Source organism: Tsukamurella sp. NPDC003166 (genome assembly GCF_040611135.1).
Taxonomy (GTDB): domain Bacteria; phylum Actinomycetota; class Actinomycetes; order Mycobacteriales; family Mycobacteriaceae; genus Tsukamurella.
In genome coordinates this window covers 114,211-155,549 of record NZ_JBEXNL010000012.1, presented here as the reverse complement: position 1 = coordinate 155,549, position 41,339 = coordinate 114,211, and the positions used below count along the sequence as shown (strand labels likewise).

39 protein-coding genes (1 of these 39 running past the window's edge) are annotated in these 41,339 nt (G+C 69.9%); 9 read left to right on the top strand and 30 right to left on the bottom strand.

Annotation, left to right across the window (positions count from 1 at the left end):
- The 3 genes from ABZX10_RS15080 to ABZX10_RS15070 form a co-directional block, all read right to left on the bottom strand.
- On the bottom strand, positions 1-267 hold a 267-nt coding region (locus ABZX10_RS15080; protein ID WP_355541113.1), incomplete at its 3' end, for a hypothetical protein.
- A 48-nt stretch (positions 268-315) separates the two neighbouring features.
- Positions 316-705 carry an inorganic pyrophosphatase gene (locus ABZX10_RS15075; RefSeq protein ID WP_355541110.1) on the bottom strand — a complete coding sequence of 130 codons (390 nt, stop codon included), beginning with the start codon at positions 703-705 and terminating at the stop codon, positions 316-318.
- Entirely contained in the window at positions 702-2,735 is a 2,034-nt protein-coding gene (locus tag ABZX10_RS15070; protein ID WP_355541107.1) for a M3 family metallopeptidase, read from the bottom strand. The genes ABZX10_RS15075 and ABZX10_RS15070 overlap by 4 nt, the downstream gene beginning before the upstream one ends.
- Positions 2,736-2,820: 85 nt before the next feature.
- On the opposite strand from ABZX10_RS15070, the gene ABZX10_RS15065 reads away from it, so the two are divergent.
- Positions 2,821-3,195, top strand: coding sequence for a hypothetical protein (locus ABZX10_RS15065; protein ID WP_355541104.1), 375 nt, complete (start codon positions 2,821-2,823; stop codon positions 3,193-3,195).
- 130 nt (positions 3,196-3,325) lie between these two features.
- Here ABZX10_RS15065 and ABZX10_RS15060 read toward each other — a convergent pair whose 3' ends face one another.
- Positions 3,326-3,979 carry a pentapeptide repeat-containing protein gene (locus ABZX10_RS15060; RefSeq protein ID WP_355541101.1) on the bottom strand — a complete coding sequence of 218 codons (654 nt, stop codon included), beginning with the start codon at positions 3,977-3,979 and terminating at the stop codon, positions 3,326-3,328.
- Positions 3,979-4,950 (bottom strand): nitronate monooxygenase, encoded by a 972-nt coding sequence (locus ABZX10_RS15055; protein WP_355541098.1) that lies wholly within the window; start codon positions 4,948-4,950, stop codon positions 3,979-3,981. The genes ABZX10_RS15060 and ABZX10_RS15055 overlap by 1 nt, the downstream gene beginning before the upstream one ends.
- Before the next feature lie 36 nt (positions 4,951-4,986).
- On the opposite strand from ABZX10_RS15055, the gene ABZX10_RS15050 reads away from it, so the two are divergent.
- Positions 4,987-6,099 (top strand): winged helix DNA-binding domain-containing protein, encoded by a 1,113-nt coding sequence (locus ABZX10_RS15050; RefSeq protein WP_355541095.1) that lies wholly within the window; start codon positions 4,987-4,989, stop codon positions 6,097-6,099.
- A 20-nt stretch (positions 6,100-6,119) separates the two neighbouring features.
- On the opposite strand, the gene ABZX10_RS15045 is transcribed toward ABZX10_RS15050, so the two are convergent.
- From ABZX10_RS15045 to ABZX10_RS15025, 5 genes are all read right to left on the bottom strand, one after another.
- Entirely contained in the window at positions 6,120-7,616 is a 1,497-nt protein-coding gene (locus tag ABZX10_RS15045) for an aldehyde dehydrogenase family protein (protein WP_355541092.1), read from the bottom strand.
- A 102-nt stretch (positions 7,617-7,718) separates the two neighbouring features.
- On the bottom strand, positions 7,719-8,522 hold the full coding sequence (locus ABZX10_RS15040) for an SDR family NAD(P)-dependent oxidoreductase (RefSeq protein WP_355541089.1): 804 nt from the start codon (positions 8,520-8,522) through the stop codon (positions 7,719-7,721).
- 9 nt (positions 8,523-8,531) lie between these two features.
- A complete protein-coding gene (locus ABZX10_RS15035; RefSeq protein WP_355541086.1) occupies positions 8,532-9,281 on the bottom strand; it encodes an SDR family NAD(P)-dependent oxidoreductase in 750 nt (249 codons plus the stop codon).
- Positions 9,282-11,228: an FAD-dependent oxidoreductase gene (locus ABZX10_RS15030; RefSeq protein ID WP_355541083.1), complete on the bottom strand. Its 1,947-nt coding sequence runs from the start codon at positions 11,226-11,228 to the stop codon at positions 9,282-9,284.
- The gene (locus ABZX10_RS15025) at positions 11,225-12,808 is read right to left on the bottom strand and encodes an AMP-binding protein (RefSeq protein ID WP_355541080.1); all 1,584 of its coding nucleotides are present in this window, start codon (positions 12,806-12,808) and stop codon (positions 11,225-11,227) included. Before ABZX10_RS15025 ends, ABZX10_RS15030 begins: the two co-directional genes overlap by 4 nt.
- Before the next feature lie 173 nt (positions 12,809-12,981).
- Between ABZX10_RS15025 and ABZX10_RS15020 the strand changes: the two genes are divergently transcribed.
- A complete protein-coding gene (locus ABZX10_RS15020) occupies positions 12,982-13,671 on the top strand; it encodes a GntR family transcriptional regulator (protein ID WP_355541077.1) in 690 nt (229 codons plus the stop codon).
- Positions 13,672-13,684: 13 nt separating this feature from the next.
- Positions 13,685-14,632 (top strand): alpha/beta hydrolase, encoded by a 948-nt coding sequence (locus ABZX10_RS15015; protein WP_355541073.1) that lies wholly within the window; start codon positions 13,685-13,687, stop codon positions 14,630-14,632.
- A 39-nt stretch (positions 14,633-14,671) separates the two neighbouring features.
- Here ABZX10_RS15015 and lepA read toward each other — a convergent pair whose 3' ends face one another.
- The gene (lepA, locus tag ABZX10_RS15010; RefSeq protein WP_355541070.1) at positions 14,672-16,525 is read right to left on the bottom strand and encodes a translation elongation factor 4; all 1,854 of its coding nucleotides are present in this window, start codon (positions 16,523-16,525) and stop codon (positions 14,672-14,674) included.
- Positions 16,526-17,080: 555 nt separating this feature from the next.
- Here lepA and betT point away from each other — a divergent pair.
- The 3 genes from betT to ABZX10_RS14995 are packed head-to-tail and all read left to right on the top strand — an operon-like array spanning position 17,081 to position 22,343.
- The gene (gene betT / locus ABZX10_RS15005) at positions 17,081-19,240 is read left to right on the top strand and encodes a choline BCCT transporter BetT (protein ID WP_355541067.1); all 2,160 of its coding nucleotides are present in this window, start codon (positions 17,081-17,083) and stop codon (positions 19,238-19,240) included.
- Positions 19,237-20,754, top strand: coding sequence for an aldehyde dehydrogenase family protein (locus ABZX10_RS15000; RefSeq protein ID WP_355541064.1), 1,518 nt, complete (start codon positions 19,237-19,239; stop codon positions 20,752-20,754). Before betT ends, ABZX10_RS15000 begins: the two co-directional genes overlap by 4 nt.
- The gene (locus tag ABZX10_RS14995; RefSeq protein ID WP_355541061.1) at positions 20,751-22,343 is read left to right on the top strand and encodes a GMC family oxidoreductase N-terminal domain-containing protein; all 1,593 of its coding nucleotides are present in this window, start codon (positions 20,751-20,753) and stop codon (positions 22,341-22,343) included. The genes ABZX10_RS15000 and ABZX10_RS14995 overlap by 4 nt, the downstream gene beginning before the upstream one ends.
- A 1-nt stretch (position 22,344) precedes the next feature.
- Here ABZX10_RS14995 and ABZX10_RS14990 read toward each other — a convergent pair whose 3' ends face one another.
- The 4 genes from ABZX10_RS14990 to ABZX10_RS14975 all read right to left on the bottom strand — a co-directional run bounded on the left by ABZX10_RS14990 (position 22,345) and on the right by ABZX10_RS14975 (position 25,657).
- Positions 22,345-22,863: a GNAT family N-acetyltransferase gene (locus tag ABZX10_RS14990; RefSeq protein WP_355541058.1), complete on the bottom strand. Its 519-nt coding sequence runs from the start codon at positions 22,861-22,863 to the stop codon at positions 22,345-22,347.
- Complete coding sequence (locus ABZX10_RS14985) at positions 22,856-24,004, bottom strand: XRE family transcriptional regulator (protein ID WP_355541055.1); 1,149 nt, start codon at positions 24,002-24,004, stop codon at positions 22,856-22,858. Before ABZX10_RS14985 ends, ABZX10_RS14990 begins: the two co-directional genes overlap by 8 nt.
- 79 nt (positions 24,005-24,083) lie before the next feature.
- On the bottom strand, positions 24,084-25,049 hold the full coding sequence (locus ABZX10_RS14980) for an RNA polymerase subunit sigma-70 (RefSeq protein ID WP_355541052.1): 966 nt from the start codon (positions 25,047-25,049) through the stop codon (positions 24,084-24,086).
- Positions 25,046-25,657, bottom strand: a complete 612-nt coding sequence (locus ABZX10_RS14975) for a maleylpyruvate isomerase family mycothiol-dependent enzyme (protein ID WP_355541049.1) — start codon at positions 25,655-25,657, stop codon at positions 25,046-25,048. The genes ABZX10_RS14980 and ABZX10_RS14975 overlap by 4 nt, the downstream gene beginning before the upstream one ends.
- Before the next feature lie 102 nt (positions 25,658-25,759).
- Here ABZX10_RS14975 and ABZX10_RS14970 point away from each other — a divergent pair, with 102 nt between their 5' ends.
- A complete protein-coding gene (locus ABZX10_RS14970) occupies positions 25,760-26,374 on the top strand; it encodes a type II toxin-antitoxin system PemK/MazF family toxin (protein WP_355541045.1) in 615 nt (204 codons plus the stop codon).
- A 16-nt stretch (positions 26,375-26,390) separates the two neighbouring features.
- On the opposite strand, the gene ABZX10_RS14965 is transcribed toward ABZX10_RS14970, so the two are convergent.
- The 5 genes from ABZX10_RS14965 to ABZX10_RS14945 all read right to left on the bottom strand — a co-directional run bounded on the left by ABZX10_RS14965 (position 26,391) and on the right by ABZX10_RS14945 (position 33,116).
- On the bottom strand, positions 26,391-27,077 hold the full coding sequence (locus tag ABZX10_RS14965) for a type 1 glutamine amidotransferase domain-containing protein (RefSeq protein ID WP_355541042.1): 687 nt from the start codon (positions 27,075-27,077) through the stop codon (positions 26,391-26,393).
- Positions 27,078-27,175: 98 nt separating this feature from the next.
- Positions 27,176-29,689, bottom strand: coding sequence for an excinuclease ABC subunit UvrA (locus tag ABZX10_RS14960; RefSeq protein ID WP_355541039.1), 2,514 nt, complete (start codon positions 29,687-29,689; stop codon positions 27,176-27,178).
- A 13-nt stretch (positions 29,690-29,702) separates the two neighbouring features.
- A complete protein-coding gene (locus ABZX10_RS14955) occupies positions 29,703-30,545 on the bottom strand; it encodes a transglutaminase family protein (protein ID WP_355541036.1) in 843 nt (280 codons plus the stop codon).
- Positions 30,542-31,525 (bottom strand): alpha-E domain-containing protein, encoded by a 984-nt coding sequence (locus ABZX10_RS14950; protein ID WP_355541033.1) that lies wholly within the window; start codon positions 31,523-31,525, stop codon positions 30,542-30,544. Before ABZX10_RS14950 ends, ABZX10_RS14955 begins: the two co-directional genes overlap by 4 nt.
- On the bottom strand, positions 31,512-33,116 hold the full coding sequence (locus tag ABZX10_RS14945) for a circularly permuted type 2 ATP-grasp protein (RefSeq protein ID WP_355541130.1): 1,605 nt from the start codon (positions 33,114-33,116) through the stop codon (positions 31,512-31,514). Before ABZX10_RS14945 ends, ABZX10_RS14950 begins: the two co-directional genes overlap by 14 nt.
- A gap of 265 nt (positions 33,117-33,381) precedes the next feature.
- Between ABZX10_RS14945 and rpsT the strand changes: the two genes are divergently transcribed.
- Positions 33,382-33,642, top strand: a complete 261-nt coding sequence (rpsT, locus tag ABZX10_RS14940) for a 30S ribosomal protein S20 (protein WP_068572410.1) — start codon at positions 33,382-33,384, stop codon at positions 33,640-33,642.
- Between the two features lie 118 nt (positions 33,643-33,760).
- Here rpsT and ABZX10_RS14935 read toward each other — a convergent pair whose 3' ends face one another.
- From ABZX10_RS14935 to rsfS, 10 genes are all read right to left on the bottom strand, one after another.
- Positions 33,761-34,249, bottom strand: a complete 489-nt coding sequence (locus tag ABZX10_RS14935) for a hypothetical protein (RefSeq protein WP_355541028.1) — start codon at positions 34,247-34,249, stop codon at positions 33,761-33,763.
- Positions 34,233-34,661, bottom strand: a complete 429-nt coding sequence (locus ABZX10_RS14930) for a helix-turn-helix domain-containing protein (RefSeq protein ID WP_355541025.1) — start codon at positions 34,659-34,661, stop codon at positions 34,233-34,235. The genes ABZX10_RS14935 and ABZX10_RS14930 overlap by 17 nt, the downstream gene beginning before the upstream one ends.
- Positions 34,662-34,671: 10 nt before the next feature.
- Positions 34,672-35,286 carry a hypothetical protein gene (locus ABZX10_RS14925; protein WP_355541022.1) on the bottom strand — a complete coding sequence of 205 codons (615 nt, stop codon included), beginning with the start codon at positions 35,284-35,286 and terminating at the stop codon, positions 34,672-34,674.
- 53 nt (positions 35,287-35,339) lie between these two features.
- Positions 35,340-36,329: a DNA polymerase III subunit delta gene (gene holA, locus ABZX10_RS14920; protein WP_355541127.1), complete on the bottom strand. Its 990-nt coding sequence runs from the start codon at positions 36,327-36,329 to the stop codon at positions 35,340-35,342.
- On the bottom strand, positions 36,229-37,812 hold the full coding sequence (locus ABZX10_RS14915; protein WP_355541019.1) for a ComEC/Rec2 family competence protein: 1,584 nt from the start codon (positions 37,810-37,812) through the stop codon (positions 36,229-36,231). Before ABZX10_RS14915 ends, holA begins: the two co-directional genes overlap by 101 nt.
- Positions 37,813-37,815: 3 nt before the next feature.
- The gene (locus tag ABZX10_RS14910) at positions 37,816-38,724 is read right to left on the bottom strand and encodes a ComEA family DNA-binding protein (RefSeq protein ID WP_355541016.1); all 909 of its coding nucleotides are present in this window, start codon (positions 38,722-38,724) and stop codon (positions 37,816-37,818) included.
- A 126-nt stretch (positions 38,725-38,850) separates the two neighbouring features.
- Positions 38,851-39,705 carry a DegV family protein gene (locus ABZX10_RS14905; RefSeq protein ID WP_355541013.1) on the bottom strand — a complete coding sequence of 285 codons (855 nt, stop codon included), beginning with the start codon at positions 39,703-39,705 and terminating at the stop codon, positions 38,851-38,853.
- A complete protein-coding gene (gene octT / locus ABZX10_RS14900) occupies positions 39,702-40,430 on the bottom strand; it encodes a diglucosylglycerate octanoyltransferase (protein WP_355541010.1) in 729 nt (242 codons plus the stop codon). The genes ABZX10_RS14905 and octT overlap by 4 nt, the downstream gene beginning before the upstream one ends.
- Positions 40,427-41,131, bottom strand: coding sequence for a histidine phosphatase family protein (locus ABZX10_RS14895; protein WP_355541007.1), 705 nt, complete (start codon positions 41,129-41,131; stop codon positions 40,427-40,429). The genes octT and ABZX10_RS14895 overlap by 4 nt, the downstream gene beginning before the upstream one ends.
- Positions 41,131-41,339, bottom strand: partial view of a ribosome silencing factor gene (gene rsfS, locus ABZX10_RS14890; protein WP_355541004.1) — the 3' portion only. Its footprint extends 208 nt past the window's final position; the window shows 209 of its 417 coding nt (coding positions 209-417); its start codon lies off the right edge, out of view; its stop codon occupies positions 41,131-41,133. Before rsfS ends, ABZX10_RS14895 begins: the two co-directional genes overlap by 1 nt.

The following is a 41,339-nucleotide window of genomic DNA, read 5'->3' as shown; positions in this document are numbered from 1 at the left end:
GGCGACCTCCGCCGCAGCCAACCGCTGCCGCGCCTGCACCGCCTCCCGGTAATTCGCCGGCTGCGCGAGGTACTGCGCCTCATCATCGGCGTACATAGCCCGATGCAGCGCATACACCGCGGTCATCGTGCGGCAGTACGCCACACCCTCGACCCGCCGCTGTTCGAACAACACCTCCGCGACCACACGATCCTCACCACGCGCACCGGCGAGCCCCTGAGGAATCAAATCCTCAGGTAGTACACGCAATGCATCCGGTAGAGCCATACCTCCAGAATACGCTCACACATTCGATTCCGCCACACTTTTCGAGTGCTATGACAGGCCGTTCGACACACCCGCCCGTGCATCCTCCGCGCGGAGAATCAGGTGTCCGGCGATCCCCAAGGTGTCCACGAGGAAGCCACGCACGGCATCGATCTCGGTCGCCGCGCAGTCGAGCAGCACCTTGGTCTCCACGTCGCGCTTGCGCACGTCGGCGGTCAGCACCACCGCGACGACCCCCACGCCGGCCTCGGTGCCCACGAAGACGTCGACTCCCTCACCGTCACCACCCGTCGTTCCCTGGAGATATCCGTAGTCGATCGGATACACCGCCTGCGGATACCGGGGATGCGCCGTGCCCCGCGGACGGTCGATGACCACCTTCGCTGCCCGCGCCAACTGATCGAGGGCCCGGAAGTACTGCGTTCCGCCGTCGCTCATGGAGTGAGGCCACGCCGCTCGAGCAGGGGCGCGATGTCGGGGTCGCCGCCGCGGAAGTCGCGGTAGGCCTGCGAGGCGTCGACGCTGCCCCCTCGCGAGAGCACTGCGGCCCGGAGCTTCTCGCCGTTCTCGCGGGTCGGACCGTCGTGCGCCGTGAACCACGCGGAGGCGTCGGCGTCGAGCACCTCGGACCAGATGTAGCTGTAGTAGCCGGCGCTGTACCCGCCCGAGAAGATGTGGTTGAAGAACGGCCCGCGGTAGCGCGGGGGAACGCCCGGCACATCCAACCCCGCGTCCGCGAGCGCGGCGGACTCGAAGGCCGCCACGTCGTCGACGACGGTACCGGGCGAGATCGTGTGCCAGGCGAGGTCGATGACGGCCGCAGCCAGGTATTCGACGGTGCCGAATCCCTCACCGCGCGTACCGGGCTCGAGAATCGACCGGCGAAGTCCCTCGGGCAGCGGCTCCCCCGTCTCGTGGTGGCGGGCGTAGCCGTCGAGGATCGTGGGCCACGCGGCGAACATCTCGTTGAACTGCGACGGGAACTCGACGAAATCGCGCGGCACGCTGGTACCCGAGAAGTAGGGGTAGGTCACGTCCGAGAGCAGGCCGTGCAGCGCGTGCCCGAACTCGTGGAAGACGGTGGTCACCTCGTCACGGCTGAGCAGCGCGGGCCGCCCGTCCGGCGGGCGGACGAAGTTGCAGACGTTGATGATCACCGGCCGCGCGTCGAGCAGCCCGGACTGGTCCACGAAGCTGGTCATCCACGCTCCGCCCCGCTTGCTGGGCCGAGCGAAGTAGTCCCCGACGAACAGGCCGAGCGGCGCACCGTCAGGCCCCGCGACCTGCCAGGCACGCGCGTCCGGGTGGTGCAGCGCGAGATCCGTCCGCTCGGTGAAACCGAGTCCGTACATGCGCGACGCCGCCTCGAAGACGCCCTTCTCGATCACGTTGTCGAGCGCGAGGTACTCGTTCAGAGCGGGGCCGGATCCGCCGTCACCGGCGTGCGCACGCTGCTCTGCCAGACGCGCGTAATAGGGCCAGTCCCAGGCCTCGATCTCGTGGCCCGCAAGTGCTTCCAGCTCGGCCCGCTCGGCCTCAGCGTTGCGGGCGGCGGGCACCGCCAGGTCGCGCAGCATGCCGAGGGCCGCGTCCGCCGTGCCGGCGGTCTGGTCCGCGATCTGGTACGCCGCGTGGTGCGGGTAGCCGAACAGCGCCGCGCGCTCGGCCCGCAGGCCGGCGATGCGCGCGATGAGCTCGCGGGTGTCGTTGTCCCCACCGCGGGTGTTCCGGCCCGACGACGCCTCGTACAGTTTCCGCCGCGACTCGCGGCTCGTCAGGCGCGCGAGGTTCGGCTGGTTCAGCGGATAGCCCAGGGCGAGCAGGAATCCGTCGCGTCCGGCACTCTCGGCGGCGGCACGCGCCCCTGCGACGGTGTCCGCGTCCAGCCCGTCGAGCTCGGCCTCGGTGCTGAAATGTACTGCGGAGGCGTTCGTCTCGGCGAGGCTGCGGCGGGCGAACTCGGTGGTGAGTTCGGCGAGCTCGGTGTTGATGGTCCGCAGCCGCTCCTGGGCGGCACCGTCGAGGCCGGCCCCCGCGCGGGTGAAGCGTAGGTGGTACCGCTCCAGCAACCGCAGCTGCTCCGGATCCAGATCCAGTTCGCCGCGTCGGGCGTGCAGCGCGTCCACTCGGCTGAAGAGCGCCTCGTCCATGAGGATCGCGTCGTAGTGCGCCGACCACAGCGGCGAGATCGCGGCCTGCGCCGCCTCCAACGCATCGGTGCGATCGGTGGACGTCAACGAGAAGAACACGGCCGCGACGCGCCCCAGGTCCTGCCCGGCTCGCTCCATCGCCTCGACGGTGTTCGCGAACGTGGCGGGTTCGGGATTCTCGGCGATCGCCACGATCTCCCGACGGTGCCGCGCGAACCCCTCGGCGAACGCGGCCTCGTAGTCGGCGTCCGCGAACGCGGCGAAGTCCGGCAGGGAGAAGGGCAGGGTGCTGGGTGCGAGAACGGCATCAACGGTCACACCCCGAAACTACCCGGGCGAGTCCCCACCCGATCTGAGTAGTTCCACGGATCCGCCGGGCAGGGCGGTCCGCGACCGTGGACGCATGACACATCCGGTGGTGCCCCGTCGACGCCGGACCGGCGTGCTGATCGCCGATCTGGTCGTCGCGACGGTGCTGTGGGGGCTGCTCGTCCTCGCGGGCGGGCTCGCGATGTTCTTCGCGGTCATGTACTTCTCCGCGAGCGTGCCGGGTTGCGTCGCCAGGAATCCGTGCGCGGCGCGCGAGCAGGCCGAGAACGCGGTCGTCGTGCTGTCCGCGGGCGTGCTGGGCGGCTGGACGGTCGCCGGAGTCGGCTCCGCCGCCTGCGCGGTCGTGCGGAGGTCCGTCTGGTACTGGCCCCTGCTCGGGATCCTCATCGCGTCCGCGGGCACCTGGTGGGGCTTTCGCGAGGTGATCGCCGCGGGTGGGTTCCGGTGACTGCGGTCGACAACGCTGATGCTCGCGGATGTGGCGAGGATCTCCGCGAGTCCCGCTCCGGTGACCTCAGTCGACAACGCTGATGCTCGCGGATGTGGCGAGGATCTCCGCGAGTCCCGCTCCGGTGACCTCAGTCGGTGACGCTGATCCCGAAGTGCGCGGCGAACACCTCCGCCAGGCCGACGACCTGCAGGTGCGACATCGTCGCCCCCGAGATCCCCTCGATCCCGCGGATCCGCTCCACCTGCAGGCCGCGCAAGTCCACGTGCTGCAGCTTCGCGCGCGTCACGTCGAGCTCGCCGGCACGGCAGTCCTCGAAGGCCACCCGGGTCAGGGTCGCGTCGCCCGCGTCGATGCCGTCGAGCACGCACTCCCGGAACACCACATCCGTGAGCGCCGCGCCCCGCAGGTTCACGAATCCGAGACGGACACCGGTGAAGACGACGGAGCGCAGCGTGGAGTCCATCAGCTCGACGGCGCCGATGCGGGCATCGTCGACCTCGACCTGCCGGAAGGTCGACCGGGACGCCCGGAAGCCCGTCGCGAACAGCGAGGAGATCCGGGTCTCGAGGAACGCGGACTCGGTGAACACCGCGTCGCGGACCTCCCACCCGACGAGCTCGCACTCGTTGAAGGTGACCCCGCCGAGGTCGCGGCCCTTGACGGTCGGTTCGGCGAACCGCTGCCGGTCGTGGGTGTCCCCGGGGACGAGATCGTCGGTGACGCCGTCCTCGAGGTCCGGCAGCCGCAGCGGCGTGATCCTGGGCGCGACGAGGCCGGCCATCAGCCGAGCACCCCGGCGACGGCGCGGAGCCGGGCCTCGGCGTCCGCCGCGATCGACGCCACCACCTCGCGGGCGGGACGCACCTCGTCGACCAGCCCCGCGGCCTGTCCGGCGTACACCACGCCGATCTCGGGCATCGCCCCGTCGTACGCCGCACTGACGGCTTCCTCGGTACCAGACGAGGCATCCACCCCGTCGCCGTCGTGCCACCGGGCGGTGAAGTCGTTGGTGAGTGCGCGGCCGAACCAGCGGTTCCCGGGCCAGGGCTGATGCCGGGCCTTGTCGAAGACATCGGTGTAGACGGTGTCGATGCTGCGGGCCTTGAGCAACGCGGGGATCGCGTACTCGGGGCCGACGGTCTCGGGCGAGGCGAGCAGCGCCGTGCCGATCAGCGCGCCCTGCGCCCCGGCCGCGAGCACCGCCGCGAGGCCGGCACCCGAGCCGATCCCGCCCGCCGCGAGCACCGGGAGCTCCGTGGCGCGGAGCACCTCCTGCAACAGGGGCAGGGTGGCTACGCGGCCCGTGTGCCCGCCGGCCTCACTCCCCTGGGCGACGACCGCGTCCACGCCCCCGGCCTCCACCTCGCGCAGGTCCTCGAGCGAGTTGATCTGCGAGATCACCACGGCCCCGGCGTCCTTGACGCGCTGCACGAAGGGCGCCGGATCGCCGAAGGACAGCGAGACGAGCTTCGGCTTCGCGGCGAGGACGGAGTCCAGGAGCTCGGGGCTGTCCGCCAGCGACCAGGTCTGCAGGCCGAAGGCCAGCGGCGCGTCGGCGCCGGCGGCTGCGCGGATGACGCCCAGCTGCTCCTCGATCCACTCGGGCGTGGCGTAGCGGGCGGCGCCGATCATGCCCAGCCCGCCCGCCGCTGTCACCTGCCCGGCGAGCTCTCCCCCGGCGCGACCGCCCATGGGGGCACCGAGGATCGGCAGGTCGATGTTCAAGGTGCGCGTCAGCCAGGTGTTCCACACCCGGATGAGGCTACGCCCGTGGCAGAATCATCACGCATGGCCGCATCCGTGGACCCCGAGATCCGCCGTATCCGCGCACTCCGGCTCCGAGCGCAGGGGTTGGTGCCCGGCGTTCGGGACTGGCGCACGGCGGAGGACGCCGCGCGCGGGATGCTCGCGATCCAGGCGCAGGACGGTGCCGCGGCCCGATTCGCCCTGTCCCTGCGCGCCGCGGATCATCCCGACGATGCCGCCGTGCTCGCCGATCTCGCGGAGCGGCGCCTCGTCCGGAACCGCCCGGCCCGCGGAACCCTGCAGATCACCGCCCCGGAAGACCTGCACTGGCTCAGCGCCGCCCTTACGCCGCGCTCCCGCGCGGAGGCCGCCAAGCGCCGGCCGCAGCTGCACCTCACGGACGCCATGGTCGACGATGCCGAACGCACCGTCCGGGAGGCGCTGCGCGGCGGGACCACTGCCACGAAGGCCGATCTCCTGGCGGCGTGTGCGGCAGCGGGGATCGAGCTCGACAACGCCCAGGGCGGGCACGTGCTGCGGCACCTGACGGAGCTGATGGCGATCGTGTTCGCGGACCCGTCGGCGAAGACGGACGTCTTCGCGCTCGCCGACGACTGGATCACCGAGCCCCGCGAGCCCGAACACGCGCTCGGCGAGACGGTCTCCCGGTTCGTCGCCGCGCGGGGCCCCGTCACGCGGCGGGACATCGGGAAGTGGGCCTGCCTGCCGATGGGCTCGGTCGACGAGGGCATCGAGGCGGCGGGCGGCACCGTCGAACCCGTCACGCTGGCGGGCACGACGTACCTGGTGACGCCCGGAACCGTCGGCCTCACGGACGCGCAGGTCGACGAGGCCCTGGCCCGGCCCCTGCTGCTGCCCGCGTTCGACGAGTACATCATCGGGTACGCATCGCGCGCGGCGCAGCTCGACGAGTCGTACCTGCACCGGATCGTGCCGGGCCGCAACGGCATGTTCAAGCCGATGGTCGTGGTGGACGGCGAGATCGTGGGCGTGTGGAGCCGGAAGGCCACTTCGAAGAAGGTGACCGTCACCGTCGAGCCCTTCACGAAGATCACCGCGGCTGCGACGAAGCGCCTCGCGGGCCCGGTGCGCGACTACGGTCGGTTCCTCGGGCACGAGACGACGCTCGCCTGATCGCGGTTCAGTGCTCGTGATCAGAGCTTGAGGAAGACCGACTTCTCCTCGGTGTAGTGCTGGTACCAGTTCGCGCCGAATTCGCGGCCGATCCCGGACTGCTTGTAGCCACCGAACGGCATGGTGGGATCGAGTTCGAGGTAGGTGTTGATCCACACGGTCCCCGCCTTGATCCGGCGCGCGACGGTGTGGGCACGGCTCACGTCGCGCGTCCACACCGCGGCGGCCAGTCCGTAGGTCGTGTCGTTGCCCTGCAGCACCGCGTCGTACTCGTCGCTGAACGGGATCACCGAGACGACGGGGCCGAAGATCTCCTCCTGGGCGATGCGCATGTCGTTGCGTACTCCGTCGAAGACGGTCGGCTGGACGAAGTAGCCCTGATCGCCGATCACCTCTCCGCCCACGGCGACCGAGGCGCCCTCCGCGCGCCCCACGTCCAGGTAGCCCGTCACCCGGTCGAACTGCTCCTTCGAAGCCAGCGGCCCCATGGTGGTCTCGGGGTCCAGCGGATCACCCACCTTGATCCCCGCGGCGAAGGTGGACAGGTTCTCCACGAACTCGTCCTTCACGTCCTGCTGGACGAACAGTCGGGTGCCGGCGACACACACCTGGCCGGAGATCGTCGCGAAGCCCGCGAGCGAGGTCGCGACGGCGCTCGACATGTCCGCGTCCGGGAACACGATGTTCGGGGACTTGCCGCCGAGCTCGAGGGTGATGCGCTTGAGATTGCCTGTGGAGGCGTGCAGGATGCTCCGGCCGGTCTCGACCGAGCCCGTGAAGGTGACCTTGTCGATCTGCGGGTGCTCCGCGATCGCCGATCCGGCACCCGGCCCGAATCCGGTGACGATGTTGAGCACGCCGGCGGGAAGCCCGGCCTCGATCGCGAGCTCACCGAGCCGCAGCGCGGTGAGCGGCGTCTGCTCCGCGGGCTTGAGCACCATGGTGTTGCCGGCCGCCAGGATCGGGGCGATCTTCCAGATGTTCGCGCAGATAGGAGCGTTCCACGGGGTGATCGCACCGACGACGCCGATCGGCTCGCGCAGGACGTAGTTGAAGTTCGTCGGGGCCGACGGTGCCGTCTGCCCGAAGATCTGCTGCGCCGCGCCCGCGAAGTAGTAGAGGCTCTCGACCGCCACGGAGATGAACGCCTTCGCGGTGGCCAGTGTCATCCCGTTGTCGAGCGCCTCGAGTTCGGCGAGCTCATCGACGTTCGCCTCGATGAGGCCGGCGAAGGTGCGCAGGATGCGCGCCTTCTCGCCCGGTCCCATCTTCGACCACGGTCCCTCCGTGAATGCCCGGCCCGCGGCCTTGACCGCTTCGTCCACGTCCGCCCGATCAGCCTCGGCGGCGATCGAGAGCACCTGGCCGTTGGTGGGATTGATGGTCTCGAAGGTCTTGCCGGACTTGGCGGGGACCCATTCGTTATCGATCAGCAGCACCGGACGGTGATCTGCAAGCCACTGACGAACCTTGGGATTGCGGGCGAGATCGGCGCCGGGCGCGAGGGCGGTGGTCACGGTGTGCTCTCCTCGAGATCGAGTTGGTCGTCCGAGGCCCGCACCGCGGTGCGAGACCCTGGAGCGTGGCGCTGCCACTGCCCACCAGTATTCAGTATACGATCACTCTTCGAGGCGTTTTTCGGCCTTCGGTTTCGGGGAGAGTTCGGCGCCGACGTAGCCCGCGGTCCAACCGCCGTCCACGGGGATCACGACACCGTTGATGAAGTCGGAGCGCGGGCCGGCCAGGTACACGACGGGGTCCGCGATATCGCTCGGTTGCGCCCACGTGCGCATCGGCGAGTTCGCGACGATCGACGCGGTGAGGTCTTCGGACTCGAAGAACTCCTTCGTCATCGCCGTCTCGACGACGCCCGGTGCGATCGCGTTGGCCCGGATGCCGTCGGCTCCGTGCTCGACCGCGGTCACCTTGGTGAGCATGATCAATGCACTCTTGGCGCAGCTGTACGCGGCCCGGTCCCGGAACGCCGCGAGACCCGCCATGGATGCGATGTTGACGATCTTTCCCCGGCCCTGAGCCGCCATGATCGGGATCGCCGCCCGCGACAGCAGGAACGGCGCCGTCAGGTCGATGTCGAGCGTGTGCCGCCACTCCTGTGGGTCGATGTCGACCATCGGCTTCACCTGGCGCGTGCCGGCATTGTTGACCAGCGCATCGAGGCTGCCGAAGTGATCGCGGACGCGGGCCGGCAGCGCCGTGGCCGCCGCATCGTCGGCGAGGTCGACGACGAACTCCGCGAGGTCGTCGCCCGGCCCCAGATCCGCGGTGAGGCGCTTGAGCCCCGCCGCATCCATGTCCACCAGTGCGACGCGGGCGCCGGAGGCGCGGAGCGCCCGGACGATCTCGCGTCCGATCGCTCCCGCCGCGCCGGTGACCAGCGCGACCTTTCCGTCGAGTTCAGCCATACGCCCCTCCTAGGCTCCGACTTTGATCGCCTGGCCGGTCACGTTCCGACCTGCCTCCGACGCCAGGAACAGGATCACGTCCGCCACCTCGTCCGGCTCGCCGTCCCGCCCCAGCAGCCGCTTCGACCGGTAGGCGTCGACGTACTCGGGCGCGACGCCCGCGGTCAGTCGCTCGTTCCAGATGAGGCCCGGGACAACCGCGTTCACTCGGATGCCCGACGGTGCGCCCTCCGTCGCCAGGGCCCTCGTCAGGCCGAGCACCCCGGCCTTCGCGGCGGCGTACGCGACCTCACCGAACGGCGCGGGGGACTCGGAGGCGAGCGACGAGATGTTGACGATGGCCGGACTGCTCGACCGCTGCAGCAGCGGCCACGCGGCGCGAGCGTGCAGGTAGTGGGCGGTGAGCGACGCCGTCAGGACGAGGTTCCAACGGTCGACCGGAAGGTTCGGCCATGGGTCGAGTTGGTTGAGACCCACGCTGTTGATCAGTACGTCCAGGCGCCCCGCCCACTCCTCCACGGCCGCGAACAGAGCCTCGACGTCGGCCTCATCGCCCGCGTCGCCGGCTCGAGCCAGCACCCGGTCGTCACCGAACTCGGCGCGCAGCTCCGTTGCGAACCGGTCCAGGCGTTTGCCGCTGATGTCCGAGATCGCGACGGAGGCCCCCTCGGCCAACAGCTTCCGGACCAGTGCACCGCCGATCCCGGCTCCTGCGGCGGCGTTCACCAGAACGACCTTGCCGGCGAATCCGTCTGTCATCTATCCCACCTCCACGGGCTCGCCCGAAGTCGTCTCGATCGTGTAGTCGGAGATGTTCGCCTTGCTGGTCATCGACCACCAGTCCACGACCCGCCAGGGGTTCGCCACCAGGACCCGTCCCTTCGAGTTGCGGTAGTACGTACTGAACCCGGGCTGCGACCAGATCATCCGCTCGTGCGCGGCGTCCACCGCGTCGTTGTACCGGTCGTTCACGTCGGCACGGCATTCGATGTCTGCGCCTCCCGCATCGAACATCCGACTGAGCACGCTGATCGTGTAGCGCATCTGGCACTCGAGGTAGTAGACCAGGCTGCCTCCGTGGCCGGCCTGCGTGTTCGGTCCGTACAGGCAGAACAGGTTCGGGAAGTCCGGCACCGTCGTCCCGATGTAGGCCCGGGCATCGTCGCCCCAGATCTGCCGGAGCGTGCGGCCCGAGCGGCCCGTCAGCTCGAACGACGACAGGAAGTCGACCACGTCGAAGCCCGTCGCGTAGACGATCACGTCCAGTTCCACCTCGCGTCCCGAGGCCAGTCTGATGCCCTTCTCGGTGATCGAATCGATCGTGTCCGTCACCAGCTCGACGTTGTCGCGGAGCAGCGTCCGGTACCAGCCGTTGTCGAGCAGGATCCGCTTGCCGAACGGCGGGTACCGCGGCGTCACCTTCTCGATCAGGTCGGGACGGCCTTCGAGCTCCGACTCCAGGTAGCGCGTGAAGAACCTGCGATGGCCGTCGTTGATCGCGTTGATCGACCGGCTCTGATCCGGCCAGTCGGGATCCCGCTGCAGCGCCTCGTACAGGGTGTCGTTGAGCACCCAGGCGAGCCGCTGGCGGTACCACGCCCGGTACAGCGGGACCTCGCGGAGGAGGTACCGGACGGGCTCGGGCACGGGCTGGCGGAACTTCTCGAACGGGGCCACCCAGTGGGCGGATCGCTGGAACAGGGTCAGCGATTGCGCCGCACCCGCGGTCGCGGGCACCACCTGCATCGCACTGGCGCCGTTGCCGATCACACCCACCCGTTGGCCGGCGAGGTCCAGGTCATCGGGCCAGGTGGAGGTGTGCACGGAGCGGCCGCGGAACAGTTCGCGCCCCTCGATGTCCGGGTACTTGGGCTTGCCGAACGCCCCGACTCCGCTGATCAGGATGTTCGATCGCAGGGTCTGCCGACCATCGGGCCCCTGCAGCTCGACCTCCCACATCTTCGCCTCGTCGTCCCAGCGCGCGGCCAGCACCTCGGTGTTGAACCTGGTGCGGCGCGGCACGTCCCAGTCCTCGGCCACTTTCTCCAGGTATGCATGGATCTGGTCGCGATCGGCGTAGTAGTACGGCCAGTCCGCGTTCACCGTGGAGAAGGAATAGAGGTAGCTCGGCACGTCCACTCCGCATCCCGGATACTGGTTGTGCCACCAGGTGCCCCCCACCCGGGGCGCCTTCTCCACCACCGTGACCTCGATGCCGATCGCGGACAACTGGTGCGCCGCGAGCATGCCCGAGATGCCGGCGCCGATGACGGTGGCCGTGAAGCCCACCGGGGCGCGGGTCTGCTCCGCGAGCCACGGCGGCGTGCCGGACGTCGCGGCCATGTCGTCGGCGATCATCGGCCCGTACTCTGCGGGCACCTCCTCGCCGATGGACGCCGACAGCATGCGGGTCAACAGTTCGTCGTCGGGCTCGGGGATGGCCACCGGCCGGCCCGCGTGCCACGCGATGATCGCTTCCAGGGCCGCGCTGCGGATCTCGTCCTGCACGTCCTCGCGCAGCCCACCGGTGTCGTTCTCGCTCAGGCCCTTGCCGCGCGCGGGCCGATACGGTGCGTGGAGCCACTTCTCGTCACCCGTCATCTGCACCAGCACCATCAGCAGGGTGGGGATATTCGCATCGGCGACGGCGGCCTCGACGACCGCAGCATCGACGTCCACCGGCCTCAGGTCCTGCTTCGACGTCATCCGTTCACCATCCGATCTCGTCCCTGCCAGAACTGGGCCTTCACCTCACGGCGCATGATCTTGCCCGCGCCGTTCTTCGGGATCGCGTCCACGAACTCGATGCTCCTGGGCCGCTTGTACGCGGCGATCGTCTCCAAGCAGGCCTGGACGACCTGCTCCTCGGTGATGGTTGCGCCCGCTCGCACCGAGATCACCGCGTGCACCGTCTCGCCCCACTGCTCCGACGGGATCCCGATCACCGCCACCTCGTCGACCCCGTCGACGGCGTAGATGGCGTTCTCGACCTCGGTGGGATACACGTTGAACCCGCCGGAGACGATCATGTGCTTCTTGCGGTCCACGACGTAGAGGTATCCGTCGATGATCCGGCCGATGTCACCGGTCGCGATCCAGCCACCGTCGACGATGGTCTCGGCCGTGGCCTGCGGCAGTCCCCAATAGCCCTTCATCCCGGCATCGCCGCGCACCTGGATCTCGCCGGGCTCGTCGTCCAGGATGATCTCGTCATCGGTCCCGACGATGCGGTACTCGACGTAGGTCCCGACGCGGCCGGCCGAGCTCAACCTGCGCGGTGCTTCCGCCTCACGGTCGAAGACGTGGTCCGACTTGGGCAGCCAGGTGTTGAACGGCATTTCCGTGAGTCCGTACGACTGCGTGAACACCGGGCCAAGACTCTCGATCGCCCGGGCGAGCCGGTCGGGGGCGATCGGCGACCCCCCGTAGATCACAGTGTGGACGGTGGACAGGTCGTGATCGCCCTTCTCGATCGCCGGCAACAGCATGTTGATCATCGTGGGCACCAGCGGCAGCACGGTGGCCCGCAGTCGAGCCACCGTCGCCAGGTAACTCTCCGGTTCGAACTGCTCGACGGCGTACTGCTTGGCGCCGCGGAGGAAGTAGGCCGTCATCGCGTATCCGCTCAGATGGGTCAGCGGTGCGGCGTGTACCAGGACGTCCGATGTCCCCGCGGTCGGCAGTTCGAGCAGCATGTTGCGCAGTACGGAGAGCAGGCTCCGATGGGTGTGCATGACCCCCTTGGGCCGCCCGCTCGTCCCCGATGTGTACGGCATCCAGGCGAGATCGTCGGGCGACACCTGCGCGTCGGATGCGGGCTCGTTGGCCAACAGGGGCCCGAACGCGCGCACGCGAGCATCGTCGAACCGGTCGAGGCAGATGAACACTCCGTCGAAGTCCGGGACCTCGTCGATCAGGGGGCGCAGGCGTTCGGCGTCCGCGATCACCGCACGCGCCCCGCAGTCGGCGAGGATCTCGGCGACCTCACGGGCATGGAGCCGGTAGCTGAGTGCCACTCGCACGAAGCCCCCGATCGCGAGGGCGTGATCGATGACGAAGCATTCGTGGCGGTTGTTGGTGAGGATCACCACGCGGTCCCCCTGCGCGATGCCGCAGTCGCGCAGGCCCGCGACGAGGCTGCGCGCCCGGTCCCCCAGTTCCGCGTAGCTGACCTCGCTACCGTCCGCACAAACCATCGCCGGCAGCCCGGCGAAATCCCGATAGCCGCGCCGGTACAACGAGGCCAACGTCGGCCCCGTCGCCGACCCGAGATCACGATCAGCCATGACTCTCCTCTTGTTCGTATACAGTATACGTTAGAGATCGCCGGGCCCCCTCGCAAGGGAATCCGCGACTCCGGTTCAGGCGGCTGCTCGTCTCACCGACGGTATACAGTTGCCTCCGGTAGCGATCGCCGAATGCGATGGATTGCTCAACGGTTCAGGAGGCGGATGTGGCGATGGCGAAGACCACGTCCACGGACCTGAGCACGCCGCGCCAACTCGTTCTCCCCGGCAATCTCAAGCAGATCGCCGTCGCCGAGATCCGCCGCATGATCTTCGCCCGCGAACTCCAGCCCGGCGCACGGATCGAGCAGGAGGCGATCGCCGACCAGATCGGGATGAGCAAGATCCCCGTCCGCGAGGCACTGTCGGCGTTGGTCGCCGAGGGTCTGGTCGAGATGATTCCGCGCCGCGGAGCCTTCGTGGTTCCGCTGACGAAGCAGGACGTCGAGGATCAGTACTGGCTGCTCGCGCACATCTCGGGACGCGCGGCGGAGCTGGCGACCCAGAAGATGACCGAGGACGCACTCGACGAGCTCACGGCACTCGCCGACGCGATGGAACGTGCTGCGACACCATCCGAGCGACAGGAGCTGACCTTCAGGTTCCACAGCCTGATCAATCACGCCGCCGACGCCCCACGGATCACCGCTGTCCTGCGGATCCTCGGTAGCCCGATCCCCGTCGAGTTCTACGAGTCGAGCCCGGACACCGTTGCCGACGTGGACGCCGAGCACCGAGCCCTCCTCGCCGCTTTCCGGACGCGGTCGAGTTCGGCGGCCCGTTCCGCGATGGAGCAGCACTTCCTCGGCGGGGCCGAGTACGCGATCGACGCCCTGGAAGCGCAGGGCTTCTGGAACGACTGAAGGGACTCGGCTGATGCCATTGCCACTCGATCCGGAGTTCGCGGCGGAAGCGGGCGCGCTGCTCGATGCGATCGCCGCGGGAAGCCCTCCTGCGCGCGGAGACTGGGTGACCCGTCGCGACCTCGTCCCCCGGCTCCTCCGGCGCCTGGGCCGAGCGCTACCGGAGAATCCTTCGGTCCGCCGCACATCGGTAGCATTCCCCAGCACCGCGGGCCACGAATGCCGTGCCGTGTGGTACACGCCGGATACCGTTACCGGCGCGGGCGCCGCGCTGTTCATCCACGGCGGTGGCATGATCCTGGGATCCGTCGATCTGTTCGACCGGATGGTGGCGAAGTACGTCGCCGACAGCGGCGTTCCGATGCTCTCGGTGGATTACCGGCTCGCGCCGGAGCACCCGTACCCCGCGGCGGTCGACGACTGCTTCGCAGCACTGACGTGGCTGCACGCCAACGCCGAACGCCTGGGCATCGATCCCTGCCGGATCGCGGTGATGGGTGAGTCGGCCGGCGGCGGACTCGCCGCGGCGACCGCATTGCGCTCCCGCGATCGCGGCGGCCCGCCCATCGCGGCCCAGCTCCTGATCTATCCGATGCTCGACGACCGCACTCGGACCGTCGATGAGCAGATCGCATCGTCGGCCTTCTGGACGTACGACGACAACGCGACCGGCTGGGACGCCTACCTCGGCGCGCTCGCGGGCGACGACGTCCCGGCGGAAGCCGCGCCCGGGCGCTCCACCGACCTCGGCGGTCTCCCGCCCGCGTACATCGAGATCGGAGAGCTGGACATCTTCCGTGATGAGGCCGTCCGCTACTCAGACGGGCTGTGGCGCTCGGGAGTGCCCGCGGAACTCGTGGTGACGCCCGGGATACCGCACTCCTTCGAATGGATCGCGCCGGGCACCGGTGCCGCGCAGCGGTCCTTCGCCAACCGGGCCCGCCGACTCCGCTCGATCTGACGCAGCTGCGGCGAGCGAACGAGGGACGCGAGGGACGCGCTACTTCCCCTTCGGCTTGTCCGCGGAGGCGTCGGACGAGAGCGCGGCGACGAAGGCCTCCTGCGGCACGTCGACCCGGCCGATCGTCTTCATGCGCTTCTTGCCCTCCTTCTGCTTCTCGAGCAGCTTGCGCTTACGGCTGATGTCGCCGCCGTAGCACTTGGCGAGCACGTCCTTGCGGATGGCGCGGATGTTCTCGCGAGCGATGATCTTGCTGCCGATCGCGGCCTGCACCGGCACCTCGAACTGCTGACGCGGGATGAGCTCCTTGAGCTTGACCGTCATCTTGTTGCCGTAGCCCTGGGCACCGTCGCGGTGCACGATCGCGCTGAACGCGTCGACGGCCTCGCCCTGCAACAGGATGTCGACCTTCACCAGGTCGGACTGCTGCTCGCCGGCCTCCTCGTAGTCGAGCGAGGCGTAGCCGCGGGTCCGCGACTTCAGCGAGTCGAAGAAGTCGAAGATGATCTCCGCCATCGGCAGCGTGTACCGCAGCTCGACGCGGCTCTCCGACAGGTAGTCCATGCCGCCGAGCTCGCCGCGGCGCGACTGGCACAGCTCCATGATCGTGCCGACGAACTCGCTGGGCGCGATGATCGTGGTCTTGGTGATCGGCTCGTAGGTCTCGCGCAGCTTCCCGTCCGGCCAGTCCGACGGGTTGGTGACGATCAGCTCCTTGCCGTCCTCGCCGACCACGCGGTAGACCACGTTCGGCGCAGTCGAGATCAGGTCGAGGCCGAACTCGCGCTGGAGCCGCTCGCGGGTGATCTCCATGTGCAGCAGCCCCAGGAAGCCGCAGCGGAAGCCGAAGCCGAGGGCCACGGAGGTCTCCGGCTCGTAGGTGAGCGCGGCGTCGTTGAGCTGCAGCTTGTCGAGCGCCTCGCGCAGGGCCGGGTAGTCGGAGCCGTCCACGGGATACAGGCCCGAGTAGACCATCGGCCGCGGCTCCTGGTAGCCGGTGAGCGGCGTCTCGGCGCCCTTGCGCGCGGTGGTCACGGTGTCGCCCACCTTCGACTGCCGCACGTCCTTCACGCCGGTGATGAGGTAACCGACCTCACCCACGCCGAGTCCCTTGGAGGCCTTCGGCTCCGGCGAGACGATACCCACCTCGAGGAGTTCGTGGGTGGCGCCGGTCGACATCATCTGAATCTTCTCGCGCGGGACGATCTTGCCGTCCACGACGCGGATGTAGGTGACCACGCCGCGGTAGGTGTCGTAGACCGAGTCGAAGATCATTGCGCGGGCGGGCGCATCGGCGTCGCCGACGGGCGCGGGCACCTTCTGGACCACGCGATCGAGCAGCGCGTCCACCCCGGCGCCGGTCTTGCCGGACACGCGCAGCACCTCGTCGGGCTCGCAGCCGATGATGTGCGCGATCTCCTCGGCGTACCGGTCGGGGTCCGCCGCGGGGAGGTCGATCTTGTTGAGGACAGGGATGATCTCGAGGTTCTTGTCCATCGCCAGGTACAGGTTCGCGAGCGTCTGGGCCTCGATGCCCTGCGCGGCATCGACCAGCAGGATCGCACCCTCGCACGCCTCCAGCGCGCGGGAGACCTCATAGGTGAAGTCGACGTGACCCGGTGTGTCGATCATGTGCAGGACGTAGTCCTCGCCGTCCACGGACCACGGCAGGCGCACGTTCTGCGCCTTGATCGTGATGCCGCGCTCGCGCTCGATGTCCATCCGATCGAGGTACTGCGCCCGCATGGCGCGCGCCTCGACGACCCCCGTGATCTGCAGCATCCGGTCGGCCAGGGTGGATTTGCCGTGGTCGATGTGCGCGATGATCGAGAAGTTGCGGATACGCGAGGGCTCGGTGAAGGTCTCGTCGGCGAAGCTGGGAATCGGTCTCACTCCTCGGGCGGCTGGCCGGGGCCCCGGCACACGTCACCGTCCAGTTTCTCATGCCGCCTCGCACGGCCGCACCGCGGCGGCCGAACGCGATCGTCACGATGTACGTCACCGGGACGCGGCACTCCCACCACCGATCGGAGCAGGGTTTCGCGCGCAGGCAGTCGCGAGCGTTGAGCGCGCGTGTCTACCGCGTGGTGATGCGGGGCGCGAACCGGCCACGACCTGCTGGTTCACCGAACGCCATACGTCCGGCGGAGAGCTGAGGTGGCTCGACAGCCTGGGCTGGCGGAGACGGAGCACCTGCCCCACCCTCAGCGCGGCAGCCCACCCCGCACGCGAGGTGGGCTGCCGCGAAACGGGTGGGAGACCCTGCGGACACTCGCGGAGGGGCGGAGGCGGCGGGGCGGCCGGGCGATGAGGCAGTGGGCAACCGGAGACGGCGCGGGCGACGGCGTCCGGCTATTCGCGGGTGAGGTCGTCGAGTAGCCGCACCGCGATGTCCGAGTACCGGGGACTTCGTCCGATTCGCCCGGCGTCGCGGTAACGTCGAACGGCATGAGTGATTCTGAATCCTCACGAACATCGAAACCAGTAGACACGACATCGACACCGACGAGCTCCCTCAACCGCCGAGTCTTCCTCGCCGCCGCAGGCTCGGTCCTGGCCTTCGCCCTCTGGGCACTCGCCTCTCCCGAGACCGCGGAGAGCGTGATCAGCGGCGTGGTCTCCTTCATCACCACCTGGTTCGGCTGGTGGTACTTCCTCCTCGCGACGGCGATCGTGGGTGTGGTCGTGTTCATCGGCTTGAGCAGGTACGGCACGTACCGGCTCGGTCCTGAGGAATCCCGCCCCGAATACAGCCTCTTCACCTGGACCTCCATGCTCTTCGCCGCGGGCATCGGCATCGACCTGATGTTCTTCTCCGTCGCCGAGCCGGTGAGCCACTACCTCAATCCCCCGGTCGGTACGGGCGAGAACAACCACGCCGCACGGGAGGCCGTCACGTGGACCGTGTTCCACTACGGCGTCACCGGCTGGGCGATGTACGCGCTGATGGGTGGCGCGCTCGCCTATTTCGCCTTCCGGCACAACCTCCCGCTCACCATTCGCGCAGCGCTCTATCCGATCCTCGGCAGGCGCGTGCACGGACGTCTCGGTGACGCGGTCGACGTGGCCGCCGTCCTCGGCACGATCTTCGGCATCGCGACCTCGCTGGGCATCGGGATCGTCCAGCTGAACTACGGCCTGCACGAGTTGTTCGGCCTCCCGCAGGGCAAGGCCGCGCAGATCGGACTCATCGTGCTGTCGGTGATCGTCGCGACGATCTCCGCGACCTCCGGCGTCGACAAGGGCATCCGCCGGCTCAGCGAGCTCAACGTGATCCTCGCGATCCTGCTGCTCGTCTACATCCTGGTCGCCGGCCGGTCCGACTTCCTGCTCAACGGCCTGGTGCAGAACACGGGCGACTACCTGTCGACCTTCCTCGACCGCACGATGGACACGTTCGCGTGGGGCCAGATCAGTCCCGAGTCCGCGGGCAACGACCCGTCGGGCTGGCTGGACTCGTGGACGCTGTTCTTCTGGGCGTGGTGGGTGGCCTGGGCGCCCTTCGTGGGCCTCTTCCTCGCTCGCATCTCGCGGGGCCGCACGCTGCGCCAGTTCGTCTTCGGCGTCCTCGTCGTGCCGTTCAGCTTCATCCTGGTGTGGATCTCGATCTTCGGTAACAGCGCCCTCGAGGTGGCCCGGGGCGACAAGCCCTTCGCCGAGGCGACCGCGTCGACGCCCGAGGTCGGGTTCTACTCGCTGCTCGAGAAGTACCCCGGCGCACCGCTGTTGCTCGCGATCGCCACGATCACCGGACTGCTCTTCTACGTCACGAGCGCCGACTCCGGCTCGCTGGTGATGGGCAACTTCACCAGCACGCTGTCCGATCCGATGGCGGACTGCGCCCGCAGCACGCGGATCTTCTGGTCCTTCGCGATCGGCCTGCTGACCCTCGCGATGCTGTTCGCGGGCAACGAGGGTTCGATCGTCACGCTGCAGAAGGCGACCATCATCATGGGACTGCCCTTCTCCTTCGTCCTGGCTCTGGTGGGCCTGTCGCTGCTGCGGGCCCTGCACACGGAGTCGTACAAGCACGACAGTTATCGGACCGCGCTGCCCAAGTCCCTCGCCGCGGGTCGGGGCGGCGGCGAGTCCGGCAGTTGGCGGCGGCGCCTTCTCGCGACGATCCACTACCCGAGCCGCGCCGCGACACTGAGGTTCCTGGAGAACGCCGTCGCACCCGCCATGCGGGACATAGCAACAGAATTCGCCGCCGAGGGCATCTCGGCGACGATCGACGAATCGGGCCGCAGCGAGTCACTACCCTCCCCCACGCTCACCGTCGACCTGGCCGGCGAGCCGCACTTCGAATACTGCGTGTGGCCCGTCTCCGCCCCGGCGCCGAGCTACGCGGTCCTCGCCCAGCGTTCGGCGGACCGGTACTTCCGGTGCGAGGTGTACCTCGCGGAGGGCTCGCAGGGCTACACACTCAACGGCTACTCCCGCGAGCAGATCATCGGCGACATCCTGGATCAGTACGAGCGCCATCTCGGCTACCTGCATCTGCGCCGCGCGGCGACCGACCATCACGACGGCCACGACGAGTCCGACAGCACCCGAACCGATCCCGACCCGGAAGCGTCCACAGAACCCGAAGGGACACCCGCATGACCGAACCCACCCTGTTCATCGACGGCACCTGGCGACACAGCGAGGGTGACGGCACCCGCACCATCGTCTGCCCCGCCGACGGCACCGAGGTCGGCGTCGTCGACGAGGCGACCGCCGCCGATACCGAGGCCGCGATCGCCGCGGCCCGCCGCGCCTTCGACACCGGCCCTTGGCCGCACGTCCCGGCCGCCGAGCGGGGCGATCTGCTGCTGCGCGTCGCCGACGCGCTGGAGCGCCGCCGCGACGAGTTCGCGCGCGCCGAGACCGCCGACACCGGCAAGCGCCTGTACGAGTCCGAGCTGGACATGGCCGACATCGCCGCCTGCTTCCGCTACTTCGGCAAGCTCGCGGGGCAGGACTCCGGGCGGATCGTGGACGCCGGATCCGCGGACGTCGCCTCGCAGATCGTGTACGAACCCGTGGGCGTCTGCGGGATGATCACACCCTGGAACTACCCGCTCCTCCAGGCGGCGTGGAAGGTCGCGCCCGCGCTGGCGGCCGGGGACACCTTCGTGCTCAAACCCTCCGAGCTCACCCCGCACACGTCGATCCTGCTGATGCAGGTGCTCCAGGAGGTCGGTCTACCCGACGGCGTCGCCAACCTCGTGCTCGGCGCGGGTGCCCAGGCGGGCGCGCCCCTGTCGACCCACCCGGACGTGGACCTGGTGTCCTTCACCGGCGGCCTCGTGACCGGCCGGATCATCGCCGCGAACGCCGCCGGCACCGTCAAGAAGGTGGCACTGGAGCTCGGCGGCAAGAACCCGAACGTGATCTTCGCCGATGCCTGCGCCACGCCGGAAGGCCTTGCGGCCGCGGTGGACAATGCGCTCAACGCCGCCTTCCTGCACTCCGGCCAGGTGTGCTCGGCGGGCGCCCGGCTCGTGGTCGAGGCGTCCGTGCACGACGCCTTCGTCGATGAGCTGGTGCGCCGTGCCGAGGGCATCCGGCAGGGCCTGCCCGACGCCGAGGGCACCGAGACCGGGCCGCTGATCTCGGCCGCGCACCGCGATAAGGTGCACGCGTACGTCGAGAAGGCGCGTGCCGACGGCGCGGTCGTCCGCACGGGCGGTGCGTTCGCCACCGGGGACCAGGGATCAGGCCCGTTGGACGCCGGCTACTTCTACCTCCCGACGGTGCTGGACCGGTGCGATCCGTCGATGGCCTGCGTGCACGACGAGGCCTTCGGGCCGACGGTCACCGTCGAGACCTTCGAGACGGAGGACGAGGCGGTGGCGATCGCCAATGACACCGAGTACGGCCTCGCGGGCGCGGTCTGGTCCGCGGACGGCGGCCGCGCGAAGCGGGTCGCGCGGCGGCTGCGGCACGGCACCGTCTGGATCAACGATTTCGGGCCCTACCTCCCCCAGGCCGAGTGGGGTGGTTTCGGCGCCTCCGGCATCGGGCGCGAGCTGGGCCCTTCGGGCCTCGGCGAGTACCTCGAGGCCAAGCACGTCTACGAGAACCTGCGGCCGTCCGTCACCGGGTGGTTCGCCGAGCGGAAGGACGATCAGTGACTGCACCCGAATCCGGCCGGGAGACCTTCGATTACGTGGTGGTGGGAGCGGGATCGGCGGGGGCCGCCGTCGCCGCCCGCCTGTCCGAAGACCCGACGATGACCGTCTGCCTCCTCGAGGCCGGCCCCTCCGATGTGGGCGACGAGGCGATCCTTCGACTGGACCGCTGGATGGAGCTCCTCGAGTCGGGCTACGACTGGGACTACCCGATCGAGCCGCAGGAGAACGGCAACTCGTTCCTGCGGCACGCCCGCGCGAAGGTGCTGGGCGGCTGCAGTTCCCACAACAGCTGCATCGCCTTCTGGGCCCCGCGCGAGGATCTCGACTCGTGGGAGCGCGACCACGGCGCGGCGGGTTGGGGCGCGGATTCGGTGTATCGGCTGTATCCGCGGATCGAGACCAACGACGCCCCCGGCGACCACCACGGGCGCTCCGGACCGGTGCAGATCATGACCGTGCCGCCGAACGATCCGTGCGGCGTCGCGCTGCTCGACGCGTGCGAGGAGGTGGGCATCCCCCGCGCCGAGTTCAACTCCGGGACCACGGTGACCAACGGCGCCAACTTCTTCCAGATCAACCGCCGCGCCGACGGGACGCGGTCGTCCTCATCGGTGAGCTACCTGCACCCGGTGCTGGGCCGGGAGAACCTCACGATCCGCACCGGCGCGTGGGCCAAGCGCGTCGTCTTCGACACCACCGGCGATCAGCCGCGGGCCATCGGCGTCGACATCACCGACAATGCGTTCGGGCGCACTACGTTCGTGGCCGCGCGGCGCGAGGTGATCGTCAGCGCGGGCGCCATCGACTCGCCGAAGCTGCTCATGCTCTCGGGGATCGGCCCCGCGGATCACCTGCGGGAGACCGGCGTCGACGTGCTCGTCGACTCGCCCGGCGTGGGCGCGCACCTGCAGGACCACCCGGAGGGCGTGATCGGCTTCGAATCGTCGCGGCCGATGGTCCGCGAGTCCACCCAGTGGTGGGAGATCGGGATCTTCACGCCCACCGAGTACGGCCTCGACCGGCCGGACCTGATGATGCACTACGGCAGCGTGCCCTTCGACATGCACACGCTCCGCCAGGGCTACCCCACGGCGGAGAACACCTTCTGCCTCACACCTAACGTCACCCACGCGCGCTCGCGCGGCACCGTCCGGCTGCGCACCCGCGACTTCCGCGACAAGCCCAGGGTCGACCCGCGGTACTTCACGGACGCCGAGGGCCACGACCTGAAGGTGATGATCGCCGGGATCCGCAAGGCGCGCGAGATCGCGGAGGCGGGACCGCTCAAGGACTGGATCGAGCGCGAGCTCTACCCCGGCCCCGGCGCACAGACGGACGCCGAACTGGCCGACTACATCCGCCGCACGCACAACACCGTCTACCACCCCGCGGGCACGGTACGGATGGGCGCCGGCGACGATCCGATGTCCCCCCTCGATCCGGAACTGCGCGTCAAGGGCGTCGCCGGACTGCGGGTCGCGGACGCGTCGGTCTTCCCCGAGCACACCACGGTCAACCCGAACATCACCGTGATGCTGGTCGGCGAGCGCTGCGCGGAGCTCGTGTCCGCGGCGCGGCGGGCACCATGAGCTACCTCGCCGGTACCCAGATCCACGTCTGGTAGTGCCCTACCGGCGAACCCGTCGGTTCGAAGCCGTTCCGTTGCGCCATGTGGATACTCGCTTGGTTGGATGTGTGTATTGTCGCCGAGATCAGTTCGAGGGGAAGGCATTCGGCCGTGGCGTAGGCCACGCTCTCGGCGCGCACACGGTCCAATACGCGGTCCGCCAGCCCAAGACCGCGGTCCGACCACCCGACCGCGATGACGTTGAGGTGCACGGCCGCTACCCGCCCGTCGTTGGAAGGGCTGATGTGCGCCACCGCCACGGGCGTGCCGTCGGGCCTCTCCGCGACGAAGACGACATCGCGTGCGGCCTTCGACTCGCTGAGCCGTCGAATCATCGACTGCGCCTCAAGCTCCCAGGGACGTGGGTGAGGAGCGCGGCGCACACTCCCGTCGACGGTCAGCCGCGGTGTCGTACAGGAGAACGACTGGAGGTATCGACAGTCGCGCTTGGACGCCAGGGTGCGCCAGATCAGCTCACTCACGCGCGCGGATCTCGGCTGCGATTGCTCGGAGCTCCGCGAGCGAGGGGCGGTCCGCTATCGCCGCCTGGTACCTCGAGGCCGCCAGCGCCTCGTACGTCTCGTCATCCGGGTAGTCGATTTCCTCGGTGTCGACATCCTGTGCCCATGCGAGAAGATCAGGGGCGACGTCGCCCGCTGCCACTCGCTCTTCGAGCACACCGAGAAGCTCCTCGGGAAACAGTCTCCCAACCGAGCGCTCACCACGACGGCGGATGAGGAAGCGATCAGTCCGCGCTTCCTCTAGATGAGCCCGAAGGAACTGCGGTGTCGTGGTGCTCCTGAGTGCATCGATCAGGTCCCGGTCCGCAAGCTTCAACCAGGTCAGGCGCGTCGCCAATGCGCTCGTCGAAACACCACGAGACCAGATCTGTCGCGCGACGTCGGGAAGCGGCATCTCTCGCCACACGATCGAGCGCATGTCACTCTCCGGCAGGAGCAGCTCTGCCGCAAAGGCATCCGAGACGTCCTCGTTGCGTCCCACAGTCTCGGAGTCGTCACCGTGATGACCGAAGGCGAGATGGGCCAACTCATGAGCTGCGGACCAGTTATTGCGGAACCAGTTCGGAGTGCTCATGAGGACGATCACCGCACGGTCACCGATCCTCAGAGAGTAGTCGGTCGATAGCCCTGGTATCCGAATGACGTCGACACCCAATCGGCTCTCGAGCCGCTCGGCGAACGGCTCGACGAAGCCCGGGCCGAGTCGATCACGTGCCTCGGCGGGATCTGTGGGAAGCGCCGCGGAAGGCTCGGCCCCATCGGGGAACGCCTGCCGGTACACCTCGGCGATCTTATCGAGAACAGCCGCATCGGCCTCGCGTCCGTCGTTGATCCGCTGCCGAGTGGTCGGGTTCCATGCGTGCCGCGCCGCGATTGTGACCCGGTTCGGCACCTCGCGGCCGGTGATGATCCAGTGTGTATCAGCGCCGATGACGTCGGCGATCGCCGCAACCTCCAGCGACGAGATCCCGCGCTGCCCGTTGAGTGCACGCGACAACGCATCGGGCTTCATCCCCACCAGCTCGGCGAGCCCGCGCTGGCTCATCCCCTCGGGCATGCGGGACCGAATCCGGTCGCCGAGTTCTCGCATCGCCAGGTCCACAGTCGCCAGGCTACGCGAATGTTGGGATATTCCCAACAGCATCGCTCTACTCCGGCCCGGTTCATCGCCGCAGTCAGCGTTAGAGGAGTCGGACCGGGAGGCCGAAGGCCTCGAACCGGTCGGCCTGATCCAGGTGGGTCGTCACCCGGGTGACCCGGGCACCGTCGGACTCCAGGACGACGAGGGCGAACGGGCGCATGCCGTTCCCGTCCCCCGGCTCGTACTGCCCGAACGCGGGCGATCCGTTCGCCGTCGTCGCCACGAGGCGGTGCCCGACGCAGGCGTCCCCCGAGGCGAACAGCGCCGCGTAGGCGGCTGCGCCCTGCAACCAGAACGCCACGGGCGGCATGGAGAAGACCACGTCCTCCGCCAGCAGCGCGGCGAGACCCGCCACGTCGTGCCGCTCGAAGGCGCGGACGAAGCCGTCCAGGAGCCGGGGATCCACGTCACCCGCAGGAACGTCCGACGGTGCCGGCGCCGCCCCGGCGAGCACCCTGCGGGCGCGCTGCAGCGAGGAATGCGCTGCGGCCGCACTGATCCCGAGGATCGAGGCGGTCTCGGCGGCACTGTGCCGGTACACGTCGCGCAGCACCAGCACGGCCCGCTGCGCCGGCGTGAGGTGCTGCAACGCCGCGACGAAGGCCATCCGGATGCTCTCGTGCTGCTCCGCCGCAGCCGCCGGATCCGCGCCGGCGTCCGGCAACGGCGTGACCCAGCTGCCCGGCCGGAGCTCCGCGAACGCCTGATCCCCCGCGCCGTTGCGCTCCGACAGGTCTGTCGGCAGGGCCCGGCGCGGGGCGGCGCGCAGCAGGTCGATGCAGTAGCGGGACGCGATCGCGTACGCCCAGGTCCGGATGCTCGCGCGGGCCGGGTCGTAGCTCTCCCGCGCGTTCCACACCCGCAGCAACACCTCCTGCGCCGCGTCCTCGGCGCCCGCACCGTCGCCGATCATCCGGTAGCAGTACCGGACCAGCTCGGGCCGCAGGGCTCCAAGGAGCGCCTCGTCGATCGCTGCCTCGTCGACTCCTGCCACACCGGCGATCATCCCACGACGGTGCGCGCCGGGACCGGCCGTCGACCCGTCGCGATCAACACGATCTCGAGCGTCGGCAGGGCGAGGACCCGTGGGCCGTCGCCGAGTGCGAGCTCCGAGTCGTCGGCCGTGAGCCGCAGGCCGGCGAGGTCGACGCCGAAGAACCCGAGCCCCTCCGCGCTCGAGCCGGTCACCGTCGCGGCGAGCACCTCCGGTGCCGGGCTCGGCAGCCCGAGCGGGATCGTGATGTCCAGGCCGTGGATCACCTCGTGGGCGAGCGCACCCTGTGTCGCGCCGGGTCCGGGCGTCCACCGGCTGGCGACGCGGGCGTGCTGGATCGCCAGCAGCTCGGTGTCGGTGAAGCGGGCGGCATCGGCGCGGGCGGTGCGATCGACCGCGACGTTCACGTCGCCACCCGCCTCGGCGACGGCCGCCCCGAACTCCTCGAAGGTCTGCGTGTCGGTCATGCTCAGGTGCGCCACCACCTCACGGATCCGCCAGCCCGCGCACAGGGAGTCCGCCGCCCACTGCTCGGGCGTGAGGCTGTCGAGCAACCCCGCCATCCGGGTGCGCTCGGCGACGGTGGCGTCGTACAGATCGGTGTCGGACGAGATGGTCATCGGAGTCTCCTGTGCTCGCGGAAGGTCGTCACAGATGTGTACGAACGAGGCCTTCGGAATTCGTCGCGGCGCCCTACGGACCCGCGGGCCTATCCTGGGAGCATGCCGAACGACTTCACCCGCTTCGCGGCCGTGGCGGCCAAGCTCGCGCGCGAGCACGGCCCCCGGCTCGCGGCGCAGGTCGTGAACAGCCCTCCCGTCCGAGCCGGACGGGAGGCGATCACCCAGGTGGTCACGCAGACGGTGAACCAGGCCCTCGGCCTGGAGGCACCGTCGGAGCCCAAGGAGTTCACCCCTGGACGGCCCGTGACCCGCACCTCGACGCGGACCGAGCTGATGGCCCGGTCCGTGGTCTACGCGCCCCAACTGGACGGCCGGGCCGATCCCGGCGAGGTCGTGTGGACCTGGGTCGAGTTCGAGGAGACGACGGGGCCGAACGCGGGGCAGGGCAAGGACCGGCCGGTGCTCGTCGTGGGTCGCTCCGGCGTCGTCCTCCTGGGCCTGATGCTCTCCAGCCAGGAAAAGCACATGGGTGATCCGGAGTGGGTGGGCATCGGCTCCGGCCCGTGGGACGAGGACCGTCGCCCCTCGTGGGTACGGCTCGACCGGGTCCTGGACGTACCCGAGGACGGCATCCGCCGCGAGGGCGCCGTCCTGGACCGACGGCGCTTCGAGTCCGTCGCGCAGCGCCTGCGCGACGACTACGGCTGGTCCTGAGACACCGCGAAAGAGGTCAGCGCAGGGCCGCCACGACCTTCTGCGCGGTCTCCTTGGCGGAGCCCGGGTTCTGGCCGGTGACGAGGTTGCCGTCGACGACGGTGTACGAGACGAAGGGCAGCTTGGCCTTCTGGTAGAGAGCGCCGCGCTCCTTGCACCGCTCCTCCGCGTTGTAGGGCACGAGCTTGTCGACGCGGGCGAGAACCTCTTCCTGCCAGGCGAACCCGGTCATCCGACGACCCTTGATGAGGTACTCGCCGTTCGACAGCTTCGTGTCCAGCAGCCCGCAATAGCCGTGGCACACCGAGGAGACGATGTCGCCGCGCTCGTAGAGCTCCCGCGAGATCCGCTGCAGTCCTTCGCTGCCCGGGAAGTCGTACATCACGGCGTGACCGCCGGTGAAGAAGATCGCGTCGAAGTCAGCCGAGTCGATGTCGTCGGGGCTCAGCGTGTTCTCCAGCAGTGCCATCTTCGCGGGGTTCGCGCGCCAGGCCTTCGCGGTCTTGTCGTAGTTGGGGAACTTCAGCGACCGCGGCTCGAGCGGGGACGCGCCGCCCCGGGGGCTCACCACCACCTGCTCGTAGCCGGCCTCCTCGAAGACGTGCCAGGCGTGGGTGAGCTCGGAGAGCCACAGGCCGGTCGTGTGCGACGGATCGTCGTAGTGGCCGACATTGGTCACGACGTTGAGAATGCGCTTGGTCATAACGAGGCTCCTGGCTCGACGGAACAGCTTGTTGACACCGCTTACATTAGCGGGTCCGCTCCGTGTAAGCAATGCATACATCAACGCGGGGGCAAAACTCACCCCTCCAGGTGACCGCGCAGGAACCGGCCGGTCACGCTGCCCTCGGTCGCCGCGACCTGTTCGGGCGTCCCCTGGGCCACGACGGTGCCGCCGGCCGCCCCACCGCCCGGCCCCAGGTCGATGACGTGGTCGGCGTTGGCGATCAGGTCCAGGTCGTGTTCGACGACCACGACCGTCGCGCCGCGATCGACGAGCCGCTGCAGCACGTCGAGCAGGATGCGGACGTCCTTCGGGTGCAGCCCCACCGAGGGCTCGTCGAGCACGAAGACGGCGTCGGACTGATCGCGTCCCAATTCGCCGGCGAGCTTGAGCCGCTGCGCCTCGCCACCGGACAGCGCGGGCGTAGCCTCACCCAAGGTCAGATAGCCGAGCCCGAGATCCGCGAGGGTGCGCAGCTTCTTGGCGATCCGCGGCACCGGCACGACCGCGACGGCCTCGCGGACGCTGAGTGCCAACAGATCCGGCAGGGCGAGACCGGCCTCGATCGATTGCGCGGGCCGTTCCGGCCAGCGCACCGCCCAGGCCTCGGGGGCGTACCGTCGGCCCAGGCACGCGGGGCATTCGATGTCGACGTCGGGAAGGAACTGCACGTCGAGCGAGACCTGGCCCGTGCCCTCGCACCGCGGGCAGCGAAGCGACCCCGTGTTGTAGGAGAAAGCACCGGCTTTCAGGCCCAGGTCCTTCGCCGCGGCGACCTTGGCGTACTCGCGCCGCAGGTCGTCGAGGACGCCGCTGTAGGTGGCGACCGTCGAGCGCACGTTGACGCCGATGGGCGTGGCGTCCACGAGGTTCACCCGCCCGAGTCCCGGCGCGTCGAGAACCGTGACGTGCGCGGGCAGCGGTTCGCCGGCGGCCGCGGCGGTCAGCGCCGGGACGAGCCCCTCGAGGACCAGCGTCGACTTACCCGAGCCGGAAACGCCCGTCACGGCGGTGATCCGACCCACCGGGAGGTCGACGGCGAGCGCGTGCACAGTGTGGATCGGGTTCGTCTCGAGGTGGATCCGGCCGCGGGCGAAGAGCTCGTCGACGGCGGTGCGGGGTCGCGTCCGAACCGGCACGCGGCCCGCGAGGTAGTCGCCCAGCACGGAATTCGGGTCCCGCTCGACCTCGGCGACGGCGCCCTGCGCGATCAAGCGACCGCCCTCCGAGCCCGAACCGGGACCGATCTCGACGAGGTGCTCCGCCTGGCGCACCACGTCCAGATCGTGATCGACGACGACCACGGAGTTGCCGTCCCGCAACAGGTCCCGCACTACGCCCAGGAGGCCCTCGACGTTGGCCGGGTGCAGCCCCACCGAGGGCTCGTCGAGCACGTAGAGCACCCCGGTGGTGCGGTTGCGGACCGCCCGCGCGAGCTGGACCCGCTGCCGCTCACCGGTGGAGAGCGTGGCCGCGGCGCGGTCCAGGCCGAGGTACCCCAGACCCAGCTCCAGCAGGCGCCGCGCGATCGATTCCAGGGTGTCGACCAGGATTCCGGCCATCTCGCGCATGTCGGCCGGGAGCGGTTCGACGGTGCCCGGCGCCCACCCCACCACGTCGTCGAGGGTCATCGCGGTGACGTCCGCAAGGCCCAGGCCGCCGATCCGCGGCGCCCGCGCGGAGGGGTTCAGGCGGGTGCCGCGACAGTCGGGGCACGGACTCGAGTGGAGGAAGCGCGCGATCCGTCCCAGCCCGGATTCGGTGTCCGCCTTGTCCAGTGCCTCCTGTACCGCGGTCGTCGCGTTCCGGTACGTGAAGTTCAGCTCGAACAGCTTGCCGTTCTTCGAGGGCACCGTGATGTGGCGCTTCTCCGCGGGACCGTGCAGCACCACCCGCTTCTCGTCGTCGGTCAGCTCGTCGAAGGGCACATCGGTGCGCACACCCATCTCCGCGACCACCTGCGGCATCACCGTCAGACCCATCATCGACCAGGGCGCGACGGCACCGTCGGCGATGGTCCTCGTGGGGTCGGGTACCAGTGCGGCCCCGTCGATCGCGCGGACGGTGCCCGTTCCGGCGCAGGTTGGGCAGGCACCGTCGGCGTTGAAGGCCAGTGCCTCCGCGCCGGGCGGGGAGAAGACGGCGCCGCACTCCGGGCACGTGAGGTCGAGTCCGGCGGCGACGTCGATGGTCGGGTCGACGTAGTGGCCGTTCGGGCAGCGGTGCGCGGCGAGCCGGGAGAACATGAGCCGCAGCACGTTCAGCAGCTCGGTGCTGGTGCCGAAGGTGCTGCGCACGCCGGGGACGCCGGGCCGCTGCCGGAGCGCGAGTGCCGCGGGGACGTGCTCCACGGAGTCGACGGCGGCCCGGGGCGCCTGCGCCATGCGGCGCCGTGTGTAGGTCGACAGCGCCTCGAGGTAGCGGCGCGAGCCCTCGGCGTACAGGACGCCCATCGCCAACGACGACTTGCCGCTACCGGACACGCCCGCGATGGCGACGAGCCGACGCAGCGGCACGTCGACGTCCAGGGACCGCAGGTTGTGCACCCGGGCACCGCGGACGGCGATCCACAGCGGGGTGTCGTCGGTCATGCGCGCCGGGGGATCATGCGAGACGGGTGATCTCCACGACCACATCGAGATCCGACGCGCCGCCGCCCGCGATCACACCGCGCAGGGGCGGGACGTCGGCGTAGTCGCGGCCCACTCCGACGGAGACGTGCCGCTCGCCGATCGGGACATCGTTCGTCGGGTCGTAGCCGCGCCACTGACCGGTCCACGCCTCGATCCACGCATGCGACTCCCCCGCCACCGTCGACCCGACCTCCGCATCGCGCTGCGGGTGCAGGTACCCCGAGACGTAGCGTCCTGGGATGCCGACACTGCGGAGCAGCAGCAGGGTCAGGTGCGCGTAGTCCTGGCAGACGCCCTTGCGCTCCTCCCAGGCGTCGGTCGCCGAGGAGTGCACGCCCGTGGTGCCGGGCACGTAGTCCAGTTCCTCGTGCACCCACCGGCAGACCGCCAGCACGGCCTCGTCGGGCTCGAGATCCTTGACCAGCTTCTTCGCCTGTGCCGCGAGTTTGCGCTGCTTGGGCACGTAGTCGGTGTAGCTGAGCAGCTCGTCGAACCGGTCCCGGACGCGGTCGGTCGCGAGCTCGTCCCAGCCGACCACGTCGCCCGTGTCGTCGGCGGCCTCGGTCTCCACGACGGAGGCACCCGTGACCTCGAGCGCGGTGTGCGGGGCGTGCAGGTCGAACGCGGTGACCGCGGTGCCCCAGTAGTCGGTGTAGCGGTACGCGCGGGTGGCGGGCACCGTCTCGACGCGGTTGAGGATCACGTTCTGCCGCTGGTCACTTCGCGGGGTCAGGCGGGCCTCGTTGTACGACGAGGTGACCGGCGCGTTGTAGCCGAAACCGGTGGAGTGCACGACTCGAAGACGCCAGCTCACAGCTCCCCCTCCAGGATGGTGTCGATGTCGCCCCGGGCCCGGGCGTCGGTCCAGGCGACGTAGGGCGTCACGTGGAAGTAGCGAGCGGTGACCGCCTCGCCCGCGGCCTGCCCCAGCTCCTGCAGGGCGAGGAGCCTGCGTTGCAGATCGTCGAGCAGCTCTCCGGGAGCGAGGAACTCGAGCTCGCCACGGGCACGGCCCAACAGACGCTGCGCCTCGGTGCGGGTGCCGAGACGTCCCTCTCGACCGCCCTCGATGGCGTTCAGGCAGTCCTCGGCGGTGGTCAGCGCGTGGATCACCGACCGCGGGAAGAGCCTGTCCACCAAGATGAACTCGACCACCCGCGTCGCATCGAGCACGCCGCGGTGCGTCCGCAGGTAGGTGTCGTGCGCGCCGGTCGCGCGGAGCACCGTCACCCAGGTGGGCGCGTTCGCGCGATCGCCCGCACGCGAGAGCAGCAGCCGCACCGCCATGTCCATCCGCTCGATCGAGCGGCCCAGCAACATGAACTGATAGCCCTCGTCGCGGGACAGCGTCGAATCGGTGAGGCCTGCGAACATCGCGGCGCGGTTCTTGATGTAGTTGAGGAACTCGTGCGGGCCGAGGCGGCGCGCGGCGCGCTCCCGCTCGGCGAGACCGTTGTAGGTGGCGTTGAGGCACTCCCACATCTCGGAGCTCGTGACCTCCCGTGCACCGCGGGCGTTCTCGCGGGCGGAGGCGACGCTCGCCGCGATCGAGCCACTGCCCGGATCCCGGTTGTAGGCCACGACCTCCGTCACCGACCGCAGATCGAGCGGCTGATCCGCGGGCGGCTCCGGGATGCCCAGGACGCGGACCAACTGCCGGGAGGCGCGGTCCTCGTCGATGGTGGCGTCCTCGAGGAACTGGTGCACGGTCACGTCCAGCATGCGGGCGGTGTCGTCGGCGCGTTCGGCGTACCGGCCGATCCAGTACAGCGCCTCCGCGTTACGGGCGAGCATGACGCTCCTCCTCTCGTGCCTGCTGTTGCTGCTGATCCTGCGAGCTGAGCTCGGGCCCGAGCTCCACCTGCTGCTGCTCGACGAGATCGCGGCTCGGAACCACCTCCACGCCTTCGAGTTCCGCCTCCGCCACCGAGGACCGGCCGGCCAACACCCACGTGTCTTTGGAACCGCCGCCCTGACTAGAGTTCACCACGAGAGAGCCCTCAGGGAGAGCGACGCGGGTCAGGCCCCCGGGCAGCACCCACACGTCGTCACCGTCGTTCACGGCGAAGGGGCGCAGATCCACGTGCCGCGGGCGGGCCTGCTCACCGATCTTCGTCGGCACTGTCGACAACTGCACGACGGGCTGCGCGATCCAGCCGCGCGGATCGCTCATGACCTTGCGGCGGATCGTCGCGAGTTCCTTCTCGCTCGCGTCCGGCCCGAAGACGATGCCGTAGCCGCCGGAGCCCTCGACGGGCTTGATGACCAGCTCGTCGATCCGGTCGAGCACCTCCTCGCGCTCGTCGTCGAGCCAGCAGCGCAGCGTGTCGACGTTCTGCAGGAGCGGCTTCTCGCCGAGGTAGTAGTCGATGATGTCGGGCACGTAGGTGTAGGTGAGCTTGTCGTCGGCGACACCGTTGCCCACGGCGGAGCTGATCACCACGTTGCCCGCGCGGGCGGCGTTGAGCAGGCCCGCGACGCCGAGCACCGAGTTCGGGAGGAACTGCATCGGGTCGAGGAACTCGTCGTCGATGCGGCGGTAGATCACGTCCACCTGCTGCTCGCCGCTGGTGGTGCGCATGTAGACCACGTTGTCGCGGCAGAAGAGGTCTCGGCCCTCGACCAGCTCCACGCCCATCTGCCGGGCGAGCAGCGAGTGCTCGAAGTAGGCGGAGTTCGCCATGCCCGGGGTGAGCACCACGACCGTCGGATCGGCCTCGTTGGACGCGGCGCTGCGGCGCAGCGCGCGCAGCAGGTGGGAGCTGTAGTCCGCGACCGCGCGGACGCGGTGCCGCTGGAACAGGTCCGGGAAGACCTGGGCCATGGTCCGGCGGTTCTCCATCACGTAGCTCACGCCCGACGGTGACCGCAGGTTGTCCTCGAGGACGCGGAACGTGCCCTCGGCGTCGCGGATCAGGTCGATGCCCGCGACGTGGATCCGCACGCCGTTGGGCGGGCGAATGCCCGCGGCCTGCCGGTGGAAGTGGGCGCACGAGGTGACCAGCCGCTTGGGAACGACGCCGTCGCGCAGGATCTCCTGCTCGGAGTAGATGTCGTCGAGGAACATCTCCAGCGCCTGCACGCGCTGTTTGATGCCCTTCTCCAGGCGGTTCCACTCGGCGGCGGCGATGACGCGCGGCACCAGGTCCAGCGGGAACGGACGCTCACGACCCTCCAGAGAGAAGGTGATGCCCTGGTCGATGAACGCCGCACCGAGCGCGTCCACGCGGGCCGCCAGGTCCGACTCGTCCGCCGACGCGAGCGCGCCGAAGATCCGCTTGTAGGGCGTCCGGACGGTGCCGTCGTCGGCGAACATCTCGTCGAACGCCCGCTGGAACGACGGTGCCTCGTCGTAGCCCGCGAAAAGCGGCGCGTCATCGGACAGTCGTGGGACGGCGGCCGGCTTCCGGGTCGCGGACGCCGACGTGCGTCCCGAGGTGCCGGCCTTGGCCTGTTTCTGCGGGGTCACTCGGCCATCGTGCCGCACCCGAGCCGTTTCGGCAGCGGTCTCGTTCACGGCGTGGCAAGCTGGGCGCCGGACGCCGTTCCGCAGGCCGGTGCCGCGATTTGGGTTGTATCCGGGCCGCTGGTAACCTGGTACGTCGGCAGTCATCACCGGCTGCCCTTTCGAGACAAGAGAGTTTGAACGCGTGGCCAACATCAAGTCCCAGATCAAGCGGATCAAGACCAACGAGCGCAACCGCCTGCGCAACCAGTCGGCGAAGTCGTCGCTGCGTACCGCCATCCGCCACTTCCGCGAGGCCGTCGAGGCCGGGGACAAGGCCAAGGCCGGCGAGCTCCTCGTCAGCACCAGCCGTCAGCTTGACAAGGCCGCCAGCGCCGGCGTGATCCACGCCAACCAGGCCGCCAACAAGAAGTCGGCCCTGTCGCTGGCTCTGAACAAGCTCTGATCTTCCGCTAGCTGCGCGCATCACCGCGCCGCACCCCCACCGGCACCACGCGGGCCGGACTGGTGCGGCGCGGTTTTCGCGTATCCGGATCAGGAGCCGGCTCGACGGTCCGCCGCCGTCACGCCCGGTGGGTCAGCGCACCCGCCAGCCACCCCGCTGGATCGGCAGAGATGTGCGACTTGATCTCACTGGACACCGTGAGTGGCATCAAGAGAACCGGGCGCTTGGCCCGCTGAAGCTCGTCAGCGAGGCCCGTCCTCGCGAAGCCCAGTACGTAGTCGACTGCGTGATCCGCCAGCAGTCGCGCCACCATGTGCGGGTCGCGTACGTGTTCGTCTAGTACCTCGACGGGGAACACGAAGCGAACACGTACCCGAACCACTACGCGCGCGGTCTCATCGTCGGCCACGACCTTGCACGCCAACCATGCGAAGCGGGTCTCGGCACCGGCGGGACTGGTCTCATACGCGAGTTCAACGCTCACCTGGTCGGCTTCACCCCCCTCGCCGGGCGCGCTCACCTGATCGTGCCGAACCATTGAGCGCTCAACCCAGTCGAAACCACTGACCTGCGCTCGACTCGAGAGGAAGTCAGGCTCCGACGCCATACAGCACCTTCGATTCCGTCGGGCCGGACTCGGCGGGGTGTGAATCCTGCTGCCACGAACCCGTGACCACCATCCATGCGGCTGTCCGCACTGGAAGAGGCTCCGCCGCATCCGGATTCAGAACCGGATCCAACCACAGTGCGTGCGTGTACCGCGCCCCGATGCTGGCGGCGTACCGTCGAATCGTGGACAGCCGCGGGTCGTTGCCACCGTGCTCGAACTGACTCACCGCCGTCTTGTGCCGCCCCCACGCATCGGCCAGGTCCTGTTGGGTGAGACCGGCCCGCTTCCGCAGTTCGACGAGTCCTGCGAGGAACGTCGCATCCGCGTCGGCGAGGTCTTCGCTCAACGCCACCTCAGGACCGTCGGGGTCCACGCCGAGCTCGGCCAGCGCGTCTTCGTATGCACCCATGAGGTAGAGGCTAACCTCTACTCGCCTCGGGCGGCCCACCTTGTGCCAGATGCCACTGATTCAGCGTGGCCTTGGCGAGCTCGATGTGGGCGGACTGAATCGTTCGCCAGTCGCCGTCGATGGGTTTGCGCCCCGCCTGAAGCCACAGCATCAGGCCGGGCCGAACATCGGGACGGCTGAAGTAGAGCCGGTACTGCCAGCCCATGACGTCCACAACCCGGTGCGCGCCATCCGGCCCGTCGTTGGGGTGCTTCAACTCACCGATCCGGCCGTGCCGATCGGAGACCGGATACTTCCATGCCGATCCGGTCCGCACGCCGTCGCCGTACGCGGTACCGGCGACCGCTTGTCTCCGTAACACCTGTAGGTCGGAGAGAACCTGAACGGCGACGCGTCGACGGATCGCCATGGCGCGGGCGGACAACGGCCTCTCCGCATCGTCGGAGAAGTCCTGGGCGAGGTCGCGTGCCATCGACGTATAGCTCGCGATGAACTGCTCCGTCTCGAACTGTTCCGAGGTGGCTCCAACGACACGCATCCATGCCGGATTCCGGAGCACTGGCCTGGTCTGCGGCATTGCTGCCGGAGTAGGACTCCCGGAAGGAGCGTTCGGCGGATCGGTCATGTGCCGAATCTAGCGAGGGGCACTGACACGAATCGTCTCGCAGAGCGGGCCGCTCAGCTCGCGAGCGTGGCTACCTTGCGGACCGCGATCTCCAGCGCGTAGTCCGGGTCGGCGGCCTGGCCCTTGACGTCGGCGTTGGCCGCCGCGACGGCCTGCAGCGCGCTCGCGACGTTCTCCGCGCGCCAGCGCCGCGCGACCTGCGTCATCTTCTTCACCTTCCACGGCGCCATCCCCAGCTCCCCCGCGTCCCGGTACTGATCCGGGGTGCGACCGAGGCCACGGATCCGCGCCACAGAGTGCACCGCGTCCGCCAGTGCGTCGGCGATGAGCACGTGCGGGGTGCCGCGATGCTGGGCCCAGCGCAACGCCTCGAGCGCGGCCGCGACCTGTCCGGCGACCGCCTTGTCGGCGATCTCGAAGCCGGTGACCTCGGCACGCCCCGCGTAATAGCGGTGCACGGCGGCGAGGTCCACGCGGCCGCCCGTGTCCGCCACCAGCTGGGCGATGGCCGCAGCGAGTTCGCGCAGGTCCTTCCCCACGGAGTCCACGAGCAGGTCCACGAGCTCGTCCGACACCCGGACCTTGCGCGCGCGGAACTCCGACTTCGCGAAGTCCGCGCGGTCACGGGCGGAGGTGATCGTGGGAACCTCGACCATCTCCGCGCCGGCCTTCTTCAGAGCCGCCACCATCGACTTCGCGCGGCCGCCACCGCTGTGCTCGATGACCAGCGTGATCCCCTCCGGCGGGTTCTGAGCCGCCTCCACGATGAGATCGACGGGGGCCTTGCCCGCCTCGGCCGCCGACTCGAGGACGACGATGCGCTCCTCCGCGAACAGCGACGGGCTCAGCAACTCGACGAGCTCGGACTGATCGACATCGCCGGCCCGGATGCGCGTGACCGGGACCGCGTCCCCTGCGCCACCCGGCAGCCCCATGCCGCCGTCACCCGCACTCGCGCGCGCCGCGTCGACGATCGCGGCGACCGCCCGCTCGACCAGGAGGCCCTCGGTCCCCACCACCACGTGCACCCGCGCGCTGTCCACCACGGCCCCCATACTTCCAGACCCCACCGACGATCACGCACGCCGCGACGAGCAGCACGCCGGCGACCGCGCCGCCGGGCACCTCGATCACCCCGATCCGCGCGCACCACCGCGCCACCGTGATCACCCACCACAACTCCGGCCCGGTGGCCCGCACCGCTACCTCGGCGAGCGAGGCGACGAGCGTGGACGCCACCGCCGCCAGCGTTCCCATCACCGTGATCACCGGGATCACCGGGCCTGCCAGCAGGTTCGCGACCAGCCCACCGAGCGGTACCCGGCCGGAGAAGGCGATGATCAGCGGCAGTGTCACCACCTGCGCCACAACGGTCACCGCGAGCAGGCTCGCGAGCGTGTCCGGCACGCGCGCCGCCACCAGCCGATCGCGCAGCACCGGCGACCACAACACCAGGCCAGCGGTCGCGGCCACCGACAGGGCGAAGCCGATGTCGCGGGCCAGTTGCGGCCGAATCAGCATGAGCACGACGATCGCCGCGAACAGCGCGACCAGGGGCTGCCGCCCGCGCCGCAGCGCCAGCGCCGCCACGCCGACCAGTCCCATCACGGCAGCCCGCACCACCGACCCCGTCGGGCCCACCAGTCCCACGAAGGCGACCATGACGGTGGCGGTCAGCGCGGCACGGGCCGGCAACGGAAGGCCGGCGGCGGCACACACTCCCAAGACACACAACGCAAGAATCGCGAAGTTGGCGCCGCTGACGGCTGTCAGGTGGGTGAGCCCGGAGTCCTGGAAATCGCCGCGCACCGTCGGCAGGGTCGCCGACTCGTCGCCGAGGACCAACGCCGGCAGCAGGCCCGCGGCATCCGTCGGCAACGCCTCCGCCGCGACCGCCGACAGCGCCCGCCGCACCGCCGCGGCCGCGCGGAAGTGGGGCGGGGCCCGGCCGAGCACCGTCGGCTGCCCCGACCCGACCAGCACGGCCGCGACGAGACCCGGCCGGGTACTGCGCAGCACCGTCACCCGAATCGCGATCCGCTCCCCCGGCACCAGCGCACCGAGGTCGAATCCCGCTCCCAGCAGCAGCACCCCGCCCCGCGCGGCGCGCGTGTCGTGAGACGTCCGTACCGCTTCGACGGTGCCCGGCACCAGCACGCGTGACGCGTCGAGATGCCCGCCCGGGTCGCCCGATCGCTGCCGCGGCCACTCGTCGACCTCCAGCACGACCTGCACGGAGCCCGCGCCGTCGAAGTCCGCGATCGACGCCCGCTCCCGGTCGTGCACCCGGAACGCCACCGACGCGGCGACACCGGCGCCCAGGCCCGCCGCCGCGACGACCACGAGGGCGAGGGACCGCACCGCGGGCCGTCCCGCGCGCCCACGCACGAGCGCCGCCAGCCCGGCCGCGGCCACAAGGACGCTCACGACCCACCACGCGGCCACGGCCGAGGCCAGCGCGATGATCGCCGCGGCCCAGCAGACGATCGCCGCCGGCAACAGGCGCAGGTCCACCTGCTCGCGCATCGCTCACACCGTGGCCATCGGCTTGATCTTCGCGAGCTTCGCGGTTCCGATCCCACTGACCTTCGCCAGGTCGTCGACGGAACGGAAGGGCCCGTTCTTGTCCCGGTACGCGATGATCGCCGACGCCGTCGCGGCTCCCACTCCGGGCAGCTTGTCGAGCTCGGTGGCGCCCGCCGTATTGATGTTCACGGTGCCGGTCGCCCCGGCCGGAGCCCCCGATGCACCCCCTGCCGGCGCCGCACCCTGCGCACCGCCCCCCGCGCCCGACACCACCGAACTGCGAAGCTTCACACCGGACTTCGGGTCCACCACACCGACCACCACCTGATCGCCGTCCCGCAGTGGTTGCGCGAGGTTCAGGCTCGCGGTGTCGGCCCCGCCGAGGGCGCCGCGGGCGGCGGTCAGCGCGTCCGCCACGCGTGCACCCGGCCGTAGCCGGTGCAGGCCCGGAGCGCGGACCAGCCCGACGACCGCGACCACCAGCTCCGACGGTGCCGAGCCGGACGGACGAACCGCACCGGACGCAGGGGCATCCGCTCCACCGGCGGACGGACTGGCCGATGCCCCGGCGAAGTTCACCACCGGATAGGGACTCGAGCCGCCTCCGCCGGACGATCCGAACACCGCGACCGCCGCCACCACCGCGGCGATCACTCCGACCACGATCAGCGCGATCGCCGCGCGCGGCGTGGTCCGCACCCGGTCGACCGTCGCGCGCCACCCCGTCGGCTCCGGGTCCCAGAAGTCGTCGTCCTCTAGGCGAGCGGCACCCCGCGCCGGCGGAACCGGATCGTCCTGCCGGGCGGGCGCGCGCTCGGCGTCGCCCGCGAAGTCCTCGAGCCACGCGGGCCGCGCGAATATCTGCTCCTCGGCCGCGCCGACTCCGGCCGCTGCCTCTCGTTCGCCGTTCATGGGACGAACGTAGGCCGGGGGCACCGTCGGAAAGCCCGCCGGAGAACCGAGAACGGGCCCGCCTGTGGATAACCCCGATCCTGTGGATGAGCCGCCCTGGAGGCGGGGAACCGTGGGCCCGGTGTGCTAGGCCGGATCCACCCCGTCGACCAGCGCCGGAGCGACAGCTACGCCCACCGCGCCGGGGCCGAGGTGCGCCGCGATGGTGCCACCGAACCGGCCGATCACCAGCTCCTTCAGCTGCGGGAACTCGTCGCGGACGAGCTCCGCGACGTGCTCCGCGGCCTCCGGCGCCTCGACGTGGTGCACCGCGACCCGCGCCGGCCGGTTCCCGAGGTGCTGCGACGCCAACGCGGCCAGCTGGTCCCGCGCGCGGGAGACGGTCCGGGTCTTGCGTTCCGAGACGATCCGTCCGTCCTGCAGTCGCAGCACGGGAACGATCTGCAACGCCCCGCCCAGCAGCTTCGCGAGCGCGCTCACCCGGCCCCCGGCCCGCAGGTGGTCGAGGGTCGCGACGCAGAAGAAGCCCTCGGCACCGTCGAGTACCTGTCGCGCCGCCTCGGCGACCTCGTCGGCGGACGCCCCGGCGCGGGCCAGCCGTGCGGCCTCCAGCACCCCGAAGCCCATCGCCATGTCGATGCTGCGGGAGTCGATCACGGTGACATCGGCGTCCATCAGCGCGGCCTGCGCCACCGAGGTCGAGTACGTGGAGCTCAGGTGCGAGCTCATGGTGATCACCACCACGCCGTCGCCGCCGGCCTCGGCGACGGCCCCGTCGAGCACCTCACGGACCTCGGCGACCGACGGCCCGGAGGTGGTCACGCCCTCTTTGACGAAGCGCTCGGCCTGGTAGCCCGTGCCGCGGTCCAGGTACTCGCCCTCGCCGGACAGCACGTGCAGCGGCAGGATCCGGATCCCCAGCTCGTCGGCGCGGTCGGGGACGATCGCAGCCGACGCGTCGGTCACCACCACGACACTCATTGCGTACCCCCTTCCGCACCGCCCAGCGAACGCAGCACGCGCTGCGCCACCCGCTCGTGCATCTCGAACGACCAGTGGATCCCGTCCAGGTTATTGATCCCCAGATCGAACGACCACTCGCACAGGTCACGCAGGGGAACCATCGGCACCCCGGCATCGTCGGACCACTCCCGCATCGCGGCCTCGGTGCGAGCCCACCCGGGGTGCGCGAAGGAGTACGCGAGAGCGCGATGGGTGGGCGGAGCGAGCACCGCGACCGGCGCCTCCGGACGCAGGGAATGGATCGAATCGTAAGTCTTGCCGAGGTAGTCGACGGTGACCTTCGGCGGCAGCGCCATCGGCCACCCCACCGGGGCGAAGAGCTTCTGGATCGTGGCGTAGCCGTCCCGGGCGCGGGCTCGCAACGACGCGGGGCGCAGGTAGCGGATCTGCTCGCGCAGCGCCGTCGGCAGCGGCGAGGGCAGCGAGTCCATGCCGCCGAGCGCCAGGACCGCGGCCTCGACAGTCGGCACCGTGGCCCAGACCCGCGGATCCTGGGTCACGCACCACCAGCCGTCACGCGTGGTCCAGCCGACGCGGGCGAACAGCTCGCAGCGCAGCCCCAGCTCCGTGGCGACCAGGTTGGGCCAGATCCGTGGGTCGGAGGTCGGTAGGGCGCCCTCGGGGCCGTAGAAGCCCAGCGAGTCGCTGAGCACGAGGAGGCTCCCGGTCTGTGAATCGCTCACTGGACCTCGGGGAAAGGCACGGAGGTGTCGACGTCCGACGAGGTGTTCCACACGTCGAGCCGCCAGCGCGTCGCGTCGCCGTGCGCGGAGAGCTGCACCCAGCTGCAGTTGCCGAGGCCGCCGAGGACGGGCCAGTGGTCGACGGGGAGGTCGAGTAGCCGAGCGGTCAGTGCCGCGATCAACCCGCCGTGCGCGACCAGGATCACCGGCCGCTCGCTGGCGCCCCACTCCGGCAGCCGCTCCTTGAGCTCCTCCACCAGCGGGTACGACCGCGCGGCCACGTCCACCCGGGCCTCGCCGCCGGGCGGCGCCCACTCGGGGGCGTCGCGCCACCGTCGGCGCGCTCCGGGCATGTAGTCGTCCACCTCGACGTGGGTCATGCCCTGCCAGTCCCCCAGCATCGTCTCCCGCAGCCGGACATCGGATTCGACGGTGCCGCCCGTCGCCGCCGCCACGGCGTCCGCGGTGTCGCGGGCACGGCGCAGGTCGGAGCTGATGATCGCGATCGGGTCCCGGTCCGACAGGGCCGCGGCCGCCGCCCGTGCCTGGCGGCGCCCGAGCTCGGTGAGGTCGGTGTCCAACTGCCCCTGCATGCGGCCCTCCGCGTTCGACGCGGTCTGGCCGTGGCGGAGCAGGATCAGGCGACGCACCGTCGGGGTGAGGCGCTCGACGGACGAGTCGAGCCCGTCCTCGACGTGCATCAGGCGCCCTCGTCGGCCCCGGTGCCGCTCTGGGCCGGGGACTCGTCGGCGTGCTTCCCGAGGCCCTCGACCTCGATGTGCGGGCAGTCCTTCCACAGCTTCTCGAGCGCGTAGTACTCGCGCTCCTCCTGGTGGAAGACGTGCACCACGATGTCGAGGAAGTCCAACAGCGCCCAGCGCCCCTCGCGCGCTCCCTCGCGGCGGGCGG

Bases quoted from the DNA above. Each gene is read 5' to 3' on its own strand.
- ABZX10_RS15075 (WP_355541110.1), bottom strand. From the start codon at position 705: ATGAGCGACGGCGGAACGCAGTACTTCCGGGCCCTCGATCAGTTGGCG.
- ABZX10_RS15065 (WP_355541104.1), top strand. From the start codon at position 2,821: ATGACACATCCGGTGGTGCCCCGTCGACGCCGGACCGGCGTGCTGATC.
- ABZX10_RS15060 (WP_355541101.1), bottom strand. From the start codon at position 3,979: ATGGCCGGCCTCGTCGCGCCCAGGATCACGCCGCTGCGGCTGCCGGAC.
- ABZX10_RS15050 (WP_355541095.1), top strand. From the start codon at position 4,987: ATGGCCGCATCCGTGGACCCCGAGATCCGCCGTATCCGCGCACTCCGG.
- ABZX10_RS15040 (WP_355541089.1), bottom strand. From the start codon at position 8,522: ATGGCTGAACTCGACGGAAAGGTCGCGCTGGTCACCGGCGCGGCGGGA.
- ABZX10_RS15035 (WP_355541086.1), bottom strand. From the start codon at position 9,281: ATGACAGACGGATTCGCCGGCAAGGTCGTTCTGGTGAACGCCGCCGCA.
- ABZX10_RS15030 (WP_355541083.1), bottom strand. From the start codon at position 11,228: ATGACGTCGAAGCAGGACCTGAGGCCGGTGGACGTCGATGCTGCGGTC.
- ABZX10_RS15025 (WP_355541080.1), bottom strand. From the start codon at position 12,808: ATGGCTGATCGTGATCTCGGGTCGGCGACGGGGCCGACGTTGGCCTCG.
- ABZX10_RS15020 (WP_355541077.1), top strand. From the start codon at position 12,982: ATGGCGAAGACCACGTCCACGGACCTGAGCACGCCGCGCCAACTCGTT.
- ABZX10_RS15015 (WP_355541073.1), top strand. From the start codon at position 13,685: ATGCCATTGCCACTCGATCCGGAGTTCGCGGCGGAAGCGGGCGCGCTG.
- betT (WP_355541067.1), top strand. From the start codon at position 17,081: ATGAGTGATTCTGAATCCTCACGAACATCGAAACCAGTAGACACGACA.
- ABZX10_RS15000 (WP_355541064.1), top strand. From the start codon at position 19,237: ATGACCGAACCCACCCTGTTCATCGACGGCACCTGGCGACACAGCGAG.
- ABZX10_RS14980 (WP_355541052.1), bottom strand. From the start codon at position 25,049: ATGATCGCCGGTGTGGCAGGAGTCGACGAGGCAGCGATCGACGAGGCG.
- ABZX10_RS14975 (WP_355541049.1), bottom strand. From the start codon at position 25,657: ATGACCATCTCGTCCGACACCGATCTGTACGACGCCACCGTCGCCGAG.
- ABZX10_RS14970 (WP_355541045.1), top strand. From the start codon at position 25,760: ATGCCGAACGACTTCACCCGCTTCGCGGCCGTGGCGGCCAAGCTCGCG.
- ABZX10_RS14965 (WP_355541042.1), bottom strand. From the start codon at position 27,077: ATGACCAAGCGCATTCTCAACGTCGTGACCAATGTCGGCCACTACGAC.
- ABZX10_RS14960 (WP_355541039.1), bottom strand. From the start codon at position 29,689: ATGACCGACGACACCCCGCTGTGGATCGCCGTCCGCGGTGCCCGGGTG.
- ABZX10_RS14950 (WP_355541033.1), bottom strand. From the start codon at position 31,525: ATGCTCGCCCGTAACGCGGAGGCGCTGTACTGGATCGGCCGGTACGCC.
- ABZX10_RS14935 (WP_355541028.1), bottom strand. From the start codon at position 34,249: ATGGCGTCGGAGCCTGACTTCCTCTCGAGTCGAGCGCAGGTCAGTGGT.
- ABZX10_RS14930 (WP_355541025.1), bottom strand. From the start codon at position 34,661: ATGGGTGCATACGAAGACGCGCTGGCCGAGCTCGGCGTGGACCCCGAC.
- ABZX10_RS14925 (WP_355541022.1), bottom strand. From the start codon at position 35,286: ATGACCGATCCGCCGAACGCTCCTTCCGGGAGTCCTACTCCGGCAGCA.
- ABZX10_RS14915 (WP_355541019.1), bottom strand. From the start codon at position 37,812: ATGCGCGAGCAGGTGGACCTGCGCCTGTTGCCGGCGGCGATCGTCTGC.
- ABZX10_RS14910 (WP_355541016.1), bottom strand. From the start codon at position 38,724: ATGAACGGCGAACGAGAGGCAGCGGCCGGAGTCGGCGCGGCCGAGGAG.
- ABZX10_RS14905 (WP_355541013.1), bottom strand. From the start codon at position 39,705: ATGAGTGTCGTGGTGGTGACCGACGCGTCGGCTGCGATCGTCCCCGAC.
- ABZX10_RS14895 (WP_355541007.1), bottom strand. From the start codon at position 41,131: ATGCACGTCGAGGACGGGCTCGACTCGTCCGTCGAGCGCCTCACCCCG.